This is a genomic window from Pseudohalocynthiibacter sp. F2068, from assembly GCF_023015645.1.
In the GTDB taxonomy this organism is placed as follows: domain Bacteria; phylum Pseudomonadota; class Alphaproteobacteria; order Rhodobacterales; family Rhodobacteraceae; genus Pseudohalocynthiibacter; species Pseudohalocynthiibacter aestuariivivens.
Window position 1 is genome coordinate 171,149 of the sequence record NZ_JALKAK010000001.1, and the last position, 54,943, is coordinate 226,091.

A 54,943-nucleotide genomic window follows, 5' to 3' on the forward strand; every position below is an offset into this window, starting at 1 on the left:
GCCGGATGTCAGACTCACATTCAGAGCCAGTCACAGGCAAAGTTAAGGGAGCAGGTATGAAAGCCGAAGTTTTCCTACCAGACGACTATCGCCCAGCAGAAGATGAATCGTTTATGAACGAACGTCAGTTGGCGTATTTCCGACGCAAGCTGACCAACTGGAAAAACGAACTTATGGCCGATAGCAAAGATACCATCGAAGGCTTGCAAGATGGTTCACGCAACATCCCAGATGTCGCAGATCGTGCCTCGGAAGAGACAGATCGTGCATTGGAGCTGCGCACGCGTGACCGTCAGCGTAAGCTGGTTGCAAAAATTGACTCAGCACTTCGCCGTATCGATGAAGGCGAATATGGGTATTGCGAAGAAACAGGCGAACCAATTTCGTTGAAACGTCTTGATGCGCGCCCGATCGCGACGATGAGCCTCGAAGCGCAAGAACGCCACGAGAGGCAAGAAAAAGTTCATCGCGACGATTGATCGCCGTGAACAAAAATTTAGGGGGGCGCCGGGGCTGAATAGCTCTGGCGTCTTTCGTTTGAGAGGCTGGATTTGACGCTTGCGGATCAAAAAATAAAAGTTCTGGGCGCTGGCATTGGTGGGCTGGCAGCAGCGACGGCCCTTGCACGCGCTGGCGCTGACGTTACCATTCTTGAGCAGGCTGACAAAATAAGTGAAGTCGGCGCAGGCCTTCAAATCAGCCCAAATGGCGCTGTCGTGCTTCAATCGCTTGGCTTGGGAGACGCGATTCGAAAGAAAGGTTTTCGGGCCAAAGGGGTGCAGCTACGTGATTTTCGTGCAGGCAAGCTTGTCTTTGAACTTGATCTGACACGACAGGATACGCCGCAAAACTATTATTTTCTGCACCGTGCCGATCTGGTTGAAATGCTGGCAGAGTCTGCGCGCGATGCTGGTGTTAAAATCCGACTGCTGCAATGCGTTACAGAGGTTTCCTTCACTGAAAAGGGGCGTGCGTGGTTGCAGACAGCGCAGGGCGCAACCACGAAATCGGATATTTTGATTGGGGCGGATGGTGTCAATTCACCGACGCGTATCGCCCTGAATGGCGTCTCCAAACCATTTTTCACGCGCCAGGTCGCGTGGCGTGCCGTTGTGCCCGCATTAGGAAACGAGCCAGCGGTCGCAACAGTTTACATGGGCCCGGGTCGTCATTTGGTTTGCTATCCTTTGCGTGGGGGATCGATGATAAATATAGTCGCCGTGGAAGAGCGCAGAGACTGGGCGGCAGAAGGCTGGAATCATCCCGATGAGCCAGCAAATCTGCGCGCTGCGTTTGCGGAATTCTGCCCGGAAGTTCAGGCGTTGCTGGAGCGCGTCGAAACATTGCACCTTTGGGGACTGTTCAGGCATCGGGTCGCGCCAAAATGGTTCAAGAATCACACCGCGATTCTGGGTGATGCTGCGCATCCTACTTTGCCGTTCATGGCCCAGGGGGCATCAATGGCGCTGGAAGATGCCTGGACGCTCGCAGATAGTTTGCAGAAAACGACCGAGGTCGAGACAGGGCTTGCAGCGTATCAAAACCGCCGTCATGCACGCGCGACCCGTGTAATAAATGCAGCAAGTAAGAATGCCCGTAACTACCACCTGCGTCTGAAACCATTGCGTTTCGCCGCGCACACGGCTTTACGGCTGACAAACCATATCGCGCCAGATATGGCGTTGAAAAAATTTGACTGGCTCTATGGCTACGACGTGACAAAATCCAGTTAACTTTGGTGTCAGGCCGCGATATCGACCCAGACCGGCACGTGGTCAGAGGGTTTTTCACGTCCTCGTATCGCAGAATCGATCTGACAATCTCGCAATAAATCAGCGCATTGCGGCGTCATAAGGAAGTGATCAATACGAATGCCGTTGTTCCGGTTCCAGGCCCCAGCCTGATAGTCCCAGAAACTATATTGCTCGGGCAGTTGATTGCGCGCGCGAAATGCCTCGGTGAAGCCAAGGTTGACGATCTTGCGCCACGCGGTCCGGCTTTCGATGCGAAACAGGGCGTCATCAACCCAATCTTCCGGTTTTTTCGCGTCTTCTGCTTGCGGAATTATATTGTAATCCCCTGCCATTAAGGCCGGTTCTTCGCTTCTCAGTAACTCTTGCGCGCGTTTGTAGAGTCTTTCCATCCAGGCCAGTTTATAATCATACTTCGGGCCCGGTACGGGGTTGCCATTCGGGAGGTACAACCCGCAGATGCGCACCGCCTGCTCCCCGACAACTGTTGCTTCAATCCAGCGGGCTTGTTCGTCGTCATCATCGCCCGGCAGACCGCGCGTCACATCCTCCAAAGGGAGCTTGGAAAGGATCGCCACGCCATTGAAGCTTTTCTGACCATGCGTTTGAACATTGTAACCTTTGTCTTCAAACATCTCGCGAGGGAAATTTTCATCGATTGATTTAATTTCCTGCAACAGGGCAACATCAGGTTGTGCTTCATCCAGCCAATCTGAAAGTGCGTTGATCCGTGCCTTGATCCCGTTGATGTTAAATGTGGCGATTTTCATCCGGATGTCCTCACAGCGATTTCCACTTTAGTAGCTGGGGGAAAGGGGCGGGTACAAGTCTTATGATGATTTGATCATGGTAGAGAAAATATCTGTCAGACGGCGGCAAAAACAAAATGTTCGACAAATTAGCGTCGCCGGCGCAAGCGGCCGAGAACCTGATAACGCAGAACAGGCGATTACATTGAAAAACTTGTCCCACAGCCACAGCTGCTGGTCGCGTTGGGGTTTTCAATGATGAACCGCGCTCCGATCAGTTCTTCGGTGAAATCGATGACTGCATTGCTCAGAAACGGCAGTGAAATTGCATCAACCACGACTTTTTGCCCATTCTCTTCAAGGATCAGGTCATCTTTTGCTGGTGCGTCCAGTGTGATTTCGTACTGAAAGCCGGAACAACCACCGCCTTCGACCGCTACGCGCAGCGCCTTTACCTCTTTTGAGGACGCATTGATTTCTGCTAAACGCTGAAATGCGCGGGGTGTGACCTTTGGGGGCAGTGTAAGTTCCATTTTATCGCCTTATGCGCGTTTTCATATTCGTTCAAAAGCAATATAAGGATGCGAACAACAGGCGACAACAGGCAGAACCATGCGAAACGCATATGCCTCGGACCCTGCTTCAGCCCGGGGACGGCTGTACGCAGAAGAAGAGAGCGCATTTAGGTCATGTTTTCAACGTGACCGGGACCGTATTATTCATGCGTCGGCGTTTCGCCGGCTAAAGCATAAAACGCAGGTTTTTATCGAACATGAGGGCGATTACTACCGCACGCGCCTGACCCATTCGATCGAGGTCGCCCAGGTGGCACGCACGATTGCGGGTGCTTTGGGGTTAAATCCGGAACTGACCGAGGCGATCGCACTGGCGCATGATCTGGGCCATACACCGTTTGGCCATACGGGTGAAGAGGCGATGCATGTGCTGATGAAACCCTACGGTGGGTTTGATCACAATGCACAAGCGATCCGCATCGTAACATCGCTAGAACGACATTATGCCGAGTGGGACGGTCTGAATCTGACGTGGGAAACGCTTGAAGGCATCGCCAAACATAATGGCCCTGTTGTGGGTGATCTGCCCTACGCTTTGGCCGACTACAATACTGTGCATGATCTGGAACTGCATACCTACGCAAGCGCCGAAGCTCAAGTTGCGGCTTTGGCGGACGATGTCGCCTATAACAACCATGATCTACATGATGGTTTGCGTGCAGAATTGTTTTCGACCGACGAGCTTGCAGAGATGCCGCTGTTGGACGGGTGTTTCAAAAGGGTCGATGATAAATATCCCGGCCTGAACTACTACCGTCGCCGACACGAGGCCTTACGCCGTTTCTTTGGTCTTTTGGTAGAGGATGTGATCAACGTAAGTCGCGCGCGACTGGGCGATCTTTCACCTGAAACGGTGATCGACATTCGACATGCGGGCCGCCCGATGGTTCAGTTCTCTGACGATGTTTTTCAAAAGCTGAAAGTGATCCGTGAGTTTTTGTTTCACCGGATGTACCGCGCGCCAGAGGTGATCGAGATGCGCAAGGTTGTAACGCGCGTCGTGATGGAACTGTTTCCGCTTTTCATGGAGCAGACTGATCTGCTGCCAAAGCAGTGGCGCAAAGATGTTGCAGAGGCCGATGGAGAAACGGCGCTTGCCCGGATTGTTGCGGATTATATTGCCGGAATGACCGATCGCTTCGCGATCCAGGAACACGCGCGCATGATAGGCGGGGCAGAATTGCCCGACCGGTAAAAGGCGGGTCAATCGGCGATCATTGCGCTTTTTTAAACGGATAGATTGCTGGAAGACCAACAAGTCACTTTGTGAGCGTTGACCTTTGGGGGCGGCGTGGTAAACCCGCGCCAATACCTTGAGGAAACCGACATGAACCTATTCGCCGAAATCAGAACATTGGTTCTGGACAGCCTTGCAACCCTGACCGCCGAGGGCGCGCTGCCTGAGGGGCTGGGTTTTTCGAATGTTGCTGTAGAGCCACCGCGCGATGCAGCCCATGGCGATATGGCGACCAATGCGGCGATGGTTCTGGCGAAGCCTGCGGGGCTCAAGCCACGTGATATCGCGCAAAACCTGGCGGAAAAACTGTCGCAGGATCCGCGTGTTGTTCTGGCAGAAGTGGCTGGGCCGGGTTTCCTCAACCTTCGACTGGCCCCGACGATTTGGCAATCTGTCGTTCATGCAGCGCTTGTCGAAGGTGACAAATTTGGCCGCTCGAATGTGGGGCAGGGCAGACGGGTGAATGTTGAATATGTTTCCGCCAACCCCACAGGCCCGCTTCATGTTGGTCACACGCGGGGTGCGGTTTTTGGTGATGCTCTGGCGAGCCTGCTTGATTTCGCTGGCTATGACGTAACGCGTGAATATTACATCAACGATGGTGGCGCGCAGGTCGATGTGCTCGCCCGGTCTGTCTATCTTCGGTATCTCGAAGCGCATGGTCAGGACGTTGCCTTTGAAGACGGAACTTACCCAGGCGATTACCTCATTCCGGTTGGTGCCGAACTGAAGGAAAAGGTCGGTGATGCATACGTCGGAAAGGGTGAAGACGTCTGGCTGGCTGACGTGCGGGAATTTGCCACCGAAGCAATGATGGGCTTGATCCGCGACGATCTAAAGTCGCTTGGCGTTGAGATGGATCGCTTTTTTAGCGAAAAATCATTGTATGGCACCGGCTTGATCGAAGCTGCATTGGCTGATCTGGAAAGCAAAGGGCTACTTTACGAAGGCGTTCTTGAGCCGCCAAAGGGCAAAACCCTGGAAGACTGGGAACCGCGTCAGCAGACGCTTTTCAAATCAACGGAACACGGGGATGATGTTGATCGGCCTGTCAAAAAATCTGACGGAAGCTGGACCTATTTCGCACCGGATATAGCCTATCACTATGACAAGGTGCAGCGCGGGTATGATGCGCTGATCGACGTCTTTGGCGCTGACCACGGCGGTTACGTCAAGCGGATGAAAGCGGCGGTGTCCGCACTGTCTGGGGGCAAGGTCACGCTTGATATCAAGCTGACGCAACTGGTGAAACTTTATAAGGACGGCGAGCCGTTCAAGATGTCGAAACGGGCAGGGACCTTTGTGACCCTGCGCGATGTCGTGGATCAGGTCGGCCCTGGCGTGACCCGCTTTGTGATGCTGACACGCAAAAACGATGCACCACTTGATTTTGATTTCGCCCATGTGCTCGAGCAGTCTAAAGATAATCCTGTGTTTTATGTGCAATATGCCCATGCGCGGGTGAATTCCGTTTTGCGCAAAGCGCGAGAGGCGGGAATTGCGGTTGATGATGCAACCCTTGCATCTGCGGACCTGAGCCAGTTGTCTCATGACTCAGAACTGGAAGTGGCTAAAAAATTGGCCGAATGGCCCCGTTTGATAGAGATCGCTGCACGTACGAATGAACCTCACCGTGTTGCGTTTTACCTTTATGAATTAGCGTCTGATTTTCATGCGCTTTGGAACAAAGGCAATGAATTGCCGGAATTGCGGTTCCTGCAAGAGGGTAAAACAGAAACGTCACAGGCAAAAATCGCCTTAATACGCAGTGTTGCCGTTGTTATTTCTGCAGGTCTTGGTATCTTAGGTGTAGAGCCAGTCGAGGAAATGCGCTGAAAACAAGTGCAATCGACGCTCTCATGAGGCAGCAAGACAGACCGATCCGCGTGGCGGAAAGGGCAGTGAGGCAACAATGGCAGACGTTGAATACAACGCATATCGGCGTACGGAAGACTCCGATGTCGGCAATGAAATGACATTTTTGGCAAATTGGACAGGCGCGCTCCTATCCGTGGCCCTGATTGTGGGGCTCGCGGTATGGGGGTATCGTTTGGCGGTACGTGACGTAACTGGCGTTCCTGTCGTGCGCGCTTTGGAAGGGCCGATGCGGGTTCAGCCTGAAGATCCTGGGGGGCGGCAAGCCTCTCATCAGGGCCTATCCGTCAACTCTGTTCAGTCAGAAGGACAGGCGGCCCCAACGGCTGATCGACTGATCCTTGCGCCAAGCCCAATTGAACTGATTGCGGCGGATCGGCCGGTTGCGCGTGCTGATGCCGCTTCGCCGGTCAGAGCTGACGTGACAGAACCCGCTGAAGATATCCCCGTTCTGGTCGCTATGACCGATGTTTCTGACGAAACAAACGCTGCGGTTCAGGAACTGGCCGAGCAGATCGCCGCGACAGCGACAGAGACAGAAGCCGCACAACAAACGCCAGCCCGCAAAGATGTTGTCGATGCATCGGTTCCGGGTGTGTCGCGTTCGCTTCGGCCCATTGCACGTCCCGAAGATGCGGTGATCCATCAGGCGGTTGCCTCCGCCGAGGCGGCAGTGACAGCCGCAGTTGCCTCTGCTAACGAAGATGCGCCCCTCGAAATTGCGCCCGGCACGCGGCTCGTCCAACTTGGCGCTTTTGACAGTGCCGAGCAGGCCGTAACTGTTTGGATGCAACTGGCTACAGATTTCGATGAATATTTCGAAGACAAATCGCGCGTCGTTCAGGAAGCAACCAGTGGTGGGCGAAAGTTTTACCGTCTGCGTGCCTTGGGGTTTGCTGATATCAATGATGCGCGCCGGTTCTGCGCAGTTTTGCTGGCAAAAGACGCAGCCTGTATTCCAGTGGTTGTTCGCTAAGGATGGGGCAGGGCGCCTATATTTTTGGCTGCAGCGGAACAGTGTTGCAATCAAAAGAAATCGCGTTTTTCAATGAATCTGACCCTTGGGGTTTTATTCTCTTTGCTCGAAATGTTGAATCGCCGGTTCAGCTAAGAAAACTCACCAATGATCTGCGTTCATCAGTGGGGCGTGATGCCCCAATTCTGATCGACCAAGAAGGTGGCCGTGTGGCCCGGTTAACCCAACCGCACTGGCGGCAATGGCAAGCACCGCTCGATCAGGTTGCATCTTACCCTGATCAGGCAGAGCGCAGCATGTATTTGCGGTACAGGGTAATTGCGGCAGAGCTTCGTGATGTTGGGGTTGATGTAAACTGCGTGCCATGTGCCGATATCGCATTTCCGGATACTCACCCGGTCCTGCACAACCGCTGTTATGGCAGTGATGCAGAAACCGTTGTTCGGGTGTCCCGCCATGTTGCGAACGCTAGTCTTGATGGCGGCGTGTTACCTGTTGTGAAACATATTCCGGGACACGGGCGTGCGACCCTGGATAGCCACGTCGATTTGCCTCGCGTTGGAGCTGGCTTGTCTGAGCTTGAGGAAACAGACTTTTCAACATTCCGGCAGCTATCTGACTTACCGCTCGGGATGAGTGCCCATGTCGTCTATGATGCGTTGGACAAGGACCCCGCAACGACATCCAAGGTGATGATCAATAGAATCCGAGATGACATTGGTTTTGATGGCTTGCTGATGACAGATGACATCTCGATGCAGGCATTGTCAGGGGATGTTAAAAGCCGCACGCAGGCCTCTCTGCGCGCTGGATGTGACCTGATTTTGCACTGCAATGGTGAGAGGGCTGAAATGGAACAGATTGCTGATACAGCAGGTCATCTGGCCCAGAGTGCGCAGAAACGGGCCGACGCGGCGATTCTGGCGCGCAAAACGCCTAAACCGTTTGACATTACAGCCGCAGAAGCAGAGCTTGAATCGCTGTTAGGCGAGCGGATAAATGGCTGAAGACGGATTTGACATGGTAGAGGCTGACGTAAAAGAAAGCGTCGAGGAACGGTTGGCCGCCGAAGCCCTTATCATTGACGTCGACGGTTACGAAGGACCACTTGATCTGCTTCTGACCCTGTCGCGCACTCAAAAGGTTGATCTGCGTAAGATATCTGTTCTTGATCTTTCGCGTCAGTACCTTGCTTTTATCGAACGCGCCAAAAGCCTTAGGATCGAACTGGCGGCAGATTACCTTGTTATGGCGGCGTGGCTCGCGTTTTTGAAATCGCGGTTGCTACTGCCGCCCGATCCGAACGAAGAGGGGCCGTCGGGTGAAGAACTGGCCGCGCATTTGGCGTTCCAGCTTGAACGTCTGCAGGCTATGCGCGATTCCGCCGCACGGCTTATGGCGCGGGACCAGTTGGGGCGCGACTTCTTTCGCCGTGGTTTGCCAGAAGATGTTTCACGCGTGCGCCGCACGACATATAAAGCGACCTTGCTGGATCTGATGCAGGCCTATGCAAGAATTCGCACGAAGGATGAGTTTCGCCCATACCAGATGGATCGCGACGCTGTCTTCACTATGAAACAGGCGCTTGAACGCATGCGCGGCCTGATCGGCTATTCCGTGGACTGGACAGAGCTTGTGAGCTACCTGCCGGAAGGATGGGAAAGTGATCCGGCCCGACGCCGTAGTGCAACGGCATCCACCTTTGCCGCTTCGCTTGAATTAGCGAAAGCTGGTAAGATTGAAATGAGACAGGGCGCGATGTTTGAGCCCATTCAGATACGTAAGAAGGCCGGCGAAAATGGCTGATACCGACGAAATTGAGAACGAAAGCCTTTTCGAAGCGCCACCAATGGCTGAGCAGGAACGCATGGTTGAGGCGATCCTTTTCGCGAGTGCTGACCCCGTTACGGTGAAAGAACTTGAAGCGCGGATGCCGCATGGCAGCGACGCCGCCGAAGCGTTGGTTTACCTACGTAAACGCTATAATGGCCGGGGTGTTGCAATATCAAAAGTCGGGGATGCCTGGGCGATCCGCACCGCGCCCGATCTTGGGTTTCTGATGCAGAAAGAAACGGTTGAGACGCGCAAGCTGTCCCGTGCAGCGATAGAAACGCTTGCGATTATTGCCTATCACCAGCCTGTCACACGGGCAGAGATTGAAGAAATTCGTGGCGTTTCCGTCAGCCGTGGTACAGTTGATCAATTGCTTGAACTGGAATGGATCCGGTTCGGACGGCGCCGCATGACGCCGGGCCGGCCTGTCACTTTTGTTGTGACGCAGGAATTCCTGGATCACTTTGGTCTGGAAAATGCGCGCGACTTACCCGGCATAAAAGAGCTTCGCGCCGCCGGGTTACTGGAAAACAGACCACCACCAGGACTTATGCTGGGTTTGTCCGGTGAAACGGACGATGAAGAAGAAGCCGAAGAAGGCCAAAGCGAATTGTTTGAGGATTAAAGCAGAGGTGCGATATGAACATCAACCAGATCATTAACATGATCACCAGATTGGTCATGAGAAAACTGATCAATAAAGGGATTAATAAGGGAATTGATTTGGCCGCCAACCGTGGCAAGGTGCCTGCGGATATGACGCCGGAAGAACAACAGCAAGCAAAACAGGCCCGCGAAACGGCCAAGCGCGCCAAACAAGCAGCGCGAATCACCAGACGGATCACAAGGCTTTAAAAAAATACTACAAAGTCTTGAAATGTTTAGATAATTTTAGTCCCTGACCCTGATAGTTGGACGCGATTCCCGCGCCATACAATTGGGTCGGAACATCAGACATCTGTTCGTAAACCAATCTGCCAACCACCTGCCCGTGTTCCAGCACAAACGGCGCTTCGTGACAGCGCACTTCAAGTACCCCGCGTGACCCGCTACCGCCTGCTGCATCATGCCCAAAGCCCGGGTCAAAGAAACCTGCGTAGTGAACGCGGAACTCACCAACCATTGCGAGGTAAGGCGCCATTTCCGCGGCGCAATCGGGGGGGATATGAACCGCTTCGCGGCTTACGAGTATGTAAAACGCGCCGGGGTCTAGGATGATGCGCCCCTCGCTCGTGTGGATCGGCTCCCAATATTCAGCTGGATCGTAGTGCCCGATAAGGTCAAGGTCGATCAACCCGGTATGCGGTTTGGCACGAAATCCGACCAGATCGCCATTCTCCGGCCTGAGGTCAACCGAAAACCCTAATCCCTGATCGATGTGGGCGTCGCCTGAAACCAGGCCAACATCGGCCTGACGGGCACGAAGTTCCTCGTCACTTAGCACAGCTTGCCCGCTACGAAACCTGATCTGGTTCAGACGCATTCCGGGCCGTACCAGTACAGAAAACGATCTGGGGCATATCTCTGCGTAAAGTGGGCCAGTGTAACCCGGTGTGATCCGGTCAAACTCGACCCCACCGTCCGTTATGGTTCTTGTCAGAAGGTCAAGCCGCCCTGTCGAGCTTTTGGCATTCGCAACCGCCTGAATGTTGTCGGGCAGATTCAGCTTTTCCATCAAGGGCACAACGTACACGGCACCCTTTTCCAATACAGCACCAGAGGTGAGGTCAATCTGATGCATTTCAAATTCACCTAGCCGGTTCGCAACGGTAGCACCTGAACCCGCAAGAAAAGAGGCACGCACACGGTAAGCAGTGTTCCCAAGACGCAAATCAAGCGACGCAGGCTGGATTTGTTCAGCCAGGATGTCGGGGCTTGCAGAAATTATGCCCTCTTCGATCATTTGTTGAAGCGCCTGATTTGGAAGTACGCCAGGTTTTGTCATGCTTTGAAAGTTCCTTTGGGCCTTGGCAATCCGGCTTTTTAAACAAAACCGCCCGGCGCCAGATTGGCACGGACGGTTTTAAGTATGGTCGGGCTAGCAGGACTTGAACCTGCGGCCTTCCGTCCCCCAGACGGACGCGCTACCAGACTGCGCCATAGCCCGACATGCGCGCATTCATACTGTTTTTGTTGACGGGGACAAGGTGGAATACGCATATTTTTGAGGTCAGCCACGCGCCGCCTTCGCCATTTTTTCGCGAATAGCCAGCAGCTTGTCGTGGATTTCCGTCAGACGGACCCGATTTTGCTTCAGACGCTCTGGATTCGCTGCGCGCAACAAAACAAGGACAGGCTTTTCTTCGGGTAGGGGGCCTGCATCTGGCGGGTCCTCCGGGACAGTAACGTTTCTGGCCTTTGGTGCCTTTGCAACAGGGGCCGCCTCTTTAGCTGCGGGCTGTTCTGTGGCGACTTTTGTTTCCGGCTCAATATCAACGACGTGTTCTGACGCAGTCTCTTCAGAGGCATCGGATGGGTCTTGTTTGGTTTCCGCTTTCGTTGCCGGTTTCACGACAGGCTCTGTTGTTTCGGCCGGCGTGGCTTTTGTCACCGGCATATCGATGACATTATTGTCAGAGCTTGAGGATTTTGAGATTTGGGTCAAATCGTCCAAAGGTTGAGACTTGGCGGCGACTGATTTCACGCCTTCGGCTTGCAGCAGTTTCTGCACACCTTTGATCGTCATCCCATCTTCATGCAATAACCGCTTGATACCGCCTAGCAGTAACATATCGTTTGGTCGGTAATAACGCCGTCCGCCAGCACGCTTAACAGGTTTGACCTGTGAAAACCGGCTCTCCCAAAAACGAAGAACATGCGCAGGCGTATCTAACCAATCAGCGACTTCACGTATTGTTCGAAAGGCGTCAGGCGATTTTGCCATGCCTGGGAATCCTACCTAGCGCTTGTTCCCGGAGGCGACCCTGTCCTTCATCAAATGTGAAGGGCGAAAAGTCATCACGCGGCGCGGATGAATCGGAACTTCCTGGCCAGTTTTGGGATTGCGTCCTATTCTGGCCGCTTTGTCACGGATGCTGAATGTTCCAAATGACGAAATCTTTACAGACTGACCTGCAACCAAAGCGTCCGACATATGGGACAACACACTTTCGACGAGCTGTGCAGAGTCATTACGGGAAAGACCAACCTCACGAAAAACGGCTTCGCTCAGATCCATACGTGTAAGTGTTTTGTCGCTCATTACGCCCCCCTTTGGTTTCGGCCAGCATAGAGGGAGGTAAATTTCCGAGTCAATATCAATGGCTTGTGGGATGCCCTTAAAACAGCATTTACCAGCGGATTACCACCGATCCCCACGCCAAACCGCCGCCAATTGCCTCTGTGACCACCAAATCACCCTGTTTTATCTGCCCGCGCTCTTTGCCGACCGACAAAGCCAAGGGAATCGATGCGGCGGAGGTATTGCCATGATCCTGAACAGTTACAACCACACGGTCCATCGGAACCTGCATGCGTTGGGCCGTGCCTTTGATGATCCGCAGGTTGGCTTGGTGGGGTACGATCCAGTCAACGTCACCACTGCTTAAGCCGGCTTTTTCAAGCGCTGCGTGAGCGGTTGCAGCCAGCTTTTCCACTGCGTGGCGGAACACTTCTTTGCCCTGCATCCGCAAATGGCCGGTTGTGCCTGTTGACGTTCCACCGTCCACATAAAGCAAGTCTTTGTACTGACCGTCAGAATGTAAATCTGACGACAGAATGCCGCGATCATCCGGAGTGCCCTTGCCATTCTCAGCCACTAAAACCAACGCCCCCGCACCATCACCAAACAGAACGCTGGTCGTGCGATCAGACCAATCCATCAGACGGCTGAAGGTTTCTGCGCCGATAACCAAAACCCGCTGCGCCTGGCCTGATACGATCAGCGCATTGGCATTGGACAATGCGTAGACAAAGCCTGCACAGACCGCCTGGACATCAAAAGCGTACCCCCGGGTCATTCCCAGAGAGGCCTGAACCATCGTCGCAGTGGAAGGAAAGGTGAAATCTGCGGTAGATGTCGCAAGAACCAACGCGTCGATATCATCGGGCACTAGGCCCGCGTCTTCCAGAGCTGCCTTGGCGGCCCGTGTTGCCAAGTCTGAAGTTGTTTGCCCTTCAGCAGCAAAATGCCGCCGTTCAATGCCCGAACGGGACCGAATCCATTCGTCGCTTGTGTCGATTGTTTTTTCAAATTCGCTGTTCGGGACTACTCGTTCAGGCAAATAATGCCCAACGCCCTTTACGACGGCGCGTATTGTCATTCGGTCCTACCGTTATTGTCCCCAATTGAAGGGTTATCTTGTCTTTCAACCAACACGGATGCAACCCGCGCCGCGATTTTCTCTGAAAATTCGGACTGCGCGAGCGTGAATGCAAGCTTTATCGCTGCTGAAACGCCGGTTTCATCCGCTGCACCGTGCGATTTGATCACAGTGCCGTTCAGACCGAGAAAGACACCGCCATTCACGCGGCGCGGATCTATGCGTTCTGTCAGGCGGCGCAAAGACGTCAGCGCGAAAAGAGCGCCGAGACGTGACAGGGGGCTGTGCCTGAACGCAGCATTCAGAAATTCGCGGATCAAGGTGGCCGTCCCTTCGCCGGTCTTAAGGGCGATGTTTCCGGTAAAGCCGTCTGTCACAATCACATCAACCCGGTTTGAGGGAATGTCGCCGCCTTCAACGAAACCGACATACTCAAAATTTGCGCCTTTTGACGCTTCGCTGATCAGGTCGTTTGCAACTTTCAGTTCTGCACGACCTTTGTGTTCTTCTGTCCCGACGTTCAGCAAACCGATTCGGGGTCGCTTGATATCCATACCGTTACGGGCATAAGACGCGCCCATAAGCGCATATTGAAGCAGGTCTTCCTGATCGGCGCGAATATCCGCTCCGACGTCCAGCATGATGTTAAAGCCGCCAGGGTTGCGAGACGGCCAAAGACAGGCGATTGCAGGTCTGTTTATGCCGGGGAGTTTGCGCAACCTGATCATCGACAACGCCATGAGCGCACCGGTGTTGCCACAGGAAACTGCAACGGTCGCTTCGCCATTTCGGACAGCTTCGATCGTTGACCACATGGAACTGTCTTTGCCGTTGCGGACAACGTTGCTGGGTTTGTCATCCATCGTGACAACGCTGTCAGAATGGCGAACCTCACAGACATCAGCAAGTCCGTGGCGCTTGCTGATCAGCTGTTCCAGCTGTGTCTTATCGCCGTGTATGATAAAGCCGATTTCTGGATTTTTCTCAGCAGAAAGCGCAATACCGGCGACAACTGCCGCCGGTCCATGATCTCCGCCCATAGCGTCAACAGAAATAACTGTGAGCTGCGAAACGGTGCCTGAGGCACCCGAGCTAGTTTGATTGGAAGTTTCCGTCACCATGCCCGGTCTGCCAGAAGACGGGCTTAAGCCGCGTCTTCTTCGTCCAGGTCAACTTCGTCTGCCAGTGCGACAACTTCACGGTCAGCATAGTGACCGCAAGCACCACATACGTGGTGTGGACGTTTCAGTTCGCCACAGTTTGGGCATTCCGCTGGGTTGCCAGCAACCAATGCGTCGTGCGAACGGCGGTTGTTGCGGCGCGACCGCGTAATTTTACTCTTTGGGACAGCCATGTCACTACCTCAGTCATTTGGGGTAAAACCCCGATGTTTCCTGGCGATCAGGTGTTTCTACGCACGTGCGCATCACTGCCAAACCTACCGTATAAAGAGGCCGGGAACATACTGCGTTTCCCAGCCTGCGCAAGACTTTTCTTGACCTAATTCAAAGCTTCGTTACCTGCATCTGTCTTAACTGTCTTTTTGCAGTTTGTCACGCAATGCCGCAAGCCCTGCAAATGGCCGGGCTTCTTCATCGCTCATTGCTTGTTTGCCAGGTTCTGTAAATGCCGATTCTTCAAGTTTCGCGTCAGCCACTTTGGGATATAACGGTAGCGCGAGGGTCAGTGCCTCCTGCATAACCAAGCCAATATCTATGTGGTTGCCAAGTTGCTCAATGGAATCATCTTCCGGGGTCTCTTCAATACTTTCCGCCTCAAAATCCGGAAGCGTTGACATGAAGACCCGTGTTACAGGTTCGTCAATTCGCGTTACGACAGGCGCGAGAGTAAGAATACAAGGTTGAACAACCGTTGCTCCAAGCATCGCTTCCAGTCGCCAGTCAGATTTTCCCTGCGGACTTAGCCGCCCCAAAAGGCGCAGCTTTCGAACTTCGGTAATTCCAAGTGCTTTTGCCAGAGATTTAAGCTCCGGCCCATTGGGCCGAAGATCAAAATGAGTGGGCTTGCGTGTCGGAAGATCAGCCACGCGCAAAAGATGTTCAACCGGCTGAGTATCTGAAAGTTCATTCATAGAGATTGTGCATCCTTTCTTGAACCAAGGCCATTCCTTCTGTAAGCGGGATACGAGGCGAAGACTGGCGTGGCAAGGGGCTCTTAAATGTCAAACATCAGTACCCTGATGAAAAGTGTAATGATCGGGTTGGTTCTTTTGGCACTAGGTGCCTGTGCTGCAACCTATCGAAACCACGGTTATATTCCGACTGATGGTGAGCTTGACCTGATCCTTGTCGGGGTCGACACGCGCGAAACTGTCGCCAGTTCAGTCGGGCGTCCAACGTCGACCGGTGTTCTGGCGGATGGCGGATGGTATTACGCACAAAGCCGTTGGCGGCACCATTTGTACAAAGCGCCTCAGGAAATAGAGCGGCAGCTGGTCGCAATCAGCTTTGATGGAGACGGCGTTGTCGAGAACATAGAACGATTTGCCCTCGAAGACGGGCAGGTCGTGACCTTGTCGCGCCGTGTAACGGAAAGCAACATTCGTGGCGTCACGTTTATCGGCCAGATCCTGAGCAATATCGGTAACTTTGATGCCGGACAGGTCATTGGCGAAAACTAAAAGACGGGCCCTTTGATTTGCGATGGATTTCAACTAGCATCTTGCGCCGGCAACTGTCGTGCACATCTATGAGCTTTAAGGAAGGCTTCGGAGCAAGTGATGGCGACAATCGACAAGGCCCGCTTTACCGCACGTCTGGCTGTTTCAGCGCAGGATGTCAGGGATGCGCAGAGCCTGCGGCATCTGGCCTTTATTGAAGGAACCGGTGCGCCGATGCGGGTCGGTGGGCTAGAGCAAGACAAGTTCGATGATCGGTGCCGGCATGTTCTGATCGAAGAAACCGCAACAGGAAAACTGGTTTGTTGTTTTCGGTTGCTTCCGCTGAAAGACGGCAGTGAGATTGACAAAAGCTATTCTGCGCAATTTTACGAATTGTCAGCGCTGCGGGTTTTTACGCGCCCAATGACAGAGCTGGGTCGGTTTTGCATCCATCCTGATATTAGTGATCCAGATATTTTGCGGGTCGCCTGGGCGGTTTTGACGCGCTTCGTCGATGATGAAGGGGTGGAAATGCTGTTCGGCTGTTCATCGTTCAAAGGAACTGCGGCCGAAAATTATAACGATGCTTTTGCCCTATTAAGGGAACGCCACCTCGCCCCGAAATGCTGGCGCCCAAAGGTAAAGGCGCCAAATGTTTTCCAGTTTGCAAAAAGATTAAGGCGCAAGCCTGATGCCAATCGCGCCTTGTTGGGGATGCCACCATTGTTGCGCAGTTACCTTGCTATGGGGGGATGGGTTAGTGATCACGCCGTCGTTGATCGTGATATGAACACGCTGCACGTCTTTACCGGCCTCGAAATACAGGCGATATCGCCTGCGCGAAAACGCCTTTTACGCGCCGTTGCGGCTCAGGATGTGAATAAGACCGCTTGCAGTGGTTGACCTGCACGAACTCTCAGAGTAGCCCGCTGCCATGGCACGCGCACCTCTTCTTCAGCTTTCGGATATCTCCCTGACTTTTGGCGGAGACCCTATCTTCAAAGACCTCAATCTAATCGTTCAGCCGGGCGACCGCGTTGCGCTGGTCGGGCGCAACGGATCAGGTAAATCTACCTTGATGAAGGTTATGGCCGGATTGGTTGAGCCTGATATGGGTTCAAGGGCTGTGACACCCGGAATTCAGGTAAGTTATATGGAACAACATCCTGATTTGTCCGCATTTAGGACGCTCGGGGAATTTGCATCAAGCGGCCTGGAGCCAGATGAGACTTACCGCGTTGAAATGGCGGCGGAAGGGCTCAAATTTGATCCGACAACGCCTGTTGGCATCGCATCCGGGGGGGAGCGCAGGCGCGCCGCACTTGCGAAACTCCTGGCAGAATCGCCCGATCTCATGCTGCTTGATGAGCCAACCAACCATCTGGATATCGAGGCGATCCAATGGCTTGAATCTCAACTCAAAGAAACACGAACTGCCTTTGTCTTGATCAGCCATGACCGTGCTTTTTTGAATGAACTGACGCGTGCAACACTCTGGATCGACAGGGGAAAAACACGCAGACAGGAAAAAGGGTTTGCCGCATTTGAAGCGTGGCGCGACAAAACCTGGCAAGAGGAAGATGAAGCCCGCCACAAGCTTGATCGAAAACTCAAGGCAGAAGCACGCTGGGCCGCAGAAGGCATTAGCGCGCGCCGCACGCGAAATCAGGGGCGGCTGCGGGCTTTCAAGGAAATGAAAGCAGGGCGTTCCGAACATGTAATGCGGCAGGGCGCCGCGGCGATGGAGCTTGATTCTGGTCAAAAATCCGGCAAACGCGTAGTTGATGCCCAAGATATCTCCAAGATCTTTGATGGGCGAAACATCCTGTCAAACTTCTCTCTCAGAATCGAACGGGGTGATCGTGTTGCTTTGGTTGGGCCAAATGGCGTGGGCAAAACAACATTGCTGAAGATTCTGATCGGAGAGATTGAACCGGACACCGGAAGCGTTGCGCTTGGCACCAATCTTGAGGTTGCAGTTTTTGATCAGAATCGCTCAAAGCTCAGTCCGGAAATGACACTATGGGACAGCCTGACCGGCGACCCTGAAATGCGTGTTTCAGGCAAAGCTGATCAGATTATGGTGCGCGGAACCCCACGGCATGTGGTTGGGTACCTGAAGGATTTTCTGTTTGATGAAAGACAGGCCCGTGCCAAAGTGAAATCGCTCTCCGGCGGCGAAAAAGCGCGACTTTTACTTGCAAAAATTATGGCGAGGCCTTCGAACCTGCTGGTGCTCGATGAACCTACCAACGATCTGGATGTGGAAACGCTTGACCTATTACAGGATATTTTGGCGGACTATGACGGAACGGTGCTGCTGGTCAGTCACGACCGGGATTTCCTGGACAGAGTCGCAGCCACGACAGTAGCAATGGAAGGCGATGGTAAGGCCACGGTCTATGCAGGCGGTTGGTCTGACTACCAAAATCAAAGAGTGGTCAAGGAAAGCCTGACCCACACAAAGCCAAAACCAGCAGAGCTGAAGGCATCCAAGAAAAGCAAACAACAGCCAACAAGGCTTTCCTTTACAGAACAACACCGGCTGGATGCCTTGCCGGAGGAGATTGCGCGGCTTGAGGCTGAGATTGCGAAGCTGGAAGATTATCTTTCAACGCCAGAGCTTTTCAGCACTTCACCTGCGAAGTTCAACAAGGCCACAGAAGCGCTTGTAGAACGTCAGGCTGCGCTTGCTGCAGCAGAAGACGAATGGCTTGCGCTGGAAGAAAAAGCCGCTGAGCAGGCCTAGCGTCTTTTACTGCATTCTGAGAGCACCATCGATGCGAATGACTTCACCGTTCAGATAGGGGTTCTCGACGATGAACTGCGCAAGGCGCGCATATTCGCAAGGTTTGCCCAAACGCTTTGGAAAGGTCACGTCGGCAGAAAGCCCGCTGATAATTTCTTCGCCAAGAGATTCCAGCATTGGCGTCAGGAAAATACCCGGCGCGATCGCCATGATGCGCACTCCGATCGAGGCCAAATCGCGGGCAACGGGCAGGGACAGCCCCGCTATACCAGCCTTGGAGGCCGCATAAGCCGCCTGGCCTTTTTGTCCGTCAAAGGCCGCGATAGAGGCTGTGTTGATAATAACACCGCGTTCGCCATCTTCATTTGGTTCATTCTTTGCCATCTCGTTTGCAGCAAGCCGCAATACGTTGAAGCTGCCAATCAGATTGATCGAGATCGTGCGCTGGAAACTATCAAGCGCATGTGGGCCGTTGCGGCCAAAGGTTTTCTCGCCCGTGGCAATTCCTGCGCAGTTCACACAGGCGTTGATGCGCCCCATTTCAGCGCTGGCCTGTGCAACACCTGCCGTAACAGATGCCTCGTCAGTCACATCCACAATGGCAAATCCTGCGCCAATCTCGGCTGCAACGGTTGCGGCGCGTTCCGCATCCCGGTCAAAGATTGTCACCTGAGCACCCGAGTCGCGAAATGCGCGTGCCGTCGCCTTGCCAAGGCCCGAGGCGCCCCCGGTAACAATCGCTTTGGTATCAGTGATCAGCATGGCAGGTCTCCGAAGAATTGAACATGTGTTCAGATATTCCGTCAAAGCCCATCTGTAAAGGTGTTTGCGTTTGCTCTTTAGCGCGCGCTATTTTTCCGGAATCAGGCCCTTGGGGCTGAATCTGAGAACAAGGATCAGGATCAACCCCATGGTCAGCAGACGCATATGGGCCACTGAATTTTGCAGATGATCCTTTAGCCAATAGCCGTCATTCAGCGGTGCCGTTATCAGTTCCATCAATTTGGCGCCCATTGGCTCTACCTCGACCCAAAGGAACCAGATCAGAAAGCCACCGAGGACGGCCCCCCAGTTATTGCCCGAACCGCCAACAATCACCATCACCCAGATAAGGAAGGTAAAACGCAGTGGTTGATAGGTGCCAAGCGTAAGCTGACTGTCCATAGTTGTCATCATCGCGCCGGCGATGCCGCAGATCGCGGACCCAAGGATAAATATTTGCAGATGTCGCGCGGTTACGTCTTTGCCCATCGCTTCGGCAGCAATTTCATTATCGCGGATGGCGCGCATCATCCGACCCCAGGGCGAATTCAGCGCTTTTTCCGCAAGCCATAGCAGGATCACCAGAACGACAGCGAACAAGCCAGCATACGCGAGCTTTACATAAAGCGTAGAGGCCATGACCGGATCATGGAACCCAAAGCTGGCCGCGCGGTTAAGGAAGGCTTCTGAGGCTTGCAAGTCCACCTCGTAAGGCACAGGGCGCGGAATGCCGACAACGTTTTTAACACCGCGTGTCAGCCAGTCTTCGTTTTTCATGATGGCGATGATGATTTCCGCAATGCCGAGTGTCGCGATCGCCAGATAGTCCGACCGAAGACCAAGCGCGGTTTTACCGATGACCCATGCAGCCCCTGCCGCAAACAACCCGCCAACGGGCCAGGCCAGTAAAACTGGCAGGCCAAGCCCACCCAGATACCCGGTTCCGGCAGGGTTTACCTTTTCGATTGCCAAAACAGCTGGGTCAAACAGGAACCTGAACAGCAGAAAGCCACCAATCAGGAAGACAATCATCGCGAGGGTTCTTTTGTTTCCGGGCGCCATACGCCGATAGAGATTCCCGGCCCCAACAATAGTCGCGACACCGGTAAGCAGTGCAATCCCCATACGCAGACCGCCCACAGCCCACGCCTCGGTTGTGGGGGGCATTGAGACAAGCACAGCGGCGAGACCACCAAGCGCAACAAAGCCCATAACACCAATGTTAAATAGCCCCGCGAAACCCCATTGCAGGTTCACGCCAAGCGCCATGATGGCCGAAATCAGCCCCATGTTTAGGATCAGGAGCGCCGTGTTCCACCCCTGCACAAAGCCAGATCCGAAAATTAAGGCGCCAACGATCAAGAAAAGAGTGATATTTCTCATGCTGATACTCATGCTGTATTCCCCTTGAAGAGACCTGTCGGCTTAAACAAAAGGACGATGATCAGGATCGCAAAGGAAACTGCAAATTTGTAATCGGTCGACAAAAGCTGGACGAGCGTGCTTGGCTCCAGACTTTCCGGAAGCAGATAAATCAGAACCTTCTTGTAGGCGTAGGTAACCGTGACCTCGGAAAAGGCGATCACAAATCCCCCGGCAATTGCACCCAGCGGATTGCCAAGTCCACCCACAATCGCAGAGGCAAAGATTGGCAGCAAAAGCTGAAAATATGTGAAGGGCTTAAACCCTTTATCAAGGCCATAAAGCACACCTGCAATGGTGGCGAGCGCTGCAACGATGATCCACGTATAGGCCACAACGCGTTCCGGGTTGATGCCCGACAGCAATGCAAGGTCTTCGTTGTCAGAAAAGGCGCGCATGGATTTTCCGGTGCGGGTTTTGTTCAGAAACCAGAACAACAGCGCCACCACGATTACAGCTGTGACAATCGTGATTGCCTGACTGGTCCGGAACGCGAGCCCCTCGCTAAGCCCGGTCATTGTCTTAAAATTACGTGCTGAAATGATGAACCGTTCGCCGTCTGCAAACTGCTGACCATCGGGGCCGATGATGAACCGGACAAGCCCGTTCATCACGAACATGACGCCCATGGAAACGATCACAAGGATCACCGGGGCCGCCTTTTGTGCGCGGTAGAAACGGTACACCATACGGTCCGTCGCCAGCACCAGCAATGCAGCCCCAGCAATGCCAAAGGGCAGGGCGAGCAGGGCAGTTGGCATCGGCCCAAGGTTAATACCCATCGACTGGAACCACCATGTCACAAGTATGGTAACCATCGCGCCAAAGGCCATCGTGTCGCCGTGCGCAAAGTTCGAAAACCTGAGGATGCCATAAATCAGCGTGACCCCAAGCGCGCCAAGCGCAAGCTGGCTGCCGTAGGCAATAGCGGGAACGATGACAAAGTTTGAGAATGCCACGAAGGCGTTTAGGAATTCCATCGGTCAGCCCCCCAAAAACGATTTGCGGACTTCTGGGTCGGCCAGCAGGGCCTTTCCGGAGTCGGTGAAACGGTTACGGCCTTGGACAAGGACATATCCTTTATCTGCGATCTCAAGAGCTTGCCGGGCGTTCTGTTCAACCATCAGTATGGAAATTCCGCTCCGTGCAACCTCGATAATCCGGTCAAACAGCTCATCCATCACAATCGGGCTGACCCCGGCAGTAGGTTCATCCAGCATCAGAAGTTTTGGCTTTGTCATCAGCGCGCGGCCCACGGCGACCTGCTGGCGTTGCCCACCTGAAAGCTCGCCTGCCGCCTGATAGCGCTTTTCCTTTAATATCGGAAACAGATCATAAACCTGCGACAAGGTGTTTGAAAAATCGTCGGTACGAATGAATGCGCCCATCTCGAGGTTTTCCTCGACCGTCATTGAGGTGAAGATGTTTTGGGTCTGCGGCACGAACCCCATACCCTTGGCAACACGGGCCTGAGGGGCGAGCTTGGTAATGTCTTCACCGTCCAGTCTTACGCTGCCTTTGTGCAGGTTCAGCATGCCAAAGACTGCCTTCATAGCGGTAGATTTGCCAGCACCATTGGGCCCCACGATTACGGCAATCTCGCCTTTAGCAACAGAGATCGTGCAATCGTGCAGAATATCAGCGCCACGCCCATATCCACCGGTCATGTCTTCACCAATCAGGAAGGGGTTGCTCATACGCCGACCTCTGCTTTGACTTTGTTCTTAAGGCCTGTGCCCAAATAGGCTTCGATCACTGCATCATTTGATTTGATTTCGTCGATCGTGCCTGTGGCCAGCACTTTGCCTTCGGCCATGCAGATCACCGGATCACACAGACGTGCGATAAAATCCATGTCATGTTCGATTACGACGAAGGTATACCCACGCTCTTTGTTCAATCGGATGATCGCATCACCAATTGTGTTCAGCAGGGTGCGGTTCACCCCGGCGCCGACCTCGTCCAGAAACACGATTCTCGCGTCAACCATCATCGTGCGGCCAAGTTCGAGCAGTTTCTTTTGACCGCCGGACAGGTTGCCGGCTTTTTCGGCCTTCAGATGATCGATCGTAAGGAATTCAAGAACTTCATCAGCTTTCTTCAACAGCGCGGATTCTTCTTCTGCAACGCGTGCGCGGTGGAACCACGCATTCCAAAGTGTTTCGCCGGATTGTGCGCCGGGTACCATCATCAGGTTCTCGCGCACCGTCATGGAGCCAAACTCATGCGCGATCTGAAAAGTGCGCAGCAGACCTTTGTGGAAAAGTTCGTGTGGAGGCAGGCCGGTAATGTCCTCGTTTTTCATGAAAACGCGCCCGGATGTGGGTTTAAAAATACCGGCTATCACATTGAAAAGCGTTGTTTTACCTGCGCCATTCGGGCCGATTAGACCCGTTATCGAACCTTCTTCTATGGCAAGGGATGCCCCGTCCACCGCATGGAAACCGCCAAATGCCTTGACGAGGTCGTCTACGACGATCATTCCCAAAATCCCCCTCATTTACGGCTGTTTTTTTCGCCGTATTTTTGCAAGAACAGCCCGGGAAAAACCCGGGCTGCCTGAGTTATCGCTTTGTCAGATTAACGGAAACGTACGGTGACGTTTTTACCATCCTGAACTTCGATTTCACGGTAAGTTCCAGCGCTTTCGCCTGGTCCGATCAGTTCAACAGCTGATCCACCGACATAGTCGATATCACCGCCATTGCGCAGAATTTCGAGACCTTTGGCAAGCTCACCCGGGTAGATTTCTTCGCCCGGGGCGTTCGCAACTTCCAGGATTTTGCCAACGTAGTCGCCTGGTTCTGCTGAACCTGCGGCTTCCATTGCGAAAGCAAACAGGGCAACTGCGTCATAGCTTTCGGGTGCGTATGGCGATGTGCCTTCAAAGCCGTTTGCAGCCCCGAACTCAGCCATGGTTTCCGCGCCGCGGCCGCCGGAACCTGCTATCTGTCCGTAAGACCCGTTAAGCGCTGGTCCAACATTCGCCGGAAGCGAGTCACCAATCATACCGCCCGGCAGGACGAATTGATCAAACGCACCTGAATCAAGCGACGCGTTGATTATACCAAGTCCGCCCTGATCAAGATAGCCTGCAACAACAAGAATATCGCCACCCGCTGACGCGAGCGCGCCGACCTCAGCCGAATAGTCCGCTTTCCCATCTTCATGCGCTGCGTTGATAGTGATTTCGCCACCCTCAGCCACAAAAGATTCTGCGAACGCGTCTGCCAGACCCTTGCCATAGTCATTGTTTGTATAGGTCAGTGCGACCGATTTGACGCCGCGGTCCATAAGAATCTCGGTCATCACCTGACCTTCGCGTGCATCCGATGGCGCCGTGCGGAAGAACAGACCCTGATCCTCAACAGTAGAAAGGGCAGGGGATGTTGCGGAAGGTGAAATCATCACCATCCCATTCGGAATGGCAACGTTCTGCAGAACTGCTCCGGTAACACCCGAACAGTCACCACCAACCAGACCTTTGATACCCTCAGCGGCAATCAGGCGTTCAGCGTTAGAGGTTGCGAGGCCGTTGTCGATACAACCGGTGTCGGCGCGAACGCCAGCCAATGTAGAACCACCAAGAATACCACCAGATTCGTTTATTTCAGCGATGGCCAGATCCGCAGCACTCGCCATGTGGCCCGTCAGTGATTCAATAGGACCGGTGTAGCCGAGCAGAAGGCCGAGTTTAATTTCGTCCGCGGATGCAGCATTAGCCGCCATAATGGCAGTGGCGGCAGTCGCCATAAGCAGTTTTTTCATTTTATTCTCCCTGTGAGTGATGGATTGGAATCCAACTGCACAAAAGACTACGCGCGCATTTTTCAAATAGGAAGAGGCATTTTCCTGGGTGCATTTATCGTTGGACCAGATTATTCGTTCCAGACAAATCCACGCAAAAGGTTACTAAATCGTTAACGATCATGGATCGTTTAACATTTTTATACATTGCCTCTTTTGCAGCCTGAACACAGGCTTCAAGGAAAACCAATCAGGGTGTCAGATCGACAATCGAACAGATTGGGCACCGCGTTCGCGGTATGGTGTTGTGCTATAATGTGCGCGATAGCATTTTGAAAAATGCGAGGGCGAAGCGAACCCGCAGGCAAGCGCGATATTGATAACACTCATGTCGGTTTGCATCAGCAGGTTGCGCGCTTTTTGAAGACGAAGCTCCATATAGTATCGCTTAGGAGAGCGATTCAGGTAGCGGCGAAAAAGTCGTTCAAGCTGGCGTGTGGACATGCCAACTTTTTTCGCGAGCACTGACGGTGAAATAGGTTCCTCGATATACTGTTCCATCATCTGAATAACAGCCGACAATTTCGGGTGGCGCACGCCGATGCGTGACGGAACAGAGAGCCGCTGTGTATCCTGATCTGTTCTGATGGATGAGTAGATCATCTGATCGGCGACCGCATTTGCAAGGTCTTCACCGTGATCATTTGCAATCACTTTGAGCATCAGGTCAATCGACGACGTGCCGCCAGCGGTCGTATACCTATTTCCATCCATTACAAAGATCGATTTCGTAAGTTCTATATCGCCGAACTCCTCGACAAAACTATCTTGGTTCTCCCAATGGATTGTTGCTTTCTTTCCTTCCAGCAATCCGGCCTTGGCTAGCGAATAGCTGGCAGTACAAAGCCCAGCGATTATTGCGCCCCGGCGTGCTTCGCGACGCAGCCAGTTGATGAGTTTCTTACTGGTCGTTGCCTGAATACCGACACCACCGCAAACGAGTATCGTGTCATCCCGCAAAATTTCCTCAAAGTCGCCGTCGACTTTCAGCTCTGTCCCAGCAGAGCATTTTACGCTTTCGCCACCCTCTGTCAGAAGTTTCCACTCATAAAGCGGCTTGCCTGACATGCGATTTGCAATGCGCAATGAATCCATTGCTGAAGCAAAACTCAACATTGAAAAATCATTCAGAAGGACGAATACAAAACGCCGTGGTTTTGCTGCGTTAAACTCTACATCAACAAGTTGTCTTGAGTGCGGCATTTAAGCCAACCTTCCGATAATTCGAATTCCCCGAATACAGGTTTCTATCGACCGTTCAAGGGCAATTCAGATCATATTTTGACTATATACACGCAGAAACAACGAATTTGGAGAATTTCTGCTGTTGGCAATGTGCCGAATTAACAGATATATACAAATCTCTCTATTCTCAAAGCTGGAGCTATGACAATGACACGGGTTTGGAACAAGTCTGACTGGCGCACAAAGCCCAGAGTTCAGATGCCCGATTATACGGATGATGCCGCACTAAAAGCAGTGGAAGCGCAGCTTGCGAAATATCCGCCTCTTGTCTTTGCCGGCGAAGCAAGAAAGCTGAAACAATCGCTTGGGGCCGTTTCCCGTGGAGAAGCCTTTTTGCTGCAAGGCGGGGATTGTGCTGAAAGCTTTTCGCAGTTTTCGGCTGATACAATTCGCGACACCTTCAAAGTCATGCTGCAAATGGCGATGGTGCTGACCTATGGCGCGAAGGTTCCTGTGGTCAAAGTGGGCCGTATGGCCGGTCAGTTCGCAAAACCGCGCTCTGCACCAACCGAAGTAAAGAATGGCGTCGAATTACCAAGTTACCGCGGTGATATCATCAACGAGTTGGATTTCACCTCAGGTGCCCGCATGCCTGACCCGCAGAAAATGCTGCAGGCTTACATGCAATCCGCCGCAACGCTCAATCTTGTGCGCGCTTTCAGCCAGGGTGGCTATGCGGATGTGCATCAGGTCCATGCCTGGACGCTTGGGTTCACAGACCGCGACGAGTCGGAAAAATACCGTGATATGGCAAACCGCATTTCCGACACGCTCGATTTCATGACAGCGGCGGGCGTGGACAGCAATAATTCGCATACGCTTCAGACTGTAGACTTTTACACGAGCCACGAGGCGCTGCTGCTTGAATATGAAGAAGCACTTTGCCGGATTGATTCTACGACCGGTCTGCCGGTCGCTGGATCAGGACATATGATCTGGATTGGTGACAGGACTCGCCAGCCTGACGGTGCGCATGTCGAATTTGCACGCGGTGTGCAAAATCCAATAGGTATGAAATGCGGCCCGACAACAACGGCGGAAGACCTCAAGGTGCTAATGGAAAAACTGAACCCGGAAAATGAAGCGGGTCGTTTGACACTGATCGCTCGTTTTGGTGCCGGTTCTGTCGGAGACCACTTGCCGCGACTCATAAAGGCAGTTCAGGAAGAAGGGGCCAAGGTTGTTTGGACCTGCGACCCGATGCATGGCAATACGATCAAATCATCGTCCGGGTACAAAACCCGACCATTTGATTCTGTGCTGCGCGAAGTGCGCGAGTTTTTTGCCCTTCACAAAGCAGAAGGCACGATCCCCGGTGGTGTACATTTTGAGATGACAGGTCAGGACGTAACAGAATGCACCGGTGGTGTACGCGCTGTGACAGACGAGGATTTGTCTGATCGCTATCACACAGCATGCGATCCGCGTCTGAACGCGAGTCAGTCGCTTGAATTGGCGTTTCTGGTTGCAGAAGAGCTTTCGGAAAACCGTAAAGAACAGCAAGCAGCAGTCGTTTAAGATTTCTGATCAGAGCCGCAGCAATACACTTGGCGGCTTTATCAGGTATCTGATTTGACCAATCTAAGGGCCGGGTGCATAGCGTCTGGCCCTTTTTGTTTGTAGGGCATTTGTGTTTCGGTAAAAGCTAGGGCATTTGGGTTCGTTGCGGGGTTTCGTTTCTCGTCAGAAATTATTCGCCTTCTGCTGATCTTCCCGATATGAAAACGGCGTGGCGTGCGCCCCGTTGTGCCTACGCTGACCAAACACCCTAACACGCGTGAAATTTCTCCAAGATCGCTTTTCATGGGTAAAAGCATTAGCTGCCCATCAATCGGTGGTTTGCCGATCCCTCGTTCGGCAGAAAGCGAGAGCGTGGCTTTTTCAGGTTCCGTAAAAACCTGTTCCAAGGTGTCAGATAAAGGTTTTCTCGCCTTCGGCACAAACAATGTAGCGAGTGGCATTCCGCGCACTTCCATTCCCATTAACGTTACAAGGTGCATACCTGCGATGCGGAAACGTGCGTGCCCCGGCGCAACGCGTTCCAGAATAAATGCGTATTCCAGCGCCTTTTCAATTCCACGTGGGTCAACATCCGCGCGGAAAGGCGCAAGCCGGTTTTTTCGTAAGGCTTCCCAATAGGCATCGACCTGTTGCAGCGCAGGGTGTTTCACCTCCTGAACATAATCGGAAAACGGAATAATATTTTGCCCTTCTGAAAGGTTTTTCATGGTGCCGTACTCTCTATCGATTTACACCCCTGTTATCGGGGTTTGTTGTTCATAGGGGATGGCTCTGTTAACCCTATGTCCACAATGGTTACTCGTAAGTTAACATCGCATAGGTTGCGCAGGGTTTGGGGGATAAAGTTGTTAAATGGTTAACTCTATGACGGGCTTTGCCACGGGACGAGGACAAAACGAGACCTACAGCTGGACCTGGGAATTGCGCAGCGTGAATGCAAAAGGACTGGATCTGAGGTTGCGCGTTCCGGACTGGATATCCGGTCTTGAACAGGCACTGCGTGGTATTTTGAGCAAGCGTATCGCACGCGGTAGCGTGAACCTGACGCTTCGCGTCCTGCGCGAAGATAGCGCTGAAACACAAAGCCTTAATCAAGACCAGATGCGCCGTGTCCTTGCACAAATTGCCGAGGTTGAAATCGCCGCCGCTGAAGCAGATATTTCGCTTGTGCCGACACGGGCCAGTGATGTCATGGCCCAGCGCGGTGTTTTGGAAATGAGTAGTGCCGAAGACGACAGCGGCGCGCTAATGGCGGCTCTGCTAGCTGATTTTGAGCCACTGGTTGCAGATTTCAGCAAGATGCGTGCCTCAGAAGGTGCAGCACTTCAATCTGTGATTTCCGGGCAAATTGACCATATCGGAGAATTGACAAAGCGCGCCAAGGTCGTCGCGGAAGATCGCAAACCAAAGGTTGCTGAACAACTGCGTGCTAATCTTGCGCTGGTGCTTGAAAACATGCAGGGCGTTGACGAAAGCCGCCTGGCGCAGGAACTAGCGCTGCTCGCGGTAAAGGCGGACGTGACCGAAGAAATTGACCGCCTGATGGCCCATGTCGACGCTGCAAACGAACTGCTTAAAACCAAGGGAAGCATTGGGCGTAAGCTCGATTTTCTGATGCAGGAATTTATGCGCGAAGCAAACACGCTGTGCTCAAAATCGCAGTCGGTTGATCTGACCTCTCTGGGCCTTGACCTGAAAGCGACCATCGATCAGATGCGCGAACAAGTTCAGAATGTGGAGTAGGCATGAGCGAGTCAAAACCCAACAGACGTGGTATCCTGATTATTCTTTCATCCCCGTCCGGGGCTGGTAAATCGACACTGGCAAAAAGATTGATGGCGTGGGATCCGAGCCTCAAGTTTTCAGTTTCAGCAACTACTCGCGCACCGCGACCCGGTGAAGAAGACGGGCGAGAATATTATTTCAAAACACATGATGAGTTCCAGAAAATGGTTGAAGAAGGCGAAATGCTGGAGCATGCGCAGGTGTTTGACCATTTTTACGGGTCTCCGAAGGCCCCTGTCGAAGACGCAATCAAAGCGGGCCGCGATGTGCTGTTTGATATTGATTGGCAAGGTGGGCAGCAAATCAGAAATTCAACTTTGGCAGATGACGTCGTGTCGATCTTTGTTTTGCCACCTTCGATAGCCGAACTTGAAAGCAGGCTCCGCTCGCGCGCGCAGGACAGCGACGAGGTGATCGCCGGACGTATGCGCAAAAGCCGTGACGAGATCAGCCACTGGGCCGAGTATGACTACGTTCTGGTCAATACTGATGTGGATAAGGCGGAGCTGCAAATGATCTCGATCGTTTCAGCAGAACGTCAGAGGCGCAGCCGCCAACCCGGGTTGGTTGAACTGGTGCGCGGCCTGAACACAGAATTTGAGGAGCGGACATAATGCTCTATTCACTGGATGGCATATCGCCGGAACTGGATGATGATAGCTGGGTTGCCCCGGATGCAAACCTGATTGGACATGTCCGGCTGGACGCAGGGGCATCCGTCTGGTTCGGGTCCACTTTGCGCGGTGACAACGAACTGATCCATGTCGGTGAAGGCAGCAATATTCAGGAAAATTCAGTGCTGCACACGGATATCGGATATCCGCTGACAATTGGTAAGAACTGCACGATTGGCCATAAGGCAATGCTGCATGGCTGCACAATAGGCGAACAAAGCCTGATCGGTATGGGCGCGATGGTCTTGAATGGCGCGCGGGTCGGCCGAAATTGCCTGATTGGGGCAGGGGCGTTGATCACGGAAGGTAAGGAAATCCCGGATGGCTCACTTGTGATGGGTGCGCCCGGCAGGGTTGTTCGTGCTTTGGATGAAGAGGCAATCGCGGGCCTGCTGGCTTCTGCCCAAGGCTATCAGCAAAACATGCGCCGTTACCGTGACGGGCTAAGCAACGCCTGAACAAATCCCGTCCGAAAGGAACCCCCTAATGTCAGAGTCAAAGTCACCCTCCCTCGTGCGCCGCACACCCTGGCCAGAAAGCACAAGCCGTCCTGTTGGCACACCCATTCAGCCGTCAGTCGTCTATGCGTCTGACTGCCCGGATGCGCTTGACGATCAATATGAGGGGCGGACGTCCGGCTATGCATATTCGCGCGAAGGCCATCCGAACGCCAGCGTTCTTGCTCAAAAGATTGATGGTATGGAAGGTGTGAGCGGCGGCATCATTACATCGTCTGGCATGGCCGCCGTAACCGCAGCGGTTCTGGGGCTTTTGAACACCGGCGACCACATCATTGCGGGGGATCAGCTTTATGGCCGCTCCCTACGTATGATGAACGAGGATCTGCCAAGATTTGGCATCGGATTCACTTTGGCCGACCCGACGGATACCGCAGCCTTCGAGGCCGCTATTCGCGCGGAAACAAAAGCAATTCTGGTAGAGGTTGTTTCAAACCCAACGCTGCGGGTTGCGGATATGGAAGGGATCGTTCGGCTGGCAAAGGCGCATGGCCTGATCCTAATGATCGACAATACGTTTACAACGCCGCGTGGGTATAGCCCGTTTGAGCATGGTGCCGATGTTGTCATCCACTCTGTCACGAAACTGCTTGCTGGTCATTCCGACGCGATGCTTGGCTATGTCGTCGCACGCGACGAAAACTTGCAGGAAAGAATTGCGACTACGGCAATCACTTGGGGCATGACCGGCAGCCCGTTTGACTGCTGGCTTGCTGAACGCGGGCTTTACTCGTTCGAATTGCGCTATGATCGGGCGGCAGAGAGCGCAGCGCGTCTTGCAGACCATCTGGCCGGGCTAATGGGTGTAAAGCGTGTTGTTTATCCGATGCGTTCTGACCACCCGGACCACAACCGTGCCGTTGCTTTGTTGTCTGGTCGGGGGGGTAACATGGTCAGCTTTGAAATCAATGGCGGGCGTGACGCTGCAAACACATTGGCCCGAGCTGCGAAGAACATCGCTTTTGCGCCAACTCTTGGCGACATCGGAACAACGCTAAGCCATTCAGCATCGTCTTCCCACAGGGCGTTGTCAGAAGACCAACGGCTTGCCCTGGGCATTTCACAAGGGTTTTTCCGTGTGTCTGTCGGTGTCGAAGACATTGATCTGTTAAAAGAAGAATTCACCGAAGCGATTGAGGCGGCTAACGCTACTCGGTCTTGACTGTTGGATTATCATCGATTTGCAGAAGCTCAAAATCAAGCTTGGGCGCGAGGGTTTTGAACTCTTTCAGAATCATCTTTGGTGTTGGCAATGCTGGGCAAAGAACACGAAACTTCCCTTTGAAGCTGAATTCGCAAAGGACCTTCGCAAGATCCAGCGCGTCAAAGCGCCTCGCGATGAGGGGGGCAAGCACAACACAAGGGTTCAACCGCTGCAACAAATCAGCGGTGATTTCGTTGAATTTGACAAATTCAATCAGTTCAACCTTGGGAAGCTCTCTGTCGTTGCTAAGCCAGTCCTGAACATCGCCAACGACCAAAATCAATCCGGTGTTTTGGTTGTTTGATGGAGTATGCGTTTGCCCTGTCGTCGTCATTCTTTTCCGCTCTTCCACTGACTGTGGAATGAGATCCCCTCATCGGAATAGTTTTACAAGCATCTAGCGGCAATATAGGTCGGATACGAAGGGTCGTAAATCAAGATGTAGCGGTAAATCGTCGCAAAAAGACGACAGGACGTAGCGTCAATTTTGGGTAAGGCGCGGAAAAATGATAAAAAACGAAGCAATGCAAACTGTTTTGACTGGTGTTCCAATTCCATTGGTCCTGGTCGCTGCGGATGAGCACGTTCAAATCTTGAACCCGGAAGCTGAAAAACTGCTTGGCTATGGCCTTACCGGGCGGCATTATATTTCGGTCTTGAGACAACCCATTCTTTTAGATTGTGTTGAGGCGGTGCTGCGTGACGCTGCGCCGGGTGAAACGCGCTATATCAGTAACGAAGCAGGCCGTGAAACGACGTATCTGGTGACCTGTGCCCCTGTCACGCTGGAAACCCCTGGTACAGGGGCGATCATCAGTTTTAATGACGTAACACTGAGGGAAGAAGCAGGGCAGATGCGGCGTGATTTTGTCGCGAATGTGAGCCATGAACTGCGTACGCCTCTGACAGCCCTTTTAGGGTTCATTGAAACGTTGAGTGGTGCTGCGAAAGATGATGCAGCCGCGCGGACCCGTTTTCTTGAAATCATGGAGACCGAAGCGACCCGGATGAACCGGTTGGTCGGGGACTTGCTTTCCTTGTCGCGCGTGGAGAGTGAGGAACGTATTCGCCCGAACGACATGGTCGATGTAGAAGTCCTTGTCAGATCAGCGGTACAATCCTTGTCTGCATTGGCGTTGGCCGAGAATGTCCAGATAGTCGTAAAGGTTGATGAATCCTCAATGAAAGCACCGGGAGATTCTGATCAGCTCTTGCAGGTTTTTACGAACCTGATCGAAAACGCGATCAAGTACGGCGGTCGCAATAAAACAGTCGAAGTGAACTTATCAATCAGTACAAATGAAAACAGTTTGCGTGGTCCGGGCGTGCGCGTTGAAGTCATCGACCATGGCGCGGGCATCGACCCGCAGTATTTACCACGCTTGACCGAGCGGTTTTATCGCGTTGATAGCCACCGGTCGCGTGAAATGGGTGGGACGGGGCTTGGGCTTGCGATTGTGAAGCACATTATCAACCGGCATCGCGGACGTCTTAGAATCTCTAGCGCCACAGGCGAGGGCAGCAAATTCTCGGTCGTTTTGCCCATACGAAAAGCCTAGACAGCCGAAGTTTCTGACTTTTCCACGAAAAGTCTTGTTCTGTCATAAAACTGTTACGCAACTGTCACAAAAGCATTGTGCACTGCGCTTAGGAGGGCGCTGTCGGTTACCCGGATTGGAAACCGAAAAGCTAACTAGGAGCTCTCTAATGTCTTGTCTCAAACTGACTGCATCGACCATCGTGATCGCGGCTGTTTCTGCCACCGCCGCTGCGGCGCGTGACCAGGTGCAGATTGCCGGGTCATCCACTGTTCTTCCATATGCAGCAATTGTTGCAGAGGCCTTTGGTGAAAATTTTGATTTCCCGACACCCGTTGTTGAATCAGGCGGGTCTTCCGCCGGTCTGAAAAAATTCTGTGAAGGAGTTGGTGAAGGTACGATCGACGTTGCAAACGCCTCGCGCCGCATCAAAGATGCTGAAGTTGCAAAATGCGCTGAAAACGGTGTGACCGATATCATCGAAGTTCGTATCGGTTATGACGGTATCGTTTTCGCGTCTGACATCAATGGCAATGCTTTCGAATTTACACCAGAAGACTGGTATCGTGCACTGTCTGATACAATAGTCGTTGACGGTGAAGTCGTGGCCAACACAGTGACGATGTGGAACGAGGTAAACCCTGATCTGCCAGCGCAAGAAATTCAGGCGTTCATCCCGGGCACCAAGCACGGTACCCGTGAAGTGTTTGAAGATAAGATGATCCTCGCTGGTTGCGAAGCTGTTGGGGATTATGACGTCTTTTTTGAGGCAAACGGCGGCGACAAAAAAGCTGCACAAAAACAGTGCATCAACCTTCGTACAGATGGCCGTACCGTAGACATCGACGGTGACTACACGGAAACCCTTGCGCGGATTGAAAGCAACAAAGACGGTATCGGCGTCTTTGGCCTCGCATTCTACGAAAACAACACCAACCTGCTGCAGGTTGCGACCATGTCGGGTGTTGTGCCTTCGACCGAGACAATTTCGACCGGTGAATACCCTGTGTCACGTCCGCTCTTCTTCTACGTAAAAGCGGCACATATCGGTGTGATCCCCGGCCTGAAAGAATATGCAGAGTTCTTCGTTTCTGAAGAAATCGCAGGCCCGGATGGCCCATTGGCTGAGTACGGTCTGGTTGCTGATCCGGAACTTGAAGCAACTCAAGCTGCTGTTTCAAACGAAAACAATATGTAGTCAAACGGAAGGCGGCCTTCTAAGGGCCGCCTTCACCCTTCTTGATAAGACTGGCTGACCTGATGTCCCTGATCTGGATTCTGACCCTCATACTCGCCTTCGCGGCGGTCGGTTACTTCGCTGGTAAGGCGCGTGCGCTTGCCTCAAGTGGTGGAAAGATACGTGATCTGCATTCGCTTCCGTCCTACTACGGAGCAAATGTTGCACTAAGTTCTCTTGTGCCATCACTTGCGGTATTGGCAGTTTGGCTGCTGGTTCAACCGATACTTCTTGAATCTCTGGTCGTTAAGCTCATACCGGATAACGCCATTGCTGAAGGCAGCACGCGCGATCTTGTGATGAGCGATGTGCACCGGGTTGCAGACGGACTTGATATGGCGGTGTCCAACGGTCTTCTGACGCTGGAAGAGTCTGAAGAAATGCGCGCAGAGTCTACAGATGTGCGCAAACAACTGGGCGATCTTGGTGTTGCCCTTGGGGCCAAGGTTGGCCCCGAAGTTCTTGCTGCCGCGCAGGAATATCGCATCATGCGCAAAACTGGCTCACTCTGGATGATGATGATCGTTCTTGCCCTTGCGCTTGTTGGGGCTTTTTACAGCTACTCGCGAACCCACAAAGATTTTCGCGCGCGAAACGTGGTTGAGCGTGTGATTTTAGCCCTGCTTATCGGCGCTGCCTTAATCGCGATCCTGACAACACTGGGTATTGTTTTTTCAATGCTCTTTGAAACCCGCAGTTTCTTTAGCCAATTCCCTGCCGCCGACTTTTTCTTTGGTACGGTCTGGTCGCCTGACTTTCGCGGAGACTCTGAGCTGGGATTGTTACCTTTGTTATGGGGCACGCTTTTCATCAGCATGGTTGCTTTGCTGGTTGCCGTTCCAATCGGTCTGTTTGCGGCGATTTACTTATCAGAATACGCGGGGCCAAAAATGCGCGCCGTGGCGAAACCGATGATCGAAATTCTCGCGGGCATTCCGACCATCGTTTACGGTTTGTTTGCTCTCATAACCGTTGGGCCGATGCTGCGCGATCATTTTGCCCAGCCTTTGGGACTAGGTGAAAGCGGATCTTCCGTTATGACCGCTGGTTTGGTTATGGGGGTTATGTTGATCCCATTTGTGAGCTCATTGTCGGACGATATCATTAACGCAGTGCCACAGGCGATGCGCGATGGCTCTTTAGGTCTTGGTGCAACCCATTCTGAAACGATCCGCCAGGTTGTTGTTCCGGCGGCGCTTCCGGGGATTGTTGGCGCGATCCTGCTTGCGGCATCGCGGGCGATTGGCGAAACAATGATTGTGGTGCTTGGGGCAGGGGCCGCAGCGGCGCAAATGCATTCTGGCCTTGGTGCACTGGTTAATCCGTTTGAGGCGATGACGACCATCACCGTGAAAATTGTGAGTCAGCTTACGGGGGACACCGATTTCGCAGCACCTGAGACACTGGTTGCCTTTGCTTTGGGCCTGACACTGTTTTGTATCACACTGGGGCTGAACATCATCGCGCTTGTCATCGTGCGGAAATATCGGGAGCAATACGAATGAGCGATGCAACACGACACAGCGCTCCGCGAACCTCGCTTTATACCTTGAGCCCGCTTACGAAACGCAGGAACGCCACTGAAAAGCGGTTTAAGGTCTACGGATTGATTGCGATTTCAATCGGTATATTGGCTCTGTTGGTGCTGCTGACCTCGATCTTTAGCAATGGTCGCAGCGCGTTTATGCAGACTTACGTGACGCTTGATGTCCTGTTGCCTGCAGAAAAGCTCGACAAAAACGGAAATCGCGATATCGAAGAGATGAAAGCTGTTTCCACTTTCGGTTACGCGCCGCTGATCACGAATGCATTGATAAGCCGCCTTGATGAAATTGGTTTTGCGACGGACCTGAAGAAAAAAGAGATTGGTGCAATCGTTTCAAAGGAAGCCGCTGCCCAACTCAGAAATTTTGTTCTCGCGAACCCTGACTCACTGGATACCACAGTGACGTTCGAGTTTCTCGCAGGTGGGCGAATAGACGGGTACATGAAAGGGCGCGTAGATCATGAAAGTGCCGCGCTGGACAATAAGGTCAGTCCCGAACAGCTTGATATCGTTGATGCGCTTATCGAGACTGGTTCCTTGGAGAAACGTTTTAACTGGGCTTTTTTAACCGCACCCGATGCATCCGGACAGCGACCTGAAGCAGCAGGCCTTGGCGTCGCTTTCCTGGGGTCGCTTTACATGATGGTCGTTGTGTTGTTCCTTGCGCTTCCTGTCGGGGTAGCGGCGTCGATCTATCTGGAGGAGTTTTCCAAACAAAGCCGTCTGACAGACATTATCGAAGTCAATATCTCGAATCTGGCTGCGGTGCCGTCGATTGTGTATGGTATTCTTGGCCTTGCGATTTTCATCAACTTTGCCGGCCTGCCACAATCAGCGCCCATCGTTGGTGGCTTGGTTCTGACGCTTATGACACTGCCGACGATTATAATCTCGACCCGCGCGTCATTGAAATCCGTTCCACCCAGCATCCGAGATGCCGCACTTGGTGTTGGGGCGAGCAAGATGCAAACCGTGTTTCACCACGTTCTGCCGCTTGCCGCACCCGGTATTCTGACAGGTACGATTATCGGACTGGCGCAGGCGCTTGGCGAAACTGCACCACTTTTGCTGATCGGCATGGTGGCATTTGTGCGCGAGTATCCGGCGGGGCCGCCTGAGGGTTTTTTTGATCCGGCGTCGGCATTACCGGTGCAGGTCTATAACTGGACGCAACGCGCCGACCCAGCATTTGTTGAACGCGCCTCGGGTGCGATCATTGTGCTGCTGATTTTCCTGATACTGATGAATGCGGTTGCTGTTTTGCTGCGCCGTCGATTTGAACGCCGCTGGTAAGGGTACCTGCTATGAATGATATGCGATTTATGGAGAGAGCCGTGGACACCGATGAAATTAAATTTTCAGCCAGAGGAGTGCAGGTTTATTATGGCGACACCCATGCCATTAAGGACGTTGACGTTGATATCCAGTCAAAAACCGTGACGGCGTTTATCGGGCCATCGGGCTGCGGCAAGTCAACGTTTCTACGGTGCCTGAACCGGATGAATGACACGATTGATATCTGTCGTGTTGAAGGTGATATTCGTCTTGATGGTGAAGATATTTACAATCAAAAAGTAGATCCGGTGCAGTTGCGTGCGAAAGTCGGCATGGTTTTTCAGAAACCAAACCCATTTCCGAAATCAATCTTTGATAACATTGCTTACGGCCCGCGCATTCATGGTTTGGCGGCATCAAAAGCCGAGCTTGATGACATTGTCGAGAAATCGCTGAGACGCGGTGCAATCTGGGATGAAGTCAAGGACCGGTTGCAAGCACCTGGTACAGGGCTTTCTGGTGGGCAACAGCAGCGGTTGTGTATCGCTCGTGCCATCGCAACAGAACCCGAGGTTTTGCTGATGGATGAGCCCTGTTCAGCGCTTGACCCGATTGCAACGGCGCAGGTTGAGGAATTGATTGATGAACTGCGCACGCAGTATTCTGTTGTGATCGTAACGCACTCCATGCAGCAAGCAGCGCGTGTTAGTCAGAAGACTGCATTTTTTCATCTCGGGAATCTCGTCGAGTTTGGTGAAACCGGACACATATTTACCAACCCCGTCGATCATCGTACGGAAAGCTATATTACGGGACGGATCGGCTGATGGAGCATATCATGCAAGACCAACACATAGCCTCAGCTTTTGATCGTGATCTGGAAGCTATTCAAGCCATGATCATGAAGATGGGCGGCCTGGTAGAAGTTGCGATTGTTGATAGTGCTAAGGCGCTTGCGACCCGGGACCTTGAGCTTGCGGAAGACGTGCGCGCGAAAGACAAAAAAATCGACCTGCTTGAAGAAAAGGTAAACGAGGAAGCTGCGCGGCTGATTGCCCTGCGCTCCCCAATGGGGTCTGATTTGCGTACCGTGCTTTCAGTGATGAAAATCTCGGGCAATCTGGAGCGCGTTGGTGACTATGCGAAAAACCTCGCAAAACGGACGGAAGTCTTGGTTCGGATACCTGCCATCGAAGGCGCATCTGGTGCGATCAAGCGAATGGCGCGTGAGGTGGAACTGATGCTGAAGGATGCGCTCGACGCATATATTCAGCATGATGTTGATATGGCCCATGACGTGCGCGCGCGAGATCACGATGTAGACCAGATGTATAATGCACTGTTTCGCGAGTTCCTGACATTCATGATGGAAGACCCGCGCAATATTACCGCCTGTATGCATTTGCATTTCATCGCGAAAAATATCGAACGCATGGGCGATCATATTACGTCGGTTGCAGAACAGGTAATTTATCTGGTGACGGGTGAAATGGCAGAAGAGGCACGCAAAAAGGTGTCGAGCGTTTATATTGAACCACCGGTTCAAGGGAAAGAATGATGTCTGTCGATAAACCTCTTGTGATGGTAGTCGAAGATGAACCCGCTCAGCGCGAGGTGCTGGCCTATAATCTCGAGTCAGAAGGGTTTCGCGTAACAAAAGCCGAAAACGGGGAAGAGGCCCTGTTGTTGGTTGCGGAAGATACCCCGGATGTCATTTTGCTCGACTGGATGTTGCCGAATGTAAGCGGCATTGAAATTTGCCGGCGCCTCAAAACGCGCCCGGAAACCCGTGGTGTGCCGATCATTATGCTTTCTGCCCGTTCGGAAGAAGTGGACCGGGTGCGCGGGCTTGAAACTGGTGCCGACGACTATGTGATCAAGCCGTATTCGCTGGTGGAGCTTATGGCGCGTGTGCGTGGGCAGCTTCGTCGGACACGTGCGGCCGCAGTTGGCGAACGGATTGAATTTGATGACATCGTGCTGGACTCGGAAAGCCATAAGGTGTTTCGGGACGGGAAAGCGTTGAAACTGGGGCCGACAGAGTTTCGCCTGTTGGCCACATTCATGGAAAAGCCCGGGCGTGTCTGGTCACGCGAGCAGTTGTTAGACCGGGTCTGGGGACGCGATATCTATGTCGACACGCGCACAGTCGACGTTCATATCGGACGATTGCGCAAAGCCCTGTCAAAGCATGGTGGCACCGATCCGTTGCGAACCGTTCGCGGTGCGGGATACTCTTTAGGTTAAGTGCCGGCCTTTCGCTGAAGACGTTCAGGTGGACGCCGTGCAAAGAGAGATCAAGCGCGCGAATTCACTTGTGCCAAGCGTGTCAAACTTGGACGACAGGCTCTCGATCTCGAGTGCGCGATCCCGGCCAATAACCGGATCAGAAAGCATGTGAAACTTTTCCGAAATTTCTGCGTCTGTCAGTGGAGAATCCGGGTCCCCACGCGGTGACCGGGGCGGGGATCGAAACCGCCGACCATCCTTTAGAACCAGGGTCACATCCGCCCAGCGTTTGTCTGTGCTGATCTTTGTGTATTGATCATCTTCAATAAGTTGCGTTGCACGGCTAATTCGCAAAATATCCGGGTCGCGCAGCGATTGCTCGGTCAGTTCCTCTACGCCCACCTGACCGCGCACAATCATGGCGGCAACCGGGAAGGCGATTGCGTAGGAAAAATCGTCGAGCGTTTGTGGCGCATGACCTGCAAGGCGTGTTGCATAATGAAAGGTACGTATTTCGACGGCCTCGATCTCTGTGTGGTTCAGCGTATTTTCCGACATCAGATCAGCGACTGCATCCAGAGACGGATGCGCCCATCGGCAACAAGGGTACGCCTTGTAATGTGTATCTTCAACGGTGCGCCATGCATCCCCAAGATCGTGCCAGAATTCTTTTGCTTCGTTGCTTTCGCAGGTTAATGCCGGAGCACCGGTAAAACCTTCGCGTGCAAGATAGGCTGCCGTCACGCCAGAGGGCGCACCCCAGCCAACGCCGTCCCGAACATTCGTTGGGAAATCGATGCAGCGCATCATTTGGCTTCTTGGCCCGTGATATTCGCCAATTCCGGCGGCGTGTCGTATCTGTTCTGTCGTGCACCCCAGCATTCTGGCCCCTGCGGTGGCGACACCAACAGCGGTCCAGGCACCGGAGGTATGGTAGTCGGCGCAGGTCGCGTGCTGCGTGCGCCCCGCGCGGTAGCTGACTTCATAACCGACAGCCAGAATTTCAGCGAACCGACGGCCATCAAGTGCACGGCCCTGTGATGCCTCTGAATCCGCCATAGCGAGCAGGGCGGGGAACAAGGCGGAACCTGCATGGCCCTTGCAGGGGGTTACACCATCATGGGCGTCAATACTGTCGATTGTGAATGCGCCAGCCATGGCTGCACCAGCAGGGCTAACCCGTCGACCGTCCATCAACATCCCGGATGCACCCGCAGTTCCAACGCCGAACATCGCGAGCGCGCCCTTTCGCGATATCTTTGAAAGCTGAGTTGTGGACCCGACAGCGGCGACACCAATCGTGTCAGTGAAACTTCGCCGTAAGATATGAAGCAGTTCGTCAGGCAGGTCACTATATGAAAGCCCCGTTGCGAAGTCAGAAAAAGAAGTTACCATGCCTTGCCTCGCCAAATTTGGTCAGATCAATTTCCCTTAGTATCTGCAAAACGCAAACTCAGAAGAATGCCGTTTTGAGACGAAAATGTCGTGTTCGCGACCAAAGGCGAATTTTTGTCAACGTTTTGTGCTGTTTCTGTTCATCCAGAACGAAACCGGAAGCGAAAACAGATACAGCATGTTCGCAATCGCAAGCGTGCGCCATGGGTAGACTGTGAGGCTGACGATCAGGATGACAGCAAAGATCATCACCGGAACTTGCCAGTTTACATTGATCGCAAGATGTTTGAGCGAAAAGGTCGGCAATGTGCTGATTGCAAGGTAACCTGTGAAGATCGTGTATCCGACCAGCAGATAGGCGTGCTCTCCGATCGTCGACCAACCCTGGAACAAAAGAAACAAGGGCATCAGCGCAAGACAGGCAAGGGCAGGGGCGGGAACCCCGACGAAGTATTTGTCTTTTGCGACCGAAGCGGCGTTATCATCAAGTGCAACGTTAAAGCGTGCAAGGCGCAACGCGCAGCAAACACATAATAAGAGAACGGCGAGCCACCCGATACTGGCGTATTCGGTCCCTGCGAAAAATACGCGATAAAGCAGGATTGCTGGCACAACTCCAAAATTCAGAAAATCTGCGAGCGTATCAAGCTCCGCGCCAAACTGACTTTCGCTTTTCAGATAGCGAGCGATTTTTCCATCTGCAGCATCTAAAAACATCGCCAGAACAATAAGGTAAAGCGCAGTCTTATAATGCCCATCCAAACCAACCCGAATTGCAGTCAGGCCCGCACACATCGCAAAAATTGTCACCAGATTTGGGATGAACTTGCGAAATGGGGTGCGTTTGTTTTTGGGCCCTGAAGCGCTCATATCAGCCGCCCTGTCATAGCCGAACCGGTATGACCCAGATCAGCTAGTATCGTTTCACCGGCGACAGCAGTTTGGCCAACGCTGACCAAGGGCTGAATTTCTGGTGGCAAATACACATCGAGGCGGCTGCCAAACCGGATCAGGCCAAATCTTTCGCCAGCGCGCAGTTGTTCGCCTTCCTGAACAAAACAGACAATACGACGTGCCACCAACCCCGCGATCTGCACGACTCCGACGCTCGCACCATTTGTGGTTTCAAGGGCCAGACCGTTACGCTCATTATGCTCGCTTGCTTTGTCCAGCGACGCGTTCACGAACTTTCCCTTGTGATAGACAATCTTGGTCACCTTGCCGTCAAAAGGCGCGCGATTAACGTGGCAATTGAACACATTCATGAAAACTGAAACGCGCACGCGTAGTTCATCTCCAAGGCCAAGCTCGGGCGGGGCGGGCAGGGTAGAGATCAGCGATACCACACCATCCGCAGGCGAGAGGATCAGTCCGTCTTGCTGCGGGACCGAACGCTCTGGATCACGGAAGAAATAATAGCACCATACGGTCAGACCGGCACCAATCCAGAAAAGTGGCTCCCAAATCAATGCAAGCAGCAGGGTGATAATTGCAAAGACTGCTACAAATTTGCGGCCTTCCTTGTGCATCGGGACGGCAACAATCTTTAACATGTTCATTCAGGCTTAACCCCTGTTAGTGTTAGTGAACGGCCAGAAGATAGGTGTACGCCACGCTGACCAGAAAAGCCCCGTAACACAGCATTATACACAACACGGCCAGCGACCCGAGGTCTTTTGCATCGCGGGCAAACTCTGCCCAGTCGGGCGAGATATGATCAACGATGCATTCTATGGCGGTGTTGAGTGCTTCTACCGCAACCAAGACCATAAAAAGAATGAAAGCGGTCACATAGTCACCCATCGACGCTTCCAAAAGCGTCAATACACCGATCACAGCACAGAATGCCAGCAATTGATGACGAAAAGCCGTTTCTGCCCAAAGCCGCCGAAGACCGGCTATCGAAAACCTTGCGGCTGCAAACAGATGCCGTGGGCCGGTGATGCGTTCGGGGCGTGGGCGGCGAGAGGAGCTAGGTTCGTTCATGGCTGCATATTAGTGGGGATGCGCCGCAATGCAATTTACAGTTTCAAGTTTCAACTCCGTGGCTCTTTCTGCTTTCCGGTTAACGCGCGTTCAAATGTCCCTTGTCTTTATTCAGAATTTTTTCCGGGGCCATTTGCGTCGCTTAGTTCTTCAATGCGTAGATTGACGGTTTTTGGTGTCAGCACACCGGCATCCTGTAAGCCGTCATATCTGGCTTTGACAAATTGCTTTTTGGTGAGCGGCATCCAAAATCCCCATTCCTGTTAACGTTCGCACGATAAGCGAATTCGTTCCGGGGTCTGTCAGTGATGCTTCTCTGTCCGAACTCGCGTTGGGCCATCTGTCTGCGGCGGCAATGTCGGCGCCGTCACCAATACCACCCGGTTCAAAGGCTTTTACATGCAGGATGAATTTAACACGTTCAGAGCGGAGCAGGTATTGGCCAAGAGCGGTCAAAACGCCGCCTGTTGATTCCTCATGACGCACCCGAGGCTCTGCGGCCCAACTCAGTACCAAACGGTGTTGCGGCCCCCAGTGCGCTGCTTTGTTAATCTCGTCGACTGGCAAGACTTCTACACGTGTGCCGGGGCAGGTGGCATAAATGCGTTCGACACCATCAACGGTCTAAGAGGCAACAAAGCGGGGTCGCAATTCACCATTTTTTGGCTTTTGAAACGCGGGTTTTTCTGGCGATGCAACCGATTGGCAAAGGCCCCAACCAATACATAAACCGTTTTCGACGATCTGATGGAACTTTTCCTCTACCGTCACGTTTGTTTTGGAGAGCCGAGTGAAACAGCGAAGCGCTGCCTGAAGTTCCTTAAAAGTTTTGCGTGATCGAAATTTGATTTGGTTATCACGGAAACGTGAAAGAAATTAATTTCATATCCCATAGGCTAATGGGGAACCCCTAATGCGATAAACGTATAATAGGTATTATGTAATTAAGATGCTGCCTAAAGAGCTAGACATTAATTAAAGATGACAAGCCGCAGTAACTAAAAGGTAAATGTAAGAAAGTCAATATGTTCAGATGCGCCAGATTGTATCAAAATTACCGTTTGACCCACCTATCCTTGCGGCTGATCTCGACAGATCACAATTGGAATGGTTAGGAAGACCGTGAACAATAAGGATTAGCTGATGACATCTCTTCTTATATTAAATGGCCCTAACCTTAACTTGCTTGGTACGCGTCAGCCCGAGGTTTACGGTGCAACCACCTTGGCAGAGATTGAAATACAGTGTCAGGATAAAGCGAATGCGCTTGGTATTGATTTGCAGTTTGAGCAAAGCAATCATGAAGGCGTTCTTGTCGAGGCGATCCACGGCGCGCGCGGCAAGTTTGATGGTATAATTCTGAATGCAGGTGCTTACACACACACATCGGTTGCGCTGATGGATGCGATCTCGTCTGCGGATGTGCCCGTTCTGGAACTTCATCTTTCAAATATTCACGCACGGGAATCTTTCAGACACAAATCTTACATCGCTCCGGTTGCGATTGGCCAGATCTGCGGCCTGGGCCCCGCAGGATATTTGCTGGCGATTGAGGGCATGGTGACCTATCTGGGTGAAAAAGCATAATGACAGCTGTTGAGGAATACCTGGAAGAACTGACAGAATCGGATTCTGTTGAAGAGGTCTGGGGACTCCACACAAAAAAAATGGCTGAATACGGGTTTGACCGTTTGCTTTATGGGTTTACCCGCTATTGCACGTCCGAGTCCTTTGGCGACCCCAAGGATTTTCTAATTCTAACCAATCATAGCTCTGATTATATTGACCCTTTCCTTGGAGAGAATATGTACGCCTGCGCCCCAATGGTGCGTTGGTCGATCGAAAATGAAGGGGCGTGCAGCTGGAGCTGGATCGAGGAAAAACAAAAAAATGGAGAGCTGTCGCCAACAGAGTTGAAAGTTTGTGAATTCAACAGATCAATGGGCGTTGTCGCGGGCTACTCAATAAGCTTCAAGAGCGTTTCTCAGCGAACCAAGGGGGCTATCGCGTTGACCGCGCGGGCTGGCCTGTCTCAAATAGAAACTGATGAGATTTGGAAGCGGCACGGAAATGAAATAATTCTGATAAACAATGTTGCGCATCTTAAGATTATCACCTTTCCTTACTCCGGCCAGCGGCCCGACCTGACAAAGAGGCAGCGCCAAGTGCTTGAATGGGTTGGTGACGGGAAAACGACACAGGATATTGCCTGCATCCTGGAGCTGACGCCAGCAACGGTAGAAAAACATCTTCGGCTTGCGCGTTTGGCGCTTGATGTCGAAACAACCGCGCAAGCCGTTTTGAAAGCATCCTTTCAAAATCAGATTTTCAGGTTCGACGTTTAATTAACGTTGAGGTCAACCTAAGGGTATGGAATACCATACTTTCTTTACCTAACGTAAACCTGCAAAATGAGGTTTGTTCCGTGAGTGGTGGCAATTAGCCTGGGAACTTCGGTGAAGGCTGTTTTGAATATTGCAGATTGGCCTGATCTGACCGGGAAACCGGAACGTCGGCCAAGGTGGGCAATTTTAGTCAAACTTGGTCGGCAACTTTATGAGCAACCGCCGTTATCCCCAGTATTGGCGGAAAGTAAAAACGGTGCGGCCTGAAAAGACCGCACCGTTTGTTTTTCGTATTTAAAGATGTCTTAGCCTTGTACCGCTTTGGCAACTTCTGCAGCAAAGTCTTCTTCTTTTTTCTCGATGCCTTCACCCAGTTCCATGCGGACGAACGAGAGAATCTCAACACCAGCTTCTTTCGCGGCGTCGCCAACTGTCAGATCAGGGTTCACGACAAACGCCTGACCAAGAAGTGTCACTTCAGAGAAGAATTTCTTCATCCGGCCTACAATCATCTTTTCGATAACTGCATCGGGTTTGCCAGATTCACGTGCCTGCTCGGTCAAAACAGATTTCTCGCGCTCAACCAGTGCCGGGTCAATATCAGCCTCGGAAAGTGACGCCGGGTTTGCTGCGGCAACATGCATAGCAATCTGCCGGCCAATGCCATTGTCAACGCCCTTCAATGCAACCAGCACAGCAATTTTACCCATGCCATCGGCTGCCTGGTTGTGGATATAGGACACAACACTGTCACCTTCGATTGCAGACATGCGACGCAGCGACATGTTTTCGCCAATGGTTGCGATCTTGTCTGTGATCGTTGCTTCAACAGATTTTCCACCGAGGTCGGTTGTTCTAAGAGCGTCTACATCGCTTGCGCCCAGAGCGGCCTGTGAAATGGATTTAACCATATCCTGAAATTCCGCATTTTTCGCAACGAAGTCGGTTTCAGAGTTTACTTCAACAGCGACACCCCTGCCCCCATTGACTGCGACAGCAACAAGACCCTCGGCAGCGATCCGCCCGGATTTTTTTGCGGCTTTCGCAAGGCCTTTGGTGCGCAGCCAGTCAACTGCGGCTTCCATATCGCCCTCTGTTTCGGTTAACGCTTTTTTAGCGTCCATCATGCCTGCGCCGGTCGAGTCGCGCAGTTCTTTCACCTGTGCTGCGGTGATTGCCATATCGGCTCTCCTAATTTTTGTAAGAAGCTGGTTGCGGGCCATTTATAGCCCGCAACCAAAATTAGTTCTTGTTTGATCAGCTTTCGACTGCGGCTTTTTCTGCTGGTGCTTCAGCCGGCGTCTCTTCTGCAGCTGCTTCAGCCGGTTTTTCTTCTGCTGGTGCTTCTTCGGCAACCACAGGTTCGTCAAGCGCAGCTTCCATTTCACCCAAATCAACGCCAGCGGCGCCAAGCTGAGCGCTCATTCCGTCAAGCGCTGCACGCGCGACCAGATCGCAGTAAAGCGAAATAGCGCGGGCAGCGTCGTCGTTGCCGGGAATGATGTAGTCAATCCCTGAAGGCGAGCAGTTGGAGTCGACAATAGCAACAACCGGGATACCCAGTTTATTGGCTTCGGCGATTGCCAGATCTTCTTTGTTAACGTCGATAACAAACAAAAGGTCAGGTACACCGCCCATTTCGCGGATACCGCCAAGTGACGCTTGCAGTTTTGTTTGCTCGCGCTCCATGCCAAGACGTTCTTTCTTGGTCATGCCTTCCGCACCGCTTTCCATTTTCTCGTCAATCGCTTTCAGGCGGCTGATAGAGTTGGAAACCGTTTTCCAGTTGGTGAGCGTACCACCCAGCCAGCGGTGGTTCATGTAGTATTGCGCGCATTTCTCTGCGGCTTCAGCGATAGGGTTCTGTGCCTGACGCTTGGTGCCTACAAAAAGAACACGGCCGCCTTTTGCGACAGTTTCGCGGACAGCATTCAGAGCAGCGTCCAGCATTGGAACAGTCTGAGTCAGATCGAGAATATGAATACCATTACGGGCACCATAGATGAATTCGCCCATACGAGGATTCCAGCGTTGTGTCTGGTGGCCAAAGTGTACGCCAGCTTCCAAAAGCTGACGCATCGTGAAATCGGGAAGCGCCATTCCATTTCCTTTTCCGGTTTGCGCCACGGTGGGGGTAAAAGGGCATTTGCCCAACCGGCGGACCTTTTGGGATTTCTCCCCATTAGGCCCAAACCCCACCTGCGGATTTAAGTAGCCGCGCTTTAAACCAAGGTTTCAGTGATTGCAAGGCTGAAAGGGTTAGAAAACAGATGCGCTCGCCAACCCATATGCTAGGCTCCGGCCAAAATTACGGAGGTCCCTAAATGCAACTACCTGAATTCATCCAGAAATTCCCGAGCCTGGAGATTCCCTTTCCGGAGGATATAGTCAGTACAAAAGCTATTCGCTCGGATGCGGGCCTCGTCGTTTTCTTCCGTTTTCACAAAGATTTTGTTCTTCCGCCGCATTCACATCTTGGGCAATGGGGAACTGTGATCGAAGGATCTGTAAAACTGACCATTGACGGTGAAGCCAAAACATATGCGCCGGGTGACAGTTACAATATCCCATCCGGTGCGGTGCACGGTGCCGAAATAAAGGCCGGAACGCTCGTTATGGATGCCTTTGAAGAGCCGGATCGCTACCCGTTGAAACCCTGAATGACAAAAATACCGGAAATCCTTTGTATCGGCTCCGTTCTTTGGGATGTGATTGGCCGCTCTGCAAGTCCGATGCGTCTTGGGTCGGACGTTCCGGGTCGTATCGCGCGGATTCCCGGTGGTGTTGCGATGAATATCGCAATGACGCTGACCCGATTCGATCTGGTGCCCGCATTGCTTACGGCAATCGGAAAAGACGAAGAAGGTCAGGAACTGCTGGCTACCGCAACACGAATCGGCATGATCACTGACCATATCTATCTTTCTGATGATTTGCCCACAGATATCTACATGGCGGTCGAAGGTGCGAATGGTCTGATCGCGGCGATCGCGGACGCTCATTCGCTGGAAGCTGCAGGCGACAAAATCCTGCGTCCACTCGCGGATGGAACACTCGGCAACGTTCAGGCCCCATATCCGGGGCTTGTCGCGCTTGATGGCAATCTGACCGAAACATTGCTTGAGGACATTTCCCAAAATCCGCTGTTTGCTGCTGCAGACCTGCGGGTCGCACCAGCGTCCCCCGGCAAGGCAGAGCGATTGAACCCGTTGCTGAAGCATCCTCGTGCAACATTTTACGTCAATCTTGAAGAAGCAGGATACCTGTGCCAGCGCGACTTTGGAAGTACAGCTGAGGCCGCATTGGCACTGGTGAAACGCGGCGCATTTCGCGCGATGGTGAGTGATGGTGGCAATATGGCTGCACTGGGAGACAAGGAAACACTTTTGACGGCACAGCCACCGGAAGTCATGGTCAGTCGTGTGACCGGCGCCGGAGACACCTTTATGGCAGCCCATATCGCGGCGGAGCACCGTGGTGAAACGGGCACGACAGCCCTTGAGAGCGCACTTACTGCTGCAGCTCACTATGTGTCCGGAGAAACACCCTTATGACGCTCCCCCTTGTCTATGCACCCGAAGTTAGTAAAGCACGCGTCAATGGTGACCCGATTGTCGCGCTCGAGAGTACGATTATTACGCATGGCATGCCTTACTCGCAAAATGTCGAAACCGCGCGAAAAGTTGAAGCCTGCGTTCGCGAGAATGGCGCGGCGCCAGCAACCATCGCTGTGATCAAAGGAAAGCTCCACATCGGGTTAAGCGACGCTGAACTGCAAGCCCTGGGTCAGGCGAGAGATGTCGCCAAACTGTCTCGTGCGGATATCGCAGCCTGCATTGCAACAGGTGGCACTGGGGCGACGACTGTTGCCGCAACGATGATCAGCGCGCATCTTGCTGGCATCCATGTTTTTGCAACTGGCGGGATCGGCGGAGTGCACAGGGGCGCAGAAGACAGTTTTGATATTTCGGCGGACCTTCGCGAACTTGCGGAAACTCCAGTCACTGTCGTGGCCGCAGGTGCGAAGGCCATCCTTGATTTACCAAAAACACTTGAAGTTCTGGAAACGCTTGGCGTGCCGGTGATCTGTGTCGGGCAAGAAGAATTTCCGGCCTTCTGGTCACGCAGTTCCGGGCTTCCGGCACCGCTACGGATGGACAGCCCTTCTGAGATTGCGGCAGCGCATAAAATGCGAAGAGCAATGGGCCTTCCCGGAGGGCAGTTGATTGCAAACCCGATCCCGCAAGCGGCCGAGATATCGAAGGACCTATTGGAACCACTCATCAATCAGGCATTGAAAGAGGCCGAGCAACAGGGTGTCACTGCGAAAGCTGTTACACCCTTCCTGCTCGACAGAATATTTGAGCTCACCAATGGTCAGTCGCTTAGCGCAAACATTGCACTGGTCTTGAACAATGCACGATTTGCGAGCAAAGTTGCCCGCGCTTTTGCTTTAAATGATTAAAAACGGCGTCGAAGGACTTGTGCTTATTGTACGAAAGCGCAGAAAGACCTAAATTCCCTGCGTTGATAACAGGACACTTTGAATGAACCAAGACGAGCCACATATCCCGGAACGCCGCCCTCGCCGTTTGTTGTCGGGTTTTCGGGCAAGCTTTCTGACGGGACTCGTTGTTATCGCGCCAATCGGTCTGACGATTTGGTTGATGTGGACTGTCACAGGCTGGATGGACAGTTGGGTGTTGCCGTTGGTGCCATCCGATCTTCGCCCCGAACAATATATTGGCATCAATCTGCGTGGCCTTGGGGTGATCATATTTTTGATCTTCACCGTGATTGTCGGTTGGATGGCCAAAGGCCTTATGGGACGTTCGTTGATCAACTGGGGTGAAAGCCTGGTTGACCGGATGCCGGTTGTCCGCTCTGTCTACAATGGTCTGAAACAGATCGCCGAAACGGTTTTTTCCCAGGCGGAATCAAGTTTCGAAAAAGCCTGTCTTGTTGAATATCCACGCAAGGGGATTTGGGCGATCGCATTTATTTCTACAGATGCAAAGGGCGAAGTAGATAAGAAGATTCCAGTTGATGATCATCTCAGCTCGGTCTTTCTACCAACGACCCCGAACCCGACATCAGGCTTTTTACTTTTCGTTCCCAAATCCGACATCATTGAACTGGATATGACCGTGGAGGATGCCGCAAAACTGGTGATCTCCGCTGGATTGGTCTACCCGAATGGAAAAGATCCAACCCGCCCAATGGCAACCAAGAAAGAAAAAACAGCTGCCACTGCAGAGTCGTAATACCAAAGGCGTTGGCGGCAACGTCCGTCAGATCGGTTTAGCCGCCGCCACAACGCATTCGGAATGCAGGTCTCTTACAACGCTGTCCAGCCACCATCCACGCTGATGGTAGTTCCGGTTATCTGCGCCGCCGCGTCAGAACAGAGGAAGACAACGGTTCCGCCGATCTGCTCAACCGTTGCAAATTCTTTGGACGGTTGGCGTGTCAGCATAACGTTCTTGATCACGTCTTCCCGGCTCATGTCATATTCCCGCATTGTATCGGGAATTTGCGCCTCAACGAGCGGTGTCAAAACATAGCCGGGGCAGATCGCATTTGCTGTTATCGGCTGTTCAGCGGTTTCCAGAGCAACCGTTTTTGTCATCCCAACCACCCCGTGTTTGGCTGCGACATAGGCTGCTTTAAAGGGAGACGCCGTCAGACCATGCGCCGAGGCGATGTTGACCACCCTGCCCCAGCCAGCATTTCGCATCATGGGTAGCGCAACAGCAGTGGTGTGGAACGCAGAATTCATATTGATTGCAATGATCGCATCCCATTTGTCGATGGGAAATTCATCAATCGGACAGACATGCTGAATGCCCGCATTGTTAACCAGGATGTCGCACTTGCCAGCCTGCTTTATCAGGCTGCGGCAGTCGTCCGCTTGGGACATATCTGCCTTGATGTAGCGTGCATTGATTCCATGCGTTCTGGCGATGCTTTCAGCCAGTGCATGATCTTCATCCCGATCCGTGAACGAGTTCAGAACAATATCCGCCCCGGCTTTGGCCAATTCCACAGCAACGCCCAAACCAATGCCGGAGTTGGATCCGGTGATAACCGCTGTTTTTCCTGATAGTGACATGACGACCCTTCTTTCTGATACTCGGCGAGACTATAATTGCTGCACCTGCAAAATCTACAGCTAGTGGTCATCAGAGACAAAAAAAACGCCAGCACGAAGCTGGCGTTAAGTTATTGAGGCAGGTTTCATACAGGCAAGAAACCTATCGAGCAGTGACTCTCTTATACGCAATCTACCGCCACTGGCCAAGCTAAAAGTTTGAATTGACTGCAAAGCATTGGTAGCGTCAGCGCTAGTCAAACAAGGGAACCCGAGGATTGTTGCCAAAATGAGATCAATTAATTTCCGTGCGTGTCGATGCCTTGGGACTGCAATTGTCATGTTCTGCAGCGCAGGAATCGGACTGGCTGAACCGCGTCATGGCATAGCTATGTATGGCGAACCGGCTTTACCACCTGATTTTGTGTCTCTGCCCTATGCGAACCCCGATGCACCAAAGGGGGGGCGCATCGTTGTTGGCGAATCTGGTGGCTTTGATTCGCTCAATCCTTTCATCCTGAAAGGCACTGTTCCCTGGCAGCTACAGTTCCTGACTTATGAAAGTTTGATGGGCAGAAGCTGGGATGAACCCTTCACGCTGTACGGTCTTTTGGCCGAATCGGTAGAGACAGGACCGAATCGGGAATGGGTGGAATTCACGCTGCGCAAAGAGGCACGATTCTCAGATGGCAACCCTGTCACGCTGGATGACGTCATATGGTCATACGAAACACTCGGCACGGTTGGGCATCCGCGCTATCACGGGGCATGGGCTAAAGTCGCCAGCACAGAGGTGGTTGGTGAGCGTACTGTAAGGTTCACGTTCAATGTTGAAGATCGTGAACTTGCCCTGCTGATGGGGCTTCGCCCGATCCTGAAAAAGTCACAATGGGACGGGCTAGATTTTACGCAATCCGGACTTGAGAATATTCCAATTGGAACTGCACCCTACGTTGTTGAGGAATTTGAAGCCGGGCGTTTTGTAAAACTCAGACGCAGCCCTGACTATTGGGGGCGTGACCTGCCCTTTCGGCGCGGAACAAATAATATTGATGAAATCCGTATTGATTTTTACACAGATGCCAGCCTGCTTTTACAGGCCTTCAAAGGCGGTGAGCTATCTCTCAAAAGGGAATTCAACGCCTCCGACTGGGAAACACAGTATGATTTTCCCGAGGTTCAGTCTGGCGATATCGTGAAATCAATTGTCCCGCATCAACGCCCTTCCGGCATTACCGGTTTCGTGATGAACACACGGCAAGACCAGTTCAAGGACTGGCGGGTGCGAGATGCGATGATTCACGTTTTTAACTTCGAGTTCATAAACGCAACCAAGACAAACGGTCAGCAGCCAAGGATCACGTCATACTTTTCAAACTCTGTTTTGGGAATGCGAGACGGGCCAGCAGAAGGTCGCGTGGCTGAACTTCTGGCGCCTTTCAGGGACGAACTGTTGCCGGGCGCGCTTGAGGGCTATTCGCTGCCGGTCTCTGATGGAACAGAACGCAACCGCAAAAACCTGCGCGCTGCGCTGCGTTTGATGGAGCAGGCTGGCTGGACAGTACAGGAAGGTGTGATGAAGAATGCCCAGGGACAGCCATTCACATTTGAAATTCTGCTAAAACAAGGCAGTGCTGAGAACCAGTCGATCATCAATATTTACACCCAATCCCTGCAACGGCTTGGCGTTACCCCAACCGTCACCGTGATTGACAGCGCGCAGTATCAGGAACGCACAACCACATATGATTTTGACATGACGTATTACCGGCGCGGCTTGTCGCTTAGTCCGGGCAATGAACAGAGGCTCTATTGGAGTTCAGAGGGAGCAACAGAGCCAGGGTCGCGCAATTGGATGGGAATGGAGTCTCCGGCTGCTGAAGCGATGATTGATGCCATCCTGCAATCAGAAAACAGAGATGAGTTTGTCGCAGCGACCCGCGCCCTTGATCGGGTTCTCACAACGGGCCGATATGTCATTCCGATATACCAGTGGAATATTTCACGTATTGCTCATGTGCGTCAGCTGCAGTATCCGGAGACTTTACCGATGTATGGCGACTGGGTTGGGTTTTTGCCCGACGTCTGGTGGTGGAAGGAATGAAAATGATCAGAGTTTTGCTAATCACCGCTCTTTTGGGGCTGTCAGCTTGTGCAACCGTCGAAGGTTTTGGCCGCGATGTTTCAGCCGGCGCACGAAAGGTTGGCGACGCATTCTGAGCCTGTGTAAGTCTTCGAGCTAACGAAGCGACCGACCGACGACAAAATGGCCTTGGTGTCGTTTTGTCGTGAAAGTGTTACAAAAATTGTCTATCGCGCAGCCTATGAATATACTTGTCCTATGCACCGGAAACTCGGCACGGTCTATCCTGCTGGAGTCCATTATTAACCACAGCAATATACCCGGTTTGCGGGCGTATTCTGCCGGTTCGCGCCCGTCCGGATCGGTTCACCCACAATCGCTACGGCTGTTGTCAAAGTTAGGGCACAATACGCGCGACGCCAGATCCAAAAGCTGGGATGAGTTCGCGGAACCTGACGCGCCAGAAATGGATATTGTGATCACCGTTTGCGGTTCCGCTGCCGGTGAGACCTGCCCGATCTGGCCCGGTGCCCCGGTGCGCACCCATTGGGGTGTCGAAGATCCTGCAGCAGCTGCAGAACGAGACTGGGAAAGGGCGTTTCAGGAGGCTTATGATATTTTGGCAAAACGCGCGGCTGCGTTGTTGTCTTTGCCCTTGGACCGACTTGATGTTAACGAGCTAAAAGAAACGCTTGATCGCATCGGAAAACTGACATGATACGTAAACTGCTGGCGGAGTTTATTGGTACAGCATTTCTTCTGATTGGCGTCGTCGGTTCCGGGATTATGGCAGAGTCGCTTGCTGGTGATAATATCGCGCTGGCACTGCTTGCGAATGCAATTGCCACTGGCTGTATCCTTTACGCAATCATCACAACCTTAGGCCCGGTATCCGGTGCGCATTTTAACCCGGCAGTGACCTTGGCCTTTGCAATTCGCAGGGAACACGACGTGTCAGACGTGCTGCCATATGTTGTTGTGCAGATCGCGGGTGGCATTATCGGGGTTTGGGCCTGCCATCTGATGTTTGACCTGCCGATATTGCAGCTATCAAATACTGACCGAACCGGCGTTAACCAATGGGCAAGCGAAATAATCGCGACCTTTGGTCTGTTGCTGGTTATCTTTGGTGGTATCAAGCATCGCCCAGACGCCGTGCCACCGCTTGTGGGCCTGTACATCACAGGGGCTTACTGGTTCACGTCCTCAACCAGTTTTGCGAACCCCGCCGTCACGATTGCGCGTGGGTTTTCCGATACTTTTGCCGGGATCAATCCTGCGCATATCAGCATGTTCATATTGACGCAGATCGTTGGCGTGGGTGTTGCGGCAATTGTACTGCCTATTCTTTTTCCGAAGAACTAGTTTAGTGATGTTACCCAAAGGATCATAGCGTCTTCCGGGCTTGTTGAAATCACATTGTGTCCCATTGATGCGTCGTAATAGGCGCTGTCACCGCGGCGCATATCAACGGGTTCGTAAAACTCGGTGTAAAGACGCACCCCGCCAGTCAGAACGTACAGAAACTCTTCACCGTCGTGCCGCACCCAGCCGTCAAATTCTTCCGGGCTTCGCGCGCGCACTCTGGCGCGGTAGGGAAGCATTTGTTTTTTTACCAGCGATACCGCGAGAAGTTCGTGCTCATATGTAGTT

The 54,943-nt window shown here is 52.7% G+C and carries 61 protein-coding genes and 1 tRNA gene (1 of these 62 only partly in view); 34 read left to right on the forward strand and 28 right to left on the reverse strand.

Annotation, left to right across the window (positions count from 1 at the left end; all coding sequences use genetic code 11):
• Positions 1–56: 56 nt before the first annotated feature.
• Positions 57–479 carry an RNA polymerase-binding protein DksA gene (gene dksA / locus MWU63_RS00805; protein WP_213888158.1) on the forward strand — a complete coding sequence of 141 codons (423 nt, stop codon included), beginning with the start codon at positions 57–59 and terminating at the stop codon, positions 477–479.
• A 72-nt stretch (positions 480–551) separates the two neighbouring features.
• Positions 552–1,733: an FAD-dependent monooxygenase gene (locus MWU63_RS00810; protein ID WP_213888053.1), complete on the forward strand. Its 1,182-nt coding sequence runs from the start codon at positions 552–554 to the stop codon at positions 1,731–1,733.
• 8 nt (positions 1,734–1,741) lie between these two features.
• Here the strand turns inward: MWU63_RS00810 and xth are convergent, their stop codons facing one another.
• Positions 1,742–2,521, reverse strand: a complete 780-nt coding sequence (gene xth, locus MWU63_RS00815) for an exodeoxyribonuclease III (protein WP_213888052.1) — start codon at positions 2,519–2,521, stop codon at positions 1,742–1,744.
• Positions 2,522–2,700: 179 nt separating this feature from the next.
• Positions 2,701–3,033 (reverse strand): iron-sulfur cluster assembly accessory protein, encoded by a 333-nt coding sequence (locus MWU63_RS00820; protein ID WP_213888051.1) that lies wholly within the window; start codon positions 3,031–3,033, stop codon positions 2,701–2,703.
• Positions 3,034–3,112: 79 nt separating this feature from the next.
• On the opposite strand from MWU63_RS00820, the gene MWU63_RS00825 reads away from it, so the two are divergent.
• From MWU63_RS00825 to MWU63_RS00855, 7 genes are all read left to right on the forward strand, one after another.
• Entirely contained in the window at positions 3,113–4,270 is a 1,158-nt protein-coding gene (locus tag MWU63_RS00825; protein WP_213888050.1) for a deoxyguanosinetriphosphate triphosphohydrolase, read from the forward strand.
• A 132-nt stretch (positions 4,271–4,402) separates the two neighbouring features.
• The gene (gene argS / locus MWU63_RS00830) at positions 4,403–6,148 is read left to right on the forward strand and encodes an arginine--tRNA ligase (protein ID WP_213888049.1); all 1,746 of its coding nucleotides are present in this window, start codon (positions 4,403–4,405) and stop codon (positions 6,146–6,148) included.
• 76 nt (positions 6,149–6,224) lie between these two features.
• Entirely contained in the window at positions 6,225–7,163 is a 939-nt protein-coding gene (locus MWU63_RS00835) for an SPOR domain-containing protein (protein WP_213888048.1), read from the forward strand.
• 2 nt (positions 7,164–7,165) lie between these two features.
• Positions 7,166–8,170, forward strand: a complete 1,005-nt coding sequence (locus MWU63_RS00840) for a glycoside hydrolase family 3 protein (protein ID WP_213888047.1) — start codon at positions 7,166–7,168, stop codon at positions 8,168–8,170.
• Positions 8,163–8,969: a ScpA family protein gene (locus MWU63_RS00845; RefSeq protein ID WP_246531618.1), complete on the forward strand. Its 807-nt coding sequence runs from the start codon at positions 8,163–8,165 to the stop codon at positions 8,967–8,969. The genes MWU63_RS00840 and MWU63_RS00845 overlap by 8 nt, the downstream gene beginning before the upstream one ends.
• A complete protein-coding gene (gene scpB, locus MWU63_RS00850) occupies positions 8,962–9,621 on the forward strand; it encodes an SMC-Scp complex subunit ScpB (protein ID WP_213888046.1) in 660 nt (219 codons plus the stop codon). The genes MWU63_RS00845 and scpB overlap by 8 nt, the downstream gene beginning before the upstream one ends.
• Positions 9,622–9,635: 14 nt before the next feature.
• Positions 9,636–9,851 (forward strand): hypothetical protein, encoded by a 216-nt coding sequence (locus MWU63_RS00855; RefSeq protein WP_213888045.1) that lies wholly within the window; start codon positions 9,636–9,638, stop codon positions 9,849–9,851.
• A gap of 7 nt (positions 9,852–9,858) precedes the next feature.
• Here the strand turns inward: MWU63_RS00855 and MWU63_RS00860 are convergent, their stop codons facing one another.
• The 8 genes from MWU63_RS00860 to MWU63_RS00895 form a co-directional block, all read right to left on the reverse strand.
• Positions 9,859–10,941, reverse strand: a complete 1,083-nt coding sequence (locus tag MWU63_RS00860) for a 2'-deoxycytidine 5'-triphosphate deaminase (RefSeq protein ID WP_213888044.1) — start codon at positions 10,939–10,941, stop codon at positions 9,859–9,861.
• An 85-nt stretch (positions 10,942–11,026) separates the two neighbouring features.
• Positions 11,027–11,103 (reverse strand) — tRNA-Pro (locus MWU63_RS00865).
• Between the two features lie 63 nt (positions 11,104–11,166).
• On the reverse strand, positions 11,167–11,880 hold the full coding sequence (locus MWU63_RS00870; RefSeq protein WP_246531617.1) for a MerR family transcriptional regulator: 714 nt from the start codon (positions 11,878–11,880) through the stop codon (positions 11,167–11,169).
• Between the two features lie 15 nt (positions 11,881–11,895).
• Positions 11,896–12,198, reverse strand: coding sequence for an integration host factor subunit alpha (ihfA, locus tag MWU63_RS00875; protein WP_213888043.1), 303 nt, complete (start codon positions 12,196–12,198; stop codon positions 11,896–11,898).
• An 88-nt stretch (positions 12,199–12,286) separates the two neighbouring features.
• Positions 12,287–13,258, reverse strand: a complete 972-nt coding sequence (locus tag MWU63_RS00880; protein WP_213888042.1) for a beta-ketoacyl-ACP synthase III — start codon at positions 13,256–13,258, stop codon at positions 12,287–12,289.
• A complete protein-coding gene (gene plsX / locus MWU63_RS00885) occupies positions 13,255–14,379 on the reverse strand; it encodes a phosphate acyltransferase PlsX (protein ID WP_213888041.1) in 1,125 nt (374 codons plus the stop codon). Before plsX ends, MWU63_RS00880 begins: the two co-directional genes overlap by 4 nt.
• 23 nt (positions 14,380–14,402) lie before the next feature.
• Positions 14,403–14,612, reverse strand: a complete 210-nt coding sequence (gene rpmF, locus MWU63_RS00890; protein ID WP_213888040.1) for a 50S ribosomal protein L32 — start codon at positions 14,610–14,612, stop codon at positions 14,403–14,405.
• Positions 14,613–14,789: 177 nt separating this feature from the next.
• The gene (locus tag MWU63_RS00895; RefSeq protein ID WP_213888039.1) at positions 14,790–15,350 is read right to left on the reverse strand and encodes a DUF177 domain-containing protein; all 561 of its coding nucleotides are present in this window, start codon (positions 15,348–15,350) and stop codon (positions 14,790–14,792) included.
• 87 nt (positions 15,351–15,437) lie between these two features.
• On the opposite strand from MWU63_RS00895, the gene MWU63_RS00900 reads away from it, so the two are divergent.
• The 3 genes from MWU63_RS00900 to MWU63_RS00910 all read left to right on the forward strand — a co-directional run bounded on the left by MWU63_RS00900 (position 15,438) and on the right by MWU63_RS00910 (position 18,627).
• Positions 15,438–15,899, forward strand: coding sequence for an outer membrane protein assembly factor BamE (locus tag MWU63_RS00900; protein ID WP_213888038.1), 462 nt, complete (start codon positions 15,438–15,440; stop codon positions 15,897–15,899).
• Positions 15,900–15,998: 99 nt separating this feature from the next.
• Positions 15,999–16,781: a GNAT family N-acetyltransferase gene (locus MWU63_RS00905; protein ID WP_247076701.1), complete on the forward strand. Its 783-nt coding sequence runs from the start codon at positions 15,999–16,001 to the stop codon at positions 16,779–16,781.
• 31 nt (positions 16,782–16,812) lie between these two features.
• On the forward strand, positions 16,813–18,627 hold the full coding sequence (locus MWU63_RS00910; protein ID WP_247076703.1) for an ATP-binding cassette domain-containing protein: 1,815 nt from the start codon (positions 16,813–16,815) through the stop codon (positions 18,625–18,627).
• Positions 18,628–18,633: 6 nt separating this feature from the next.
• On the opposite strand, the gene MWU63_RS00915 is transcribed toward MWU63_RS00910, so the two are convergent.
• From MWU63_RS00915 to MWU63_RS00945, 7 genes are all read right to left on the reverse strand, one after another.
• Positions 18,634–19,389, reverse strand: a complete 756-nt coding sequence (locus tag MWU63_RS00915; RefSeq protein WP_213888035.1) for an SDR family NAD(P)-dependent oxidoreductase — start codon at positions 19,387–19,389, stop codon at positions 18,634–18,636.
• 87 nt (positions 19,390–19,476) lie between these two features.
• Positions 19,477–20,784 carry a branched-chain amino acid ABC transporter permease gene (locus MWU63_RS00920; protein ID WP_213888034.1) on the reverse strand — a complete coding sequence of 436 codons (1,308 nt, stop codon included), beginning with the start codon at positions 20,782–20,784 and terminating at the stop codon, positions 19,477–19,479.
• Positions 20,781–21,791, reverse strand: a complete 1,011-nt coding sequence (locus MWU63_RS00925) for a branched-chain amino acid ABC transporter permease (RefSeq protein WP_213888033.1) — start codon at positions 21,789–21,791, stop codon at positions 20,781–20,783. The genes MWU63_RS00920 and MWU63_RS00925 overlap by 4 nt, the downstream gene beginning before the upstream one ends.
• Before the next feature lie 3 nt (positions 21,792–21,794).
• The gene (locus tag MWU63_RS00930; RefSeq protein ID WP_247076705.1) at positions 21,795–22,508 is read right to left on the reverse strand and encodes an ABC transporter ATP-binding protein; all 714 of its coding nucleotides are present in this window, start codon (positions 22,506–22,508) and stop codon (positions 21,795–21,797) included.
• Positions 22,505–23,293 (reverse strand): ABC transporter ATP-binding protein, encoded by a 789-nt coding sequence (locus MWU63_RS00935; protein WP_247076707.1) that lies wholly within the window; start codon positions 23,291–23,293, stop codon positions 22,505–22,507. Before MWU63_RS00935 ends, MWU63_RS00930 begins: the two co-directional genes overlap by 4 nt.
• 98 nt (positions 23,294–23,391) lie before the next feature.
• Complete coding sequence (locus MWU63_RS00940) at positions 23,392–24,579, reverse strand: ABC transporter substrate-binding protein (protein WP_247076709.1); 1,188 nt, start codon at positions 24,577–24,579, stop codon at positions 23,392–23,394.
• Positions 24,580–24,816: 237 nt separating this feature from the next.
• Positions 24,817–25,821 carry a GlxA family transcriptional regulator gene (locus MWU63_RS00945; protein ID WP_213888029.1) on the reverse strand — a complete coding sequence of 335 codons (1,005 nt, stop codon included), beginning with the start codon at positions 25,819–25,821 and terminating at the stop codon, positions 24,817–24,819.
• Positions 25,822–26,010: 189 nt separating this feature from the next.
• Here MWU63_RS00945 and MWU63_RS00950 point away from each other — a divergent pair, with 189 nt between their 5' ends.
• Positions 26,011–27,381 carry a 3-deoxy-7-phosphoheptulonate synthase class II gene (locus tag MWU63_RS00950; RefSeq protein ID WP_213888028.1) on the forward strand — a complete coding sequence of 457 codons (1,371 nt, stop codon included), beginning with the start codon at positions 26,011–26,013 and terminating at the stop codon, positions 27,379–27,381.
• Between the two features lie 41 nt (positions 27,382–27,422).
• On the opposite strand, the gene MWU63_RS00955 is transcribed toward MWU63_RS00950, so the two are convergent.
• Entirely contained in the window at positions 27,423–28,091 is a 669-nt protein-coding gene (locus tag MWU63_RS00955) for a PAS domain-containing protein (RefSeq protein WP_247076711.1), read from the reverse strand.
• A gap of 157 nt (positions 28,092–28,248) precedes the next feature.
• On the opposite strand from MWU63_RS00955, the gene MWU63_RS00960 reads away from it, so the two are divergent.
• Genes MWU63_RS00960 through MWU63_RS00975 form a run of 4 tightly spaced genes read left to right on the forward strand, consistent with a single transcriptional unit; the run spans position 28,249 to position 31,523 of the window.
• On the forward strand, positions 28,249–29,127 hold the full coding sequence (locus tag MWU63_RS00960; protein ID WP_246531616.1) for a YicC/YloC family endoribonuclease: 879 nt from the start codon (positions 28,249–28,251) through the stop codon (positions 29,125–29,127).
• A 2-nt stretch (positions 29,128–29,129) separates the two neighbouring features.
• The gene (gene gmk, locus MWU63_RS00965) at positions 29,130–29,783 is read left to right on the forward strand and encodes a guanylate kinase (RefSeq protein WP_213888025.1); all 654 of its coding nucleotides are present in this window, start codon (positions 29,130–29,132) and stop codon (positions 29,781–29,783) included.
• A complete protein-coding gene (locus tag MWU63_RS00970; RefSeq protein ID WP_213888156.1) occupies positions 29,780–30,301 on the forward strand; it encodes a gamma carbonic anhydrase family protein in 522 nt (173 codons plus the stop codon). The genes gmk and MWU63_RS00970 overlap by 4 nt, the downstream gene beginning before the upstream one ends.
• 28 nt (positions 30,302–30,329) lie before the next feature.
• The gene (locus MWU63_RS00975) at positions 30,330–31,523 is read left to right on the forward strand and encodes an aminotransferase class I/II-fold pyridoxal phosphate-dependent enzyme (RefSeq protein WP_213888024.1); all 1,194 of its coding nucleotides are present in this window, start codon (positions 30,330–30,332) and stop codon (positions 31,521–31,523) included.
• Here MWU63_RS00975 and MWU63_RS00980 read toward each other — a convergent pair.
• On the reverse strand, positions 31,510–31,899 hold the full coding sequence (locus tag MWU63_RS00980; protein WP_247076713.1) for a hypothetical protein: 390 nt from the start codon (positions 31,897–31,899) through the stop codon (positions 31,510–31,512). The genes MWU63_RS00975 and MWU63_RS00980 overlap by 14 nt on opposite strands.
• A gap of 172 nt (positions 31,900–32,071) precedes the next feature.
• Here MWU63_RS00980 and MWU63_RS00985 point away from each other — a divergent pair, with 172 nt between their 5' ends.
• From MWU63_RS00985 to phoB, 7 genes are all read left to right on the forward strand, one after another.
• On the forward strand, positions 32,072–33,124 hold the full coding sequence (locus tag MWU63_RS00985) for an ATP-binding protein (protein WP_246531614.1): 1,053 nt from the start codon (positions 32,072–32,074) through the stop codon (positions 33,122–33,124).
• Between the two features lie 148 nt (positions 33,125–33,272).
• Positions 33,273–34,301, forward strand: a complete 1,029-nt coding sequence (locus MWU63_RS00990; RefSeq protein ID WP_213888022.1) for a substrate-binding domain-containing protein — start codon at positions 33,273–33,275, stop codon at positions 34,299–34,301.
• A 62-nt stretch (positions 34,302–34,363) separates the two neighbouring features.
• Positions 34,364–35,845 (forward strand): phosphate ABC transporter permease subunit PstC, encoded by a 1,482-nt coding sequence (pstC, locus tag MWU63_RS00995; protein ID WP_247076715.1) that lies wholly within the window; start codon positions 34,364–34,366, stop codon positions 35,843–35,845.
• Entirely contained in the window at positions 35,842–37,179 is a 1,338-nt protein-coding gene (gene pstA, locus MWU63_RS01000; RefSeq protein WP_213888020.1) for a phosphate ABC transporter permease PstA, read from the forward strand. The genes pstC and pstA overlap by 4 nt, the downstream gene beginning before the upstream one ends.
• An 11-nt stretch (positions 37,180–37,190) precedes the next feature.
• Positions 37,191–37,988: a phosphate ABC transporter ATP-binding protein PstB gene (gene pstB, locus MWU63_RS01005; RefSeq protein WP_213888019.1), complete on the forward strand. Its 798-nt coding sequence runs from the start codon at positions 37,191–37,193 to the stop codon at positions 37,986–37,988.
• 11 nt (positions 37,989–37,999) lie between these two features.
• The gene (gene phoU / locus MWU63_RS01010) at positions 38,000–38,719 is read left to right on the forward strand and encodes a phosphate signaling complex protein PhoU (RefSeq protein ID WP_247076717.1); all 720 of its coding nucleotides are present in this window, start codon (positions 38,000–38,002) and stop codon (positions 38,717–38,719) included.
• Complete coding sequence (gene phoB, locus MWU63_RS01015) at positions 38,719–39,408, forward strand: phosphate regulon transcriptional regulator PhoB (protein WP_213888017.1); 690 nt, start codon at positions 38,719–38,721, stop codon at positions 39,406–39,408. Before phoU ends, phoB begins: the two co-directional genes overlap by 1 nt.
• Positions 39,409–39,432: 24 nt before the next feature.
• Here the strand turns inward: phoB and MWU63_RS01020 are convergent, their stop codons facing one another.
• From MWU63_RS01020 to MWU63_RS01040, 5 genes are all read right to left on the reverse strand, one after another.
• Complete coding sequence (locus tag MWU63_RS01020; protein WP_247076719.1) at positions 39,433–40,785, reverse strand: MmgE/PrpD family protein; 1,353 nt, start codon at positions 40,783–40,785, stop codon at positions 39,433–39,435.
• A gap of 117 nt (positions 40,786–40,902) precedes the next feature.
• Complete coding sequence (locus tag MWU63_RS01025; protein WP_213888015.1) at positions 40,903–41,655, reverse strand: phosphatidylcholine/phosphatidylserine synthase; 753 nt, start codon at positions 41,653–41,655, stop codon at positions 40,903–40,905.
• Positions 41,652–42,344: a phosphatidylserine decarboxylase gene (locus MWU63_RS01030; RefSeq protein ID WP_213888014.1), complete on the reverse strand. Its 693-nt coding sequence runs from the start codon at positions 42,342–42,344 to the stop codon at positions 41,652–41,654. Before MWU63_RS01030 ends, MWU63_RS01025 begins: the two co-directional genes overlap by 4 nt.
• 22 nt (positions 42,345–42,366) lie before the next feature.
• Entirely contained in the window at positions 42,367–42,771 is a 405-nt protein-coding gene (locus MWU63_RS01035; RefSeq protein ID WP_213888013.1) for a diacylglycerol kinase, read from the reverse strand.
• A 204-nt stretch (positions 42,772–42,975) separates the two neighbouring features.
• Positions 42,976–43,338 (reverse strand): coenzyme F420 hydrogenase/dehydrogenase beta subunit N-terminal domain-containing protein, encoded by a 363-nt coding sequence (locus MWU63_RS01040; protein WP_247076722.1) that lies wholly within the window; start codon positions 43,336–43,338, stop codon positions 42,976–42,978.
• 576 nt (positions 43,339–43,914) lie between these two features.
• Between MWU63_RS01040 and aroQ the strand changes: the two genes are divergently transcribed.
• Together aroQ and MWU63_RS01050 are read left to right on the forward strand one after the other, a co-directional pair.
• The gene (aroQ, locus tag MWU63_RS01045; RefSeq protein ID WP_213888011.1) at positions 43,915–44,358 is read left to right on the forward strand and encodes a type II 3-dehydroquinate dehydratase; all 444 of its coding nucleotides are present in this window, start codon (positions 43,915–43,917) and stop codon (positions 44,356–44,358) included.
• On the forward strand, positions 44,358–45,116 hold the full coding sequence (locus MWU63_RS01050; RefSeq protein WP_213888010.1) for a LuxR family transcriptional regulator: 759 nt from the start codon (positions 44,358–44,360) through the stop codon (positions 45,114–45,116). The genes aroQ and MWU63_RS01050 overlap by 1 nt, the downstream gene beginning before the upstream one ends.
• Before the next feature lie 305 nt (positions 45,117–45,421).
• Here the strand turns inward: MWU63_RS01050 and tsf are convergent, their stop codons facing one another.
• Both tsf and rpsB read right to left on the reverse strand, forming a co-directional pair.
• On the reverse strand, positions 45,422–46,297 hold the full coding sequence (gene tsf / locus MWU63_RS01055) for a translation elongation factor Ts (RefSeq protein WP_213888009.1): 876 nt from the start codon (positions 46,295–46,297) through the stop codon (positions 45,422–45,424).
• 76 nt (positions 46,298–46,373) lie between these two features.
• Positions 46,374–47,216 carry a 30S ribosomal protein S2 gene (gene rpsB, locus MWU63_RS01060; RefSeq protein WP_213888008.1) on the reverse strand — a complete coding sequence of 281 codons (843 nt, stop codon included), beginning with the start codon at positions 47,214–47,216 and terminating at the stop codon, positions 46,374–46,376.
• 224 nt (positions 47,217–47,440) lie between these two features.
• Here rpsB and MWU63_RS01065 point away from each other — a divergent pair, with 224 nt between their 5' ends.
• From MWU63_RS01065 to MWU63_RS01080, 4 genes are all read left to right on the forward strand, one after another.
• Complete coding sequence (locus MWU63_RS01065) at positions 47,441–47,776, forward strand: cupin domain-containing protein (protein ID WP_213888007.1); 336 nt, start codon at positions 47,441–47,443, stop codon at positions 47,774–47,776.
• Positions 47,777–48,670: a PfkB family carbohydrate kinase gene (locus MWU63_RS01070; RefSeq protein ID WP_213888006.1), complete on the forward strand. Its 894-nt coding sequence runs from the start codon at positions 47,777–47,779 to the stop codon at positions 48,668–48,670.
• Positions 48,667–49,581 (forward strand): pseudouridine-5'-phosphate glycosidase, encoded by a 915-nt coding sequence (locus tag MWU63_RS01075; protein WP_213888005.1) that lies wholly within the window; start codon positions 48,667–48,669, stop codon positions 49,579–49,581. Before MWU63_RS01070 ends, MWU63_RS01075 begins: the two co-directional genes overlap by 4 nt.
• A gap of 82 nt (positions 49,582–49,663) precedes the next feature.
• Positions 49,664–50,380 (forward strand): DUF502 domain-containing protein, encoded by a 717-nt coding sequence (locus MWU63_RS01080; RefSeq protein WP_213888004.1) that lies wholly within the window; start codon positions 49,664–49,666, stop codon positions 50,378–50,380.
• 74 nt (positions 50,381–50,454) lie between these two features.
• On the opposite strand, the gene MWU63_RS01085 is transcribed toward MWU63_RS01080, so the two are convergent.
• Complete coding sequence (locus MWU63_RS01085; protein ID WP_213888003.1) at positions 50,455–51,228, reverse strand: 3-hydroxybutyrate dehydrogenase; 774 nt, start codon at positions 51,226–51,228, stop codon at positions 50,455–50,457.
• Positions 51,229–51,547: 319 nt separating this feature from the next.
• Between MWU63_RS01085 and MWU63_RS01090 the strand changes: the two genes are divergently transcribed.
• From MWU63_RS01090 to MWU63_RS01105, 4 genes are all read left to right on the forward strand, one after another.
• Positions 51,548–53,311: an extracellular solute-binding protein gene (locus MWU63_RS01090; protein WP_247076724.1), complete on the forward strand. Its 1,764-nt coding sequence runs from the start codon at positions 51,548–51,550 to the stop codon at positions 53,309–53,311.
• Entirely contained in the window at positions 53,308–53,427 is a 120-nt protein-coding gene (locus MWU63_RS01095) for an entericidin, EcnA/B family (RefSeq protein WP_247076726.1), read from the forward strand. The genes MWU63_RS01090 and MWU63_RS01095 overlap by 4 nt, the downstream gene beginning before the upstream one ends.
• Positions 53,428–53,531: 104 nt before the next feature.
• Positions 53,532–54,008 carry an arsenate reductase ArsC gene (locus MWU63_RS01100; RefSeq protein WP_213888000.1) on the forward strand — a complete coding sequence of 159 codons (477 nt, stop codon included), beginning with the start codon at positions 53,532–53,534 and terminating at the stop codon, positions 54,006–54,008.
• Positions 54,005–54,655 (forward strand): MIP/aquaporin family protein, encoded by a 651-nt coding sequence (locus MWU63_RS01105; RefSeq protein WP_213887999.1) that lies wholly within the window; start codon positions 54,005–54,007, stop codon positions 54,653–54,655. Before MWU63_RS01100 ends, MWU63_RS01105 begins: the two co-directional genes overlap by 4 nt.
• Here the strand turns inward: MWU63_RS01105 and MWU63_RS01110 are convergent.
• On the reverse strand, positions 54,652–54,943 hold the 3' portion of the coding sequence (locus MWU63_RS01110) for an XRE family transcriptional regulator (protein WP_247076728.1). The gene runs 332 nt beyond the window's last position; 292 of the gene's 624 nt are visible here — the last part of the coding sequence; its start codon lies off the right edge, out of view; the stop codon is at positions 54,652–54,654. The genes MWU63_RS01105 and MWU63_RS01110 overlap by 4 nt on opposite strands.

Coding starts and splice junctions, on each gene's coding strand:
- MWU63_RS00825 (WP_213888050.1), top strand. CDS start 3,113: ATGCGAAACGCATATGCCTCGGACCCTGCTTCAGCCCGGGGACGGCTG.
- MWU63_RS00855 (WP_213888045.1), top strand. CDS start 9,636: ATGAACATCAACCAGATCATTAACATGATCACCAGATTGGTCATGAGA.
- MWU63_RS00940 (WP_247076709.1), bottom strand. CDS start 24,579: ATGAAAAAACTGCTTATGGCGACTGCCGCCACTGCCATTATGGCGGCT.
- scpB (WP_213888046.1), top strand. CDS start 8,962: ATGGCTGATACCGACGAAATTGAGAACGAAAGCCTTTTCGAAGCGCCA.
- MWU63_RS01030 (WP_213888014.1), bottom strand. CDS start 42,344: ATGAACATGTTAAAGATTGTTGCCGTCCCGATGCACAAGGAAGGCCGC.
- MWU63_RS00930 (WP_247076705.1), bottom strand. CDS start 22,508: ATGAGCAACCCCTTCCTGATTGGTGAAGACATGACCGGTGGATATGGG.
- MWU63_RS01050 (WP_213888010.1), top strand. CDS start 44,358: ATGACAGCTGTTGAGGAATACCTGGAAGAACTGACAGAATCGGATTCT.
- MWU63_RS00990 (WP_213888022.1), top strand. CDS start 33,273: ATGTCTTGTCTCAAACTGACTGCATCGACCATCGTGATCGCGGCTGTT.
- MWU63_RS01085 (WP_213888003.1), bottom strand. CDS start 51,228: ATGTCACTATCAGGAAAAACAGCGGTTATCACCGGATCCAACTCCGGC.
- MWU63_RS01075 (WP_213888005.1), top strand. CDS start 48,667: ATGACGCTCCCCCTTGTCTATGCACCCGAAGTTAGTAAAGCACGCGTC.
- MWU63_RS00920 (WP_213888034.1), bottom strand. CDS start 20,784: ATGAGTATCAGCATGAGAAATATCACTCTTTTCTTGATCGTTGGCGCC.
- MWU63_RS00835 (WP_213888048.1), top strand. CDS start 6,225: ATGGCAGACGTTGAATACAACGCATATCGGCGTACGGAAGACTCCGAT.
- MWU63_RS00840 (WP_213888047.1), top strand. CDS start 7,166: ATGGGGCAGGGCGCCTATATTTTTGGCTGCAGCGGAACAGTGTTGCAA.
- MWU63_RS01035 (WP_213888013.1), bottom strand. CDS start 42,771: ATGAACGAACCTAGCTCCTCTCGCCGCCCACGCCCCGAACGCATCACC.
- MWU63_RS00980 (WP_247076713.1), bottom strand. CDS start 31,899: ATGACGACGACAGGGCAAACGCATACTCCATCAAACAACCAAAACACC.
- MWU63_RS01025 (WP_213888015.1), bottom strand. CDS start 41,655: ATGAGCGCTTCAGGGCCCAAAAACAAACGCACCCCATTTCGCAAGTTC.
- MWU63_RS00985 (WP_246531614.1), top strand. CDS start 32,072: ATGATAAAAAACGAAGCAATGCAAACTGTTTTGACTGGTGTTCCAATT.
- MWU63_RS00975 (WP_213888024.1), top strand. CDS start 30,330: ATGTCAGAGTCAAAGTCACCCTCCCTCGTGCGCCGCACACCCTGGCCA.
- rpsB (WP_213888008.1), bottom strand. CDS start 47,216: ATGGCGCTTCCCGATTTCACGATGCGTCAGCTTTTGGAAGCTGGCGTA.
- MWU63_RS01070 (WP_213888006.1), top strand. CDS start 47,777: ATGACAAAAATACCGGAAATCCTTTGTATCGGCTCCGTTCTTTGGGAT.
- MWU63_RS00880 (WP_213888042.1), bottom strand. CDS start 13,258: ATGACAATACGCGCCGTCGTAAAGGGCGTTGGGCATTATTTGCCTGAA.
- MWU63_RS01100 (WP_213888000.1), top strand. CDS start 53,532: ATGAATATACTTGTCCTATGCACCGGAAACTCGGCACGGTCTATCCTG.
- MWU63_RS00955 (WP_247076711.1), bottom strand. CDS start 28,091: ATGAAAAACCTTTCAGAAGGGCAAAATATTATTCCGTTTTCCGATTAT.
- xth (WP_213888052.1), bottom strand. CDS start 2,521: ATGAAAATCGCCACATTTAACATCAACGGGATCAAGGCACGGATCAAC.
- MWU63_RS00820 (WP_213888051.1), bottom strand. CDS start 3,033: ATGGAACTTACACTGCCCCCAAAGGTCACACCCCGCGCATTTCAGCGT.
- MWU63_RS00905 (WP_247076701.1), top strand. CDS start 15,999: ATGGCGACAATCGACAAGGCCCGCTTTACCGCACGTCTGGCTGTTTCA.
- MWU63_RS01080 (WP_213888004.1), top strand. CDS start 49,664: ATGAACCAAGACGAGCCACATATCCCGGAACGCCGCCCTCGCCGTTTG.
- MWU63_RS00935 (WP_247076707.1), bottom strand. CDS start 23,293: ATGATCGTCGTAGACGACCTCGTCAAGGCATTTGGCGGTTTCCATGCG.
- MWU63_RS01065 (WP_213888007.1), top strand. CDS start 47,441: ATGCAACTACCTGAATTCATCCAGAAATTCCCGAGCCTGGAGATTCCC.
- ihfA (WP_213888043.1), bottom strand. CDS start 12,198: ATGAGCGACAAAACACTTACACGTATGGATCTGAGCGAAGCCGTTTTT.
- phoU (WP_247076717.1), top strand. CDS start 38,000: ATGCAAGACCAACACATAGCCTCAGCTTTTGATCGTGATCTGGAAGCT.
- MWU63_RS00860 (WP_213888044.1), bottom strand. CDS start 10,941: ATGACAAAACCTGGCGTACTTCCAAATCAGGCGCTTCAACAAATGATC.
- argS (WP_213888049.1), top strand. CDS start 4,403: ATGAACCTATTCGCCGAAATCAGAACATTGGTTCTGGACAGCCTTGCA.
- MWU63_RS00950 (WP_213888028.1), top strand. CDS start 26,011: ATGACACGGGTTTGGAACAAGTCTGACTGGCGCACAAAGCCCAGAGTT.
- rpmF (WP_213888040.1), bottom strand. CDS start 14,612: ATGGCTGTCCCAAAGAGTAAAATTACGCGGTCGCGCCGCAACAACCGC.
- aroQ (WP_213888011.1), top strand. CDS start 43,915: ATGACATCTCTTCTTATATTAAATGGCCCTAACCTTAACTTGCTTGGT.
- MWU63_RS01105 (WP_213887999.1), top strand. CDS start 54,005: ATGATACGTAAACTGCTGGCGGAGTTTATTGGTACAGCATTTCTTCTG.
- MWU63_RS00945 (WP_213888029.1), bottom strand. CDS start 25,821: ATGCCGCACTCAAGACAACTTGTTGATGTAGAGTTTAACGCAGCAAAA.
- MWU63_RS00900 (WP_213888038.1), top strand. CDS start 15,438: ATGTCAAACATCAGTACCCTGATGAAAAGTGTAATGATCGGGTTGGTT.
- pstB (WP_213888019.1), top strand. CDS start 37,191: ATGAATGATATGCGATTTATGGAGAGAGCCGTGGACACCGATGAAATT.
- dksA (WP_213888158.1), top strand. CDS start 57: ATGAAAGCCGAAGTTTTCCTACCAGACGACTATCGCCCAGCAGAAGAT.
- MWU63_RS01090 (WP_247076724.1), top strand. CDS start 51,548: ATGTTCTGCAGCGCAGGAATCGGACTGGCTGAACCGCGTCATGGCATA.
- pstA (WP_213888020.1), top strand. CDS start 35,842: ATGAGCGATGCAACACGACACAGCGCTCCGCGAACCTCGCTTTATACC.
- MWU63_RS00895 (WP_213888039.1), bottom strand. CDS start 15,350: ATGAATGAACTTTCAGATACTCAGCCGGTTGAACATCTTTTGCGCGTG.
- plsX (WP_213888041.1), bottom strand. CDS start 14,379: ATGGTGACGGAAACTTCCAATCAAACTAGCTCGGGTGCCTCAGGCACC.
- pstC (WP_247076715.1), top strand. CDS start 34,364: ATGTCCCTGATCTGGATTCTGACCCTCATACTCGCCTTCGCGGCGGTC.
- MWU63_RS01095 (WP_247076726.1), top strand. CDS start 53,308: ATGAAAATGATCAGAGTTTTGCTAATCACCGCTCTTTTGGGGCTGTCA.
- gmk (WP_213888025.1), top strand. CDS start 29,130: ATGAGCGAGTCAAAACCCAACAGACGTGGTATCCTGATTATTCTTTCA.
- tsf (WP_213888009.1), bottom strand. CDS start 46,297: ATGGCAATCACCGCAGCACAGGTGAAAGAACTGCGCGACTCGACCGGC.
- MWU63_RS00960 (WP_246531616.1), top strand. CDS start 28,249: ATGACGGGCTTTGCCACGGGACGAGGACAAAACGAGACCTACAGCTGG.
- MWU63_RS00910 (WP_247076703.1), top strand. CDS start 16,813: ATGGCACGCGCACCTCTTCTTCAGCTTTCGGATATCTCCCTGACTTTT.
- MWU63_RS00915 (WP_213888035.1), bottom strand. CDS start 19,389: ATGCTGATCACTGATACCAAAGCGATTGTTACCGGGGGCGCCTCGGGC.
- MWU63_RS01020 (WP_247076719.1), bottom strand. CDS start 40,785: ATGGTAACTTCTTTTTCTGACTTCGCAACGGGGCTTTCATATAGTGAC.
- MWU63_RS00925 (WP_213888033.1), bottom strand. CDS start 21,791: ATGGAATTCCTAAACGCCTTCGTGGCATTCTCAAACTTTGTCATCGTT.
- phoB (WP_213888017.1), top strand. CDS start 38,719: ATGTCTGTCGATAAACCTCTTGTGATGGTAGTCGAAGATGAACCCGCT.
- MWU63_RS00870 (WP_246531617.1), bottom strand. CDS start 11,880: ATGGCAAAATCGCCTGACGCCTTTCGAACAATACGTGAAGTCGCTGAT.
- MWU63_RS00845 (WP_246531618.1), top strand. CDS start 8,163: ATGGCTGAAGACGGATTTGACATGGTAGAGGCTGACGTAAAAGAAAGC.